Source organism: Klebsiella sp. BIGb0149 (assembly GCF_004362605.1).
Lineage (GTDB): Bacteria > Pseudomonadota > Gammaproteobacteria > Enterobacterales > Enterobacteriaceae > Klebsiella > Klebsiella terrigena.
In genome coordinates this window covers 681,262-738,932 of the sequence record NZ_SNYG01000002.1, presented here as the reverse complement: position 1 = coordinate 738,932, position 57,671 = coordinate 681,262, and the positions used below count along the sequence as shown (strand labels likewise).

General features: G+C 52.5%; 42 protein-coding genes (2 of these 42 only partly in view). 26 read left to right on the top strand and 16 right to left on the bottom strand.

Translation table 11 applies throughout. From position 1 onward, the window contains the following. The 5 genes in view from EDF75_RS10235 to EDF75_RS10215 are tightly spaced (at most 10 nt apart) and all read left to right on the top strand, a layout consistent with a single transcriptional unit that may run on beyond the window. On the top strand, window positions 1-627 hold the 3' end of the coding sequence (locus EDF75_RS10235) for an ABC transporter substrate-binding protein (RefSeq protein ID WP_133599022.1). It extends 996 nt beyond the left edge of the window; only the last 627 of its 1,623 coding nucleotides appear in the window; its start codon lies beyond the left edge, outside the window; it ends in the stop codon at window positions 625-627. Continuing rightward, window positions 624-1,661 carry an ABC transporter permease gene (locus tag EDF75_RS10230; RefSeq protein WP_133599020.1) on the top strand — a complete coding sequence of 346 codons (1,038 nt, stop codon included), beginning with the start codon at window positions 624-626 and terminating at the stop codon, window positions 1,659-1,661. Before EDF75_RS10235 ends, EDF75_RS10230 begins: the two co-directional genes overlap by 4 nt. After that, entirely contained in the window at window positions 1,658-2,563 is a 906-nt protein-coding gene (locus EDF75_RS10225) for an ABC transporter permease (RefSeq protein WP_133599018.1), read from the top strand. Before EDF75_RS10230 ends, EDF75_RS10225 begins: the two co-directional genes overlap by 4 nt. Next, window positions 2,535-3,398 (top strand): ABC transporter ATP-binding protein, encoded by an 864-nt coding sequence (locus tag EDF75_RS10220; RefSeq protein WP_045856425.1) that lies wholly within the window; start codon window positions 2,535-2,537, stop codon window positions 3,396-3,398. Before EDF75_RS10225 ends, EDF75_RS10220 begins: the two co-directional genes overlap by 29 nt. Window positions 3,399-3,408: 10 nt before the next feature. Beyond that, window positions 3,409-4,182 (top strand): ABC transporter ATP-binding protein, encoded by a 774-nt coding sequence (locus EDF75_RS10215; RefSeq protein ID WP_133599016.1) that lies wholly within the window; start codon window positions 3,409-3,411, stop codon window positions 4,180-4,182. Between the two features lie 38 nt (window positions 4,183-4,220). Here the strand turns inward: EDF75_RS10215 and yegS are convergent, their stop codons facing one another. Then, window positions 4,221-5,114: a lipid kinase YegS gene (yegS, locus tag EDF75_RS10210; protein WP_133599014.1), complete on the bottom strand. Its 894-nt coding sequence runs from the start codon at window positions 5,112-5,114 to the stop codon at window positions 4,221-4,223. Window positions 5,115-5,346: 232 nt separating this feature from the next. On the opposite strand from yegS, the gene EDF75_RS10205 reads away from it, so the two are divergent. Then, complete coding sequence (locus EDF75_RS10205) at window positions 5,347-5,742, top strand: protease inhibitor I42 family protein (protein WP_133599013.1); 396 nt, start codon at window positions 5,347-5,349, stop codon at window positions 5,740-5,742. A 234-nt stretch (window positions 5,743-5,976) separates the two neighbouring features. After that, complete coding sequence (locus EDF75_RS10200) at window positions 5,977-6,717, top strand: carbonic anhydrase (protein ID WP_133599011.1); 741 nt, start codon at window positions 5,977-5,979, stop codon at window positions 6,715-6,717. A 119-nt stretch (window positions 6,718-6,836) separates the two neighbouring features. Here the strand turns inward: EDF75_RS10200 and EDF75_RS10195 are convergent, their stop codons facing one another. After that, on the bottom strand, window positions 6,837-8,993 hold the full coding sequence (locus EDF75_RS10195; protein ID WP_133599009.1) for a TonB-dependent receptor domain-containing protein: 2,157 nt from the start codon (window positions 8,991-8,993) through the stop codon (window positions 6,837-6,839). Window positions 8,994-9,900: 907 nt separating this feature from the next. On the opposite strand from EDF75_RS10195, the gene EDF75_RS10190 reads away from it, so the two are divergent. Beyond that, complete coding sequence (locus tag EDF75_RS10190; RefSeq protein WP_133599007.1) at window positions 9,901-11,373, top strand: ATP-dependent nuclease; 1,473 nt, start codon at window positions 9,901-9,903, stop codon at window positions 11,371-11,373. 694 nt (window positions 11,374-12,067) lie between these two features. On the opposite strand, the gene trhP is transcribed toward EDF75_RS10190, so the two are convergent. The 8 genes from trhP to EDF75_RS10145 form a co-directional block, all read right to left on the bottom strand. Next, window positions 12,068-13,429: a prephenate-dependent tRNA uridine(34) hydroxylase TrhP gene (gene trhP, locus EDF75_RS10180; protein WP_133598999.1), complete on the bottom strand. Its 1,362-nt coding sequence runs from the start codon at window positions 13,427-13,429 to the stop codon at window positions 12,068-12,070. A gap of 265 nt (window positions 13,430-13,694) precedes the next feature. Next, the gene (gene baeR / locus EDF75_RS10175) at window positions 13,695-14,417 is read right to left on the bottom strand and encodes an envelope stress response regulator BaeR (RefSeq protein WP_045855766.1); all 723 of its coding nucleotides are present in this window, start codon (window positions 14,415-14,417) and stop codon (window positions 13,695-13,697) included. Further along, window positions 14,414-15,907: an envelope stress sensor histidine kinase BaeS gene (gene baeS, locus EDF75_RS10170; RefSeq protein ID WP_133598998.1), complete on the bottom strand. Its 1,494-nt coding sequence runs from the start codon at window positions 15,905-15,907 to the stop codon at window positions 14,414-14,416. The genes baeR and baeS overlap by 4 nt, the downstream gene beginning before the upstream one ends. After that, window positions 15,904-17,319: an MFS transporter gene (gene mdtD / locus EDF75_RS10165; protein WP_133598996.1), complete on the bottom strand. Its 1,416-nt coding sequence runs from the start codon at window positions 17,317-17,319 to the stop codon at window positions 15,904-15,906. The genes baeS and mdtD overlap by 4 nt, the downstream gene beginning before the upstream one ends. A gap of 1 nt (window position 17,320) precedes the next feature. Continuing rightward, window positions 17,321-20,398 carry a multidrug efflux RND transporter permease subunit MdtC gene (mdtC, locus tag EDF75_RS10160; protein ID WP_133598994.1) on the bottom strand — a complete coding sequence of 1,026 codons (3,078 nt, stop codon included), beginning with the start codon at window positions 20,396-20,398 and terminating at the stop codon, window positions 17,321-17,323. After that, the gene (locus EDF75_RS10155; protein ID WP_133598992.1) at window positions 20,399-23,521 is read right to left on the bottom strand and encodes an MdtB/MuxB family multidrug efflux RND transporter permease subunit; all 3,123 of its coding nucleotides are present in this window, start codon (window positions 23,519-23,521) and stop codon (window positions 20,399-20,401) included. Continuing rightward, window positions 23,521-24,768 carry an MdtA/MuxA family multidrug efflux RND transporter periplasmic adaptor subunit gene (locus tag EDF75_RS10150; protein WP_133598990.1) on the bottom strand — a complete coding sequence of 416 codons (1,248 nt, stop codon included), beginning with the start codon at window positions 24,766-24,768 and terminating at the stop codon, window positions 23,521-23,523. The genes EDF75_RS10155 and EDF75_RS10150 overlap by 1 nt, the downstream gene beginning before the upstream one ends. A gap of 320 nt (window positions 24,769-25,088) precedes the next feature. Next, window positions 25,089-25,388: a hypothetical protein gene (locus tag EDF75_RS10145; RefSeq protein WP_133598988.1), complete on the bottom strand. Its 300-nt coding sequence runs from the start codon at window positions 25,386-25,388 to the stop codon at window positions 25,089-25,091. A gap of 1,113 nt (window positions 25,389-26,501) precedes the next feature. Here EDF75_RS10145 and EDF75_RS10140 point away from each other — a divergent pair. Continuing rightward, entirely contained in the window at window positions 26,502-27,770 is a 1,269-nt protein-coding gene (locus tag EDF75_RS10140) for a dicarboxylate/amino acid:cation symporter (RefSeq protein WP_133598986.1), read from the top strand. 319 nt (window positions 27,771-28,089) lie between these two features. On the opposite strand, the gene EDF75_RS10135 is transcribed toward EDF75_RS10140, so the two are convergent. From EDF75_RS10135 to yegD, 5 genes are all read right to left on the bottom strand, one after another. Further along, a complete protein-coding gene (locus EDF75_RS10135; RefSeq protein WP_133598984.1) occupies window positions 28,090-28,707 on the bottom strand; it encodes a helix-turn-helix domain-containing protein in 618 nt (205 codons plus the stop codon). Window positions 28,708-28,874: 167 nt separating this feature from the next. Next, a complete protein-coding gene (locus EDF75_RS27065; RefSeq protein ID WP_159237834.1) occupies window positions 28,875-29,006 on the bottom strand; it encodes a small membrane protein in 132 nt (43 codons plus the stop codon). A gap of 386 nt (window positions 29,007-29,392) precedes the next feature. After that, complete coding sequence (locus EDF75_RS10130; RefSeq protein WP_133598982.1) at window positions 29,393-30,091, bottom strand: response regulator transcription factor; 699 nt, start codon at window positions 30,089-30,091, stop codon at window positions 29,393-29,395. After that, window positions 30,088-31,983, bottom strand: a complete 1,896-nt coding sequence (locus tag EDF75_RS10125; RefSeq protein WP_243733529.1) for a sensor histidine kinase — start codon at window positions 31,981-31,983, stop codon at window positions 30,088-30,090. Before EDF75_RS10125 ends, EDF75_RS10130 begins: the two co-directional genes overlap by 4 nt. 500 nt (window positions 31,984-32,483) lie before the next feature. Continuing rightward, on the bottom strand, window positions 32,484-33,836 hold the full coding sequence (gene yegD / locus EDF75_RS10120; RefSeq protein ID WP_045855748.1) for a molecular chaperone: 1,353 nt from the start codon (window positions 33,834-33,836) through the stop codon (window positions 32,484-32,486). 135 nt (window positions 33,837-33,971) lie between these two features. On the opposite strand from yegD, the gene alkA reads away from it, so the two are divergent. The 4 genes from alkA to asmA all read left to right on the top strand — a co-directional run bounded on the left by alkA (window position 33,972) and on the right by asmA (window position 38,247). Next, a complete protein-coding gene (alkA, locus tag EDF75_RS10115; protein WP_133598980.1) occupies window positions 33,972-34,820 on the top strand; it encodes a DNA-3-methyladenine glycosylase 2 in 849 nt (282 codons plus the stop codon). Between the two features lie 238 nt (window positions 34,821-35,058). Next, the gene (gene udk, locus EDF75_RS10110) at window positions 35,059-35,700 is read left to right on the top strand and encodes a uridine kinase (protein WP_041146397.1); all 642 of its coding nucleotides are present in this window, start codon (window positions 35,059-35,061) and stop codon (window positions 35,698-35,700) included. A 90-nt stretch (window positions 35,701-35,790) separates the two neighbouring features. After that, window positions 35,791-36,372 (top strand): dCTP deaminase, encoded by a 582-nt coding sequence (dcd, locus tag EDF75_RS10105; protein ID WP_133598978.1) that lies wholly within the window; start codon window positions 35,791-35,793, stop codon window positions 36,370-36,372. Between the two features lie 27 nt (window positions 36,373-36,399). Next, a complete protein-coding gene (asmA, locus tag EDF75_RS10100) occupies window positions 36,400-38,247 on the top strand; it encodes an outer membrane assembly protein AsmA (RefSeq protein WP_133598976.1) in 1,848 nt (615 codons plus the stop codon). 107 nt (window positions 38,248-38,354) lie between these two features. On the opposite strand, the gene EDF75_RS10095 is transcribed toward asmA, so the two are convergent. Continuing rightward, window positions 38,355-39,941: a TerC family protein gene (locus EDF75_RS10095; protein ID WP_133599443.1), complete on the bottom strand. Its 1,587-nt coding sequence runs from the start codon at window positions 39,939-39,941 to the stop codon at window positions 38,355-38,357. An 878-nt stretch (window positions 39,942-40,819) separates the two neighbouring features. On the opposite strand from EDF75_RS10095, the gene galF reads away from it, so the two are divergent. From galF to cpsG, 13 genes are all read left to right on the top strand, one after another. Continuing rightward, window positions 40,820-41,716, top strand: a complete 897-nt coding sequence (galF, locus tag EDF75_RS10090; protein WP_463671425.1) for a UTP--glucose-1-phosphate uridylyltransferase GalF — start codon at window positions 40,820-40,822, stop codon at window positions 41,714-41,716. 462 nt (window positions 41,717-42,178) lie between these two features. Next, window positions 42,179-42,808, top strand: coding sequence for a phosphatase PAP2 family protein (locus tag EDF75_RS10085; RefSeq protein ID WP_133598972.1), 630 nt, complete (start codon window positions 42,179-42,181; stop codon window positions 42,806-42,808). A 1,026-nt stretch (window positions 42,809-43,834) separates the two neighbouring features. Then, on the top strand, window positions 43,835-45,268 hold the full coding sequence (locus tag EDF75_RS10080; RefSeq protein WP_133598970.1) for a capsule assembly Wzi family protein: 1,434 nt from the start codon (window positions 43,835-43,837) through the stop codon (window positions 45,266-45,268). A gap of 122 nt (window positions 45,269-45,390) precedes the next feature. After that, a complete protein-coding gene (locus tag EDF75_RS10075; RefSeq protein WP_133598968.1) occupies window positions 45,391-46,527 on the top strand; it encodes a polysaccharide export protein in 1,137 nt (378 codons plus the stop codon). Between the two features lies 1 nt (window position 46,528). Continuing rightward, entirely contained in the window at window positions 46,529-46,963 is a 435-nt protein-coding gene (locus EDF75_RS10070) for an arsenate reductase/protein-tyrosine-phosphatase family protein (protein WP_133598966.1), read from the top strand. Between the two features lie 17 nt (window positions 46,964-46,980). Further along, a complete protein-coding gene (locus EDF75_RS10065) occupies window positions 46,981-49,173 on the top strand; it encodes a polysaccharide biosynthesis tyrosine autokinase (protein WP_133598964.1) in 2,193 nt (730 codons plus the stop codon). Window positions 49,174-49,303: 130 nt separating this feature from the next. Next, entirely contained in the window at window positions 49,304-50,506 is a 1,203-nt protein-coding gene (locus tag EDF75_RS10060; protein ID WP_133598962.1) for an EpsG family protein, read from the top strand. 32 nt (window positions 50,507-50,538) lie between these two features. Continuing rightward, entirely contained in the window at window positions 50,539-51,741 is a 1,203-nt protein-coding gene (locus EDF75_RS10055) for a glycosyltransferase family 4 protein (RefSeq protein ID WP_133598960.1), read from the top strand. A 1-nt stretch (window position 51,742) separates the two neighbouring features. Continuing rightward, window positions 51,743-52,795 carry a glycosyltransferase family 4 protein gene (locus tag EDF75_RS10050; RefSeq protein ID WP_133598958.1) on the top strand — a complete coding sequence of 351 codons (1,053 nt, stop codon included), beginning with the start codon at window positions 51,743-51,745 and terminating at the stop codon, window positions 52,793-52,795. A 38-nt stretch (window positions 52,796-52,833) separates the two neighbouring features. Continuing rightward, complete coding sequence (locus tag EDF75_RS10045) at window positions 52,834-53,688, top strand: glycosyltransferase family 2 protein (protein ID WP_133598956.1); 855 nt, start codon at window positions 52,834-52,836, stop codon at window positions 53,686-53,688. Between the two features lie 44 nt (window positions 53,689-53,732). Continuing rightward, the gene (locus EDF75_RS10040) at window positions 53,733-55,013 is read left to right on the top strand and encodes a flippase (RefSeq protein WP_243733526.1); all 1,281 of its coding nucleotides are present in this window, start codon (window positions 53,733-53,735) and stop codon (window positions 55,011-55,013) included. 59 nt (window positions 55,014-55,072) lie between these two features. Beyond that, window positions 55,073-56,488 carry a mannose-1-phosphate guanylyltransferase/mannose-6-phosphate isomerase gene (locus tag EDF75_RS10035; protein ID WP_133598954.1) on the top strand — a complete coding sequence of 472 codons (1,416 nt, stop codon included), beginning with the start codon at window positions 55,073-55,075 and terminating at the stop codon, window positions 56,486-56,488. Between the two features lie 17 nt (window positions 56,489-56,505). Further along, on the top strand, window positions 56,506-57,671 hold the 5' portion of the coding sequence (cpsG, locus tag EDF75_RS10030) for a phosphomannomutase CpsG (protein WP_133598952.1). Its footprint extends 211 nt past the window's final position; 1,166 of the gene's 1,377 nt are visible here — the first part of the coding sequence; it begins with the start codon at window positions 56,506-56,508; the stop codon falls past the right edge of the window.

Sequence of the window (57,671 nt, the reverse complement as noted above, 5' to 3'; positions counted from 1 at the left end):
CCGATCAAAGCCGGCATGCCCTCGACGCTGCCGGACCCGGGCTACCGACTGGATATTGCGCGGGCGAAAAAGCTGCTGGCGGAGGCGGGCTATCCCGACGGTTTCACTACCACGCTGCGGGTGCTCTCCGACCAGCCGTTCCTCAATATCGCCATCGCCGTGCAGTCCACGCTGATGCAGGCGGGTATTAACGCCAAAATTATTACCGGTACCGGCAACCAGATCTACGGGGCGATGCGCGAGCGTCAGTTCGACCTGCTGGTGGGCCGCGGCGGCAGCGGGATGGAGCCGCATCCGCACTCCAGCCTGCGGGCGCTGGTCTATAACCCGGATAACAGCGACGCCGCGCGGCTGACCAACTTCCAGGGCTGGCGGACCGGTTTCTACGACCCGCAGCTCAACGCGATGATCGACGGCGCGCTGCTCGAACGCGACCCACAGAAGCAGGTTGCCGACTACCGGGCGATTCAGGCCCGCTACGACCAGCTGATCCCGGCCCTGATCCCGCTTTCACAGATGGTTGATTCGGTGGTGGTCCGCCGGGAGGTGCACGACTATCGGCCGCATCCGTCCGCCACCACCTTTTTACGCGAAGTCTATAAAGTCAGCGAAGGAGAGAAAGGATGAGTACACGCCTTTTCGCGCCCGGCTCCCGCGCCCGGCGTTTGGCTAAACGGCTGCTGCAGGTGGCGATCACGCTGTTCGGCCTGCTGCTTCTCACCTTCACCATCGGACGGGTGATGCCCATCGACCCGGTGCTGGCGATTGTTGGCCCGGATGCCGACCACGGCACCTATCAGCAGGTGTACCACCAGTTGGGGTTTGACCAGTCGCTGGTCACCCAGTTTGCCATCTATTTCGTCAACCTGCTGCACGGGGATCTGGGCAACGCCCTGCTGACCGGGAAACCGGTGATGGACGATATTATTCGCGTCTTCCCGGCGACCATGGAGCTGGCGACGATGGCGATTATCGTTGGCGCCGGGCTCGGTATTCCGCTGGGCGTGCTGGCCGCGGCGCGGCGCAACAGCTTCAGCGACTACGTGGTGCGTATTATTAGCCTCGCCGGCTACTCGACGCCGATCTTCTGGGTCGGGATGATCGGGCTGCTGGTGTTCTACGCCTGGCTCGGCTGGGTGGGCGGCGCCGGGCGGGTGGATCTCGGCCTCGACGGGATAGTGCCGCGGCGCACCGGCCTGATGACCGTTGACGCGCTGCTGGCGGGGAATGGCCGGGTATTCTGGAACGCCATCAATCACCTGATTTTACCCGCTTCGCTGCTCGGCTTTCACTCGCTGGCCTACATCAGCCGCATGACCCGCAGCTTTATGCTGGCCCAGCTGTCGCAGGAGTTCATTATCACCGCCAGGGTGAAGGGGCTCACCGAGCGGCAGGTTATCTGGCATCACGCCTTTCGCAACATACTGGTGCAGCTGCTGACGGTCGTGGCGCTGGCCTACGGCGCGCTGCTGGAAGGGGCGGTGCTGATCGAGACGGTCTTCTCGTGGCCCGGCTTCGGCTCCTATCTCACCGGCAGCCTGCTGCTCGGGGATATGAACGCGGTGATGGGCTGCGTGCTGCTGGTGGGGGTCATCTTCGTGATGCTCAATCTGCTTTCCGACATGCTGTACCAATTCTTTGACCCGAGGACCAAATCATGACGGTTTCGCTGGATACCCCGCTGCGAGGCGGAACGAACGAGGGCCGCCAGCGGATAGTTCGCGGGCTGAGGCGCGGTGCCGGGTTTATCGGCAGGATGGCGCGCAATCCCCTCACCGCGATCGGCGGCGGGATTATCGGCCTGCTGCTGGTGGTGGCGATTTTTGCGCCGCAGATTGCCCCCTATCACCCGCTGGTGCAGGACCTCAACAACGCGCTGGCGGCGCCCAATGCGCAGCACTGGTTCGGCACCGACGAGTTTGGCCGCGATATCTTTAGCCGGCTGGTCTACGGTTCGCGCATCACGCTCTATATCGTGCTGCTGGTGTCGGTGACCGTCGGGCCGCTGGGGCTGCTGCTGGGGGTAAGCGCCGGCTACTTTGGCGGCAGGGTGGATATGGTGCTGATGCGCGTCACCGATATCTTTATCTCTTTCCCGAGCCTGGTGCTGGCGCTGGCCTTTGTGGCAGCGCTGGGCCCTGGCCTTGAGCACGTGGTGATTGCGATTACGCTTACCGCCTGGCCGCCGATTGCGCGTCTGGCCCGCGCGGAGACGCTCTCCCTGCGGCAGGCCGATTTTATCTCGGCGGTGCGTTTACAGGGCGCTTCTGCGACCCGCGTGCTGTGTCGGCACATTGTGCCGCTGTGCCTGCCGTCGGTGATCATCCGCATCACCATGAATATGGCGGGAATTATTCTGACCGCCGCCGGGCTGGGGTTTCTCGGCCTCGGCGCCCAGCCGCCGGACCCGGAGTGGGGGGCGATGATCTCCAGCGGTCGCACCTACATGATGGAGTGCTGGTGGGTAGTAACGATCCCGGGGCTGGCGATCCTGATCAACAGTCTGGCATTCAACTTCTTAGGAGATGGCCTACGTGACATCCTCGATCCTCGTAGCGAATAGCGCACCGCTGCTCGACGTGCGCGATCTGTGCGTCGACTTTGTTAACGGCGGCGCGGTCACCCATGCGGTGCGCGGCGTCTCCTTCCAGCTGGGGCGGGAGAAGCTGGCGATTGTCGGCGAGTCCGGCTCGGGCAAATCCACTGTCGGGCGGGCGCTGCTGCAGCTGCATCCGAAAAAGGCGCGGGTTAGCGCCAGCCGGATGCAGTTCGCCGACCTTGATTTACAGCAGCTCAGCGAGGCGCAGATGCGCGCCGTGCGCGGCAAGCGCATCTCCATGATTATGCAGGACCCGAAATACTCGCTCAATCCGGTGGTGTGCGTCGGCGATCAGGTGGCTGAAGCCTGGCTCACCCACCATCCCGGGCGTAAAAACGAGGCCAGAAGCAAAGCCCTGGAGATGCTGGAGGTGGTGCGCATCCGCGACCCGCAGCGCGTCTATCGGCTCTATCCGCATGAAATTTCCGGCGGCCAGGGGCAGCGCATCATGATCGCCATGATGCTGATCGTCGACCCGGAGCTGGTGATTGCCGATGAGCCCACCTCGGCGCTGGACGTCTCGGTACGTCTGCAGGTCCTCGGCCTGCTCGACGATCTGGTGCAGTCGCGCGGGCTGGGGCTGATATTTATCAGCCACGATATCAATCTGGTGCGCAGCTTCTGCGATCGGGTGCTGGTGATGTACGCCGGGCGGGTAGTAGAGTCCATTGCCGCCAAAGACCTTGATAACGCCCGCCACCCCTACACGCAGGGGCTGATTAACTCCCTGCCGGATATGCAGCGTCGCCGCCCGGTGCTGCCGGTTCTACAGCGCCAGGCCAGCTGGCTGACGGAATAAGGAGAGCCTGATGATTGACGTACAAAACCTCAACCTCGCCTTTGGCGAGGGCAGCAAGCGTAGCCAGGTCCTGCATGACGTGAATTTTCACGTCCGTCCCGGCGAGATCTACGGCCTGGTGGGGGAGTCCGGTTCCGGCAAAACCACGGTGCTGAAGTGCCTGGCCGGGCTGTTCACCCACTGGCAGGGGGCGCTGGCGATCGACGGCCGCGCGCTGGAGCATAAAATCAGCCGCCGGCGCTGTAGCCAGGTGCAAATGGTCTTTCAGGATCCCTACGGCTCGCTGCACCCGCGGCATACCGTGGGCGATATTCTTGAGGAGCCGCTGCAGATCCACGGTATCGGCGATCGCGATCGGCGGGTCAATACGCTGCTGGACAGGGTGGGGCTAAATCGCGCCTTTCGCGACCGCTATCCGCACCAGCTTTCCGGCGGCCAGCGCCAGCGGGTGGCGATCGCCCGGGCGCTGATCCTCGAACCCCAGGTGCTGCTGCTGGATGAGCCCACCTCGGCGCTGGACGTTTCGGTGCAGGCCGAGATCCTCAACCTGCTGGCGGAGCTGCAGCGGGAGGCGAAGCTCACCTATTTAATGGTCACCCACGACCTTGGGGTGATTGCCCATCTCTGTCATAAGGTGGCGGTGATGCAGCACGGGCAGATCCTCGAAACCCTGACGGTGGATGCGCTGGTCAACGGCGAAGCGCAGGCGGCCTATACGCAAATGCTGGTCAATGCCAGCCGGCAGTATACCCGGGAGATGGCGCGGGAGGTGGCCGCGTACTGAATGACGCCCGGCGGCCTATCGCCGCCGAGCGCCGGGGATTATTTCAGCAGCGCGCAGTCCGGCGGCAGCCGGCAGCGCAGGGCGCCGGGCAGAATTTCCATGCGGAAGGTTTTGCCGCTCAGCGGCTCGCCGTCGAGGTTAAAGGTCATCTCGTGGGCGGCGGTAATTTCAAACCACGACGACACGCCGTCTACCAGGTTAGGGGAGTTGTCGGGATTGGCCAGCGTGCTGAACAGCGCCGGCAGCAGCTCCTGGCCGGTAAAGATGCGCAGATGCAGCAGCCCGTCGTTGATTAACGCCTGCGGGCACAGCTGCTGGCCGCCGCCGGCCTGACGTCCGTTGCCGATGCCGATCACCAGCGCGTCCCCTTGCCAGGAGAAGTTCTCCCCGCGGATTTCACAGCGGTCGGGCTTGAGGGTATCCATGCGCATCAGGCCGTGGATCAGGTAGGAGACGCCGCCCAGCGCGGCCTTAAGTTTTTCCGGCGTTTCGGTGGTGATCCGGGTGCCGAAGCCGCCGGTGGCCATATTGATAAAGCCGGTTTTATCGTTGACCCGCGCGACGTCAATCGCCATATCGCGCCCGACGATCGCCAGCTTGAGGGCGCTGGCAAGATCCTGCGGGATGCCGACGCTGGTGGCGAAGTCGTTGGCGGTGCCGAGGGGGATGATCCCCAGCGCCGCTTTGCTGCCACGCTGCACCAGCGCGGTGGCGACTTCATTGATGGTGCCGTCGCCGCCGCCGGCAATCACCGTGCCGACGTTAAGCCGTTCGGCCTCATCGACGAAGCGCTCGGCGTCGCCTTTTTCCCAGGTGACGCGGACGTGGATATCGACGCCTTCGTCGCGTAACAGCGTTATCGCTTCGCGCAGCTGCGGCTCGTTGGCGCCTTTGCCATTCAGGATCAGTAAGCTGGACGGAAACACGGGCATAGTTATGGCTTCCTTTTTGTACAAGATGCAGGAAGTGTACCGTATGAAGCGCAGGATGGATATTTTGTCAATTATCGGCCCTGACGGCACGGATATCGGGTTATCGATAACCGCGTCCCCCTTTTTCTGCAATGGTAGCTCAACCAGCGCGGTATTCGTCCTGTGATAGATTGCACGGGAGTGGCAGAATTGCGCGGGTAAATTTGACCATTGATAGAGTAAGGAAAAGAGGATGTCCCGTAACACATTCACCTACGTAACGAACACCTGCATGGCGTTATTTTGCCTGGTTTTCTCCTTCCAGGCGCTCTCCGCGCCGGTGACGGAGAAGAGTATATCCGGCGGGGAGCAGTTTACCGTTACGCTGCAGGACATCCCGGGCACCGGCTACAAGTGGATGCTACGTTCCTTACCCGCACAGGTCATGCTGGTCGCCGAGAATTATCGCCAGCCCGCCAGCTGCGGTAAGCGAGCCACGGGCTGCCCGGTGGAAAGAACCTTTACCTTTAAAGGCGTCCAGCAGGGGAGCGGAAATATTAACTTCGTCTATGGTCGCCCCTGGCTGAATATCACGGAGAAAGCGACTACCGTACGGGTCAGCGTCAGGTCAAATGCTCCTGGCCGATAATCTGGCATGAGGCGATGGCTTCTCACCTTATTTGCGCACGGTTTTTAAACTGTGCGATTTATGTTAATTATCTTTTTAAAAGGCTTATTTATATTAACAACTCGTCCCTGCGAACGTCGTTTTTTAAACAAAGGGCAAAAAAATATCTCTATATATCCTGTGGTTTTAGTTTGGTTGTTCTTTACCAGGAGATTATCTGCGTAATTTGCATAACCCGGTCCATAGAGAGTTATTATGAAACAGAACCAACAAGCTGAACCTTCACGTCGTACCATTCTGAAGCAGACGTTAGCGCTTTCCGCGCTGTCCATCACCGGGCTGGCGGCCTTATCGGTACCGACGATCTCTTTTGCCGCATCGCTGAGCAAAGAGGAACGCGACGGTATGACGCCGGATGCGGTGATTGAACATTTTAAACAGGGTAATCTGCGTTTCCGGGAAAACCGCCCGCTTAAGCACGATTATCTGCAGCAAAAGCGCAGCAGCCTGGCGGGGCAGTTCCCGGCGGCGGTGATCCTCAGCTGTATCGACTCGCGCGCGCCGGCGGAAATTATTCTCGATGCGGGGATCGGTGAAACCTTTAACTCTCGGGTCGCGGGTAATATCAGCAACCGCGACATGTTAGGCAGCATGGAGTTTGCCTGCGCCGTCGCCGGTGCGAAGCTGGTGCTGGTAATGGGGCATACCCGCTGCGGCGCCGTCCGCGGGGCCATCGATAATGCTGAATTAGGTAATCTGACCGGCTTGCTGGATGAAATTAAACCGGCCGTCGCCAAAACCGAGTACAGCGGCGAACGTACTGGCAGTAATTATGACTTCGTTGATGCCGTGGCGCGGAAAAACGTCGAGCTGACAATCGAAAATATTCGAAAAAACAGTCCGGTGCTGAGAAAGCTGGAAGAACAAGGGAAAATCAAAATGGTTGGCAGCATGTATCATCTTGCTGGCGGTAAGGTCGACTTCTTCGAGGTATGAGCCGGGTAACAAAGCCAGCGTGCATGCAACCTGAAGATAAATATTCATAGCGCATAATCGGCAGGGAAGAGGGCGTAAAAATCGCCCTCTTCCCGGATAGCGCCTCTGCCGGGGGACGATCAGAAGCGAAGGTCAACGCCGAGCATCACCGTTCTGCCGGGATCTGGCATGCTGATAACCGCTCCGGGCTGGATATCATACCGATCTGTGACATTATTAACGGCGGCAAAAAAGGTCGCATTTTTATTTAAAACATACTCTCCATACAAATCAATTTGGTACCCGGAAGGAATTTCGATAACCGGGTTGGCTGCTGTCCCCTCAAGCCAACCTGCAGGGTTGGTTTTCGCCGAGTGATATCGGTATCTGATGCCGGCATCGACGGTTTCATTGAGGAATTTTTTCCCCAGATTTACAGAGATATTTTGTTTGGCGGGAATTCTGGTGGGCGTTAATCCCCAGGCGAAGCCCATGTTATTACAGTTGCTGGTGTTATATTTTTGCGCATAGTAGTTTGAGCACACCGCTGTTTTGCTATACAGCGTGGCGGAAATGGCAGAGTAGAACAGTTCGCTGTTGTATTTAAGCGAAAAGTCAAAGCCGGATAAATCGAGTTTATCATAATTCATAAACGTGAAGTTATCCTGCCATGCCGGCATCCCCGCGGTTTTATCCTTTATTCCGGGAGAGATAAAGTTATTGGTCCTGTTGTTAAACCAGGAGAGGGAGAGGTCAAGCGTATCCTCTGTGGAGAGCAAAGCGGGGCGATGTATCTTAACCCCCACTTCTTTTTGCAGGGAGACTTCCGGCGCAATAGGATCCGCCGGGTTATAGCTGAATATCTCATTTGATACCGTGGTTTCATACAGGCTCGGCATTCTGTAGTTTCTGGCTGCTTTCACAAACAGGGTTGTGCCTGGGGTCAGCGCATAGCTTATTTCGGAACTCAGGTCCGCTTTCGCCTGATATTTTACGCTTTGATTGGTCTGAAAATCGTTGGCCTCAGAATTATGATAGTTAATCCCCAGATTGACCTGAAGCGGGCCACTCTCAATCATTCCGTTGACGAAAAGGGCATTTTCCCTTCTCTCACCGTGGCGCGAGGTGGGGTAGGCGGTAAAGCGGGTCAGACCGTCAGATTTCGGCGCCAGCTTCTCTTTTTGCGTTGACGAGCCGTAGCGGAGCGTGAGCATATTTAACTGGCTTTCATTGACAATGGCGATCCCGTTTTTATTGTTGCTATAGGCATGGAGATACTGTTGCGCATTGGTCCCCAGTGCCCACAGGCCGTTATACTGCTTTAAGTTTGTATCGGTTAGCCAGTAGTTAAGATTTAAGTTAATCAGCCTGTTGTCAACGGGGGTATAGGTATATCCGGCGCTGTAGGCATTCACAATTGCGCTGCCGGGTTTCCATTGCGGCATGGACTCCACGCCCGCGGGCAGGGGCTCGAAATCAATGTCGTTGGCGTTTTTATACCAGTAGGCAGCCAGCGTTTCGCCGGCCTGCTGACGATGGTTGCGGTAGGCAAGGTTGAAGTGATGATTGTCATTCGCGTTGAGCGCCAGCTTATAAATAAATGACTCGCTTTCAAAGTAGGTGTTTACGACCTCTTCATTTTTAAATACCACCGGATCCTTGAATTTTTTAAAGCCATTTTTCCCGGAAAAATAGTTCCCGGTGGATCTTTTACTATAGGCAACTACGGTGTCAACGCTATCGTCTCTGAAGCCAAAGGCCAGCGTGGCGGAGCCGTTTCGGAAATCATACCCGCGGGGCTTGTCCGTCAGCTGATAATAGCTCTGCTCCGCGTAATCATCGGGGATATCAGGCTTTTTATTGTTATTGAACGTTCTTAGCTTAAGAAGTAAGCCGTAGTTATTGCCGGGGTTGATAATATCCTCGGTGGTGAGGGTTTTTATATTTATTACCCCACCGATGGCGCCGGATGAAAAGGCATTGTTATTCTGTGAGGCCCCTTTGCTGATGGTGATATTACTGATTAAATCAGGATCGATGTACGTTCTGTCGCTGGTTCCCTGATAGCCTCTTGAGGTGTGGGTCGACTGCAGCGAGCCGTCAATAAACACGGGGACGCGGCCTTCACCCTGCAGTCCCCTGATTCCGGGATCGATCGAACCCGCCTCGTTTCGCATATTATTTGACTGGATATAGGTTTCAGAGGAAAAAATATCTGCATTGGCAATACCTCTGAATCTGTTTAAATCAGATCCGGAGAGGGTATTTTCAGCGGTCCCCGTAGATGAAACAACCATAATTTCTTCATTGTCATTTTTCCCTCCGCCAGCGTCGAGCCGGTAAAAACCGACGTCGACAAGGTGAGAATTAAGGCGCGTTTTCCCATAAAATTTCCTTATTTTTTAAAAAGATATCGAAAATCAAACAATGTTAGTGATGAAAAACCAGTAGATGGTTAATTACCGGTTTAAAACGCTAAAAAAATAAAGAGTGGCAGTTTATGCTTCCGTTGAATCAAATGCAAATAGTTCTCATTATCATTTAATTGAGGTAATTATAATTATCTGTCTAATGAATGATGGATAAAAACATGTCATTAGTGGGCTGGCGGGAGGGCGCCGTTGTGGCCGGAGCGGCTGGGCGCTTATCGCGAGCGGCACAAACGACCTCGTTATATCAGCATTACTTGGGAGTTTAACGAGTGTGTCGGAGCTGCTCGTTCTACTGCCGATAAGGGGGAATTTGGTTTATTACTCACCGTGCCTCGGAGTCCTGCCAATAACGGTGGAAAGCCCACCCGCGGTATTGAATCGGATTGAACATGGGGATGATCGGCTGGAATGAGTCTGACGTCGTGAAGGTGTTTAACTGCACGTTAAAAGCTGGTGCATCTCATAAAAATCACCGGTAAAGAAACAATGTGCCGCTCAAAACAAGCGAGCGGGCGCCATCATCCAGGATGACCAGAGCCGACAAGGAGCACGTAGCGAAGATTCGTTTCGATTTGGCTCTGGAAGGGATTTTCCCCAAACGGTGGGAGGTTGAGGTACTTACGCGAGGGGCGAAAGTCTGTTTTGGCGGCAAAGTATACAACTATCACACCCATGATCATTGGGATGTGATTTTACGCTGAATGAGTAGTAATATAAGAGTATTCTGATTGCTGTTTGTTGGTTAATGACATTTATCAAGAAGGGTTTTTAGATGGCACAGAGTTTGAGTGAGATCAGAGCGTCAACAGTGAATGAGTTATTAGAAAAGGTTAGACAGAACAATTATGGGAAGTATCTGTTAAAAGCAAAAATTGGAAGAATTCGCGGGTTTTCGGGGGAAGATATTTCTTTTGAATTTCCGGTAACTGCTCTGGTTGGTCCTAATGGGAGTGGTAAGTCCTCTGTTCTCGGTGTTGCAGGGTGTGCTTATAAAGAAATAAAACCTAGTGTTTTCTTTCCCAAAAGCGCAATTGGTGATGAGAGCATGGCTGGTTGGAAGGTTGAATACGAGATAATTGACAAAGGTATTAATACGCGGCAGACGGTCCGTAGAACTAGCAGCTTTAGAAGCGCTAAATGGGCGAGGGATGAAGTAGTATCGCGAGATGTTTATTTCTTTGGTATTGAACGGACCGTTCCTGCCGGCGAGAAGACAAAATATAAAAAACTAACTCGCTCCTCTTACCAGCATACCGGTAGTTTATCAACATTGAGTGCAAGCGTTGCTAAGCAGATTGAACACATCCTAGGCAAGGATGTGTCTGGGTTTAATGTCACAGATATTGGCCATGATGAGAAGTTTTTTGTCGGTAATAGCAATGGTAATCGTTATTCTGAATTCCACTTTGGTGCAGGCGAATCATCAATTATAAGAATGGTCTCTGAGATAGAAAATGCATCTGATAACAGTTTGGTTCTGATTGAGGAAATTGAAAATGGGTTGCATCCGGTAGCAACCAGACGAATGGTTGAGTATTTAATCGATGTTGCTAAACGTAAATCTATACAGGCTGTTTTTACCACTCATAGTGATTATGCTCTAATGCCTTTACCACAAGAGGCAATATGGGCATGTATCGACGGGCGTTTAAGGAAGGGAAGGTTAACAGTTGAATCTTTAAGGGCTATATCTGGTAGAGTTGATAAAAAATTGGCAATTTTTGTTGAGGATGAATTTGCTAAATGCTGGATTGATACAATTCTTAGAGAAAGATTAAAGAGCGACTATGACCAATTAGAAGTGCATGCCGTCGCAGGTGATGGAAATGCTGTATCTATCCATAAGTCCCATACTGCAAACCCTTCAATTAAATTTAAATCTCTTTGCATTATTGACGGCGACTCATCTCAGGTTGAAAGTGATGCAAATGGTATCTTTAGACTGCCGGGGACTCAACCTGAGCGTAGTGTATTCGATGATATACTAAGTAATATTGATAGTATATTGGCAATACTGACAGTTTCTTGCCAATTGCCCCCAGAATCTCAGGCACAAGTTAGAGCAGTGGTAGAATCTATTTCAAGAACGAATCGAGATCCTCATCTTATTTTTAATCAAATCGGCATGGAGTTAGGTTTCGTTTCAGAGGTGATCATTCGAGGCGCATTTTTAAGCCTTTGGGCGCGGCAAAATGAAGACTACTGCAACAATTTAGTGAGCAAGGTTAAGGCTCTTCTTGATTGACTAGTACATTTAGAAGGTCTGGGGGCTTTCCCCCAGATTTCTTTCATGAGAGTCAGGCGTTACTAGGTTGTATCATTTCGTATTTGTTTTTATCAGTTCTGATAGGGAGTCAGGTTACTGATGCGTCTGCATTAAAAACAACCCGTTAAGCACGGAGAAAGCACCTGCGTCCCAGAATACATTTGTGCATTTATTTACACCGCTTGGGCATGTAGCTGTAGCGTGCGGGTTTGGGCGGTGCGGGAGTACCTGAGGTCGTGGGCTTCTGAGGTGGTTAAGCGTGATCATCAGTATACGAACATCAACTGCAGTTGCACGTTTGTTACCACTGAGACGGTAAAGCGTTTTATCATTTCCCTGATGAAGTAGGGCTAGCTCTGCTGCACCCGATACCATCAGGCCAGCAATCTATCCCGTGGATGCGAGCAAAGTGAAAGCCCCGAAATGCGGGGCTTATAGATGCGATGTAGCCAATGTGCGGTCATTGAAAGAAATAATTCCATTTATTTCATTAGGTTAAAACAAAAAAATAAGCCCGCGTAAGGGAGATTACGCAGGCTAAGGAGGTGGTTCCTGGTACAGCTAGCATTTATGGGTTATGTTTTTCAGCGAAATGGATGATAACGACTTTAAGCGAAACGGTATGTGATCCGTTTCTAATATCCGTGCATCCTGAAAAAATAACCCTGATAAACTAGCTGCCGTGCGGGTTTCTGGTGCTCTGGCCGGCGAAGTTGCGCATCAGCAGGGCGTACTGCAGCACCATATCTTCCGGTACCGGCAGCCAGACCGTGTAGCCATCGCCGGGGGCGACCGGCATCACTTCGCCTTTGGCATTTTCCATATGCTCGAGGGTGAAGTTGACGTTGCCCTGCGGCGTCATCAGCTCAAGGCTGTCGCCGAGGGTGAATTTGTTCTTCACCGCCACCGCCGCCAGCTGGCCGTTACGTTCACCGGTAAACTCCCCGACAAACTGCTGGCGCTCTGACAGAGAGTAGCCGTACTCGTAGTTCTGATAATCATCGTGGGTATGGCGGCGCAGGAAGCCTTCGGTATAGCCGCGGTGGGCCAGCCCTTCGAGGGTTTCCAGCAGGCTTTCGTCAAACGGTTTGCCGGCGGCAGCGTCGTCGATCGCTTTGCGGTAGACCTGCGCGGTGCGGGCGCAGTAGTAGAAGGACTTGGTGCGGCCTTCGATTTTCAGCGAATGCACGCCCATATTGCTCAGGCGCTCAACGTGAGCGATGGCGCGCAGATCCTTCGAGTTCATGATGTAGGTGCCGTGCTCGTCTTCGAAGGCGGTCATATATTCGCCCGGACGCTTGGCTTCTTCAATCATAAATACCCGATCGGTCGGCTCACCAATCCCAAGAGTGGGCTCAACGTTCTGTACCGGGATCGGCTCATGCTTGTGGACGATATTGCCGACGTCGTCCTGCTTGCCTTCCTGGACGTTATATTCCCAGCGGCAGGCGTTGGTGCAGGTCCCCTGGTTCGGATCGCGTTTGTTGATATAGCCGGAGAGCAGGCAGCGGCCGGAGTAGGCCATGCACAGCGCGCCGTGAACGAAAATCTCGAGCTCCATCTCCGGCACCTGGCTGCGAATTTCGGCAATCTCTTCCAGCGACAGCTCGCGCGAGAGAATGACCCGGCTGAGCCCCATCTGCTGCCAGAATTTTACCGTTGCCCAGTTGACGGCGTTGGCCTGGACCGAGAGGTGGATCTGCATCTCGGGGAAGTTTTCCCGTACCAGCATGATTAAGCCCGGATCGGACATGATCAGCGCATCCGGCCCCATTTCCACTACCGGCTGCAGATCGCGAATGAAGGTCTTCAGCTTGGCGTTATGCGGCGCGATGTTCACCACCACGTAGAACTTTTTCCCCAGCGCATGGGCTTCGTTGATGCCGAGCTGCAGGTTTTCGTGGTTGAATTCGTTGTTGCGCACGCGCAGAGAGTAGCGCGGCTGGCCAGCATAAACGGCATCTGCGCCGTAGGCGAAAGCATAACGCATATTTTTCAGCGTTCCCGCCGGGGAAAGGAGTTCCGGTTTAAACATGATTTTCTCGTTCTGATGACAGGTCAGATTCGCCGCAGCTGGTGGGCGAGTTGGGGAGTGTCCCCACATTAAGGGCGGGCATTGTAGCGCCGTGGGGCAGGCAGGTAAACCCTTTCCCGCCGCCTGCGCCGGGTCAATGGCAGCAAATGCTCCTGCTGTGCGGACTCGTCGGCGCTATATGGGCGATAGCGCCGGAGGCGTTTTTCACAAAAAAATCACCCGCCAGCAGGCGGGTAATAGCGCGGGCAGAACGGCATCCGGCGGCCTATGCCAGCCGGCAGGCGTCCGCCTCCCAGCGGTAGCCGACGCCGTAGACGGCGCGGATAAACGACTGCTCGGCGTCCAGCGACTCCAGCTTGCGGCGCAGGTTTTTAATATGGCTGTCGATGGTGCGGTCGGTGACCACGCGATAATCATCGTAGAGATGGTTCAGCAACTGCTCGCGCGAGAACACTTTTCCCGGCTCCTGGGAGAGCGTTTTCAGCAGGCGAAACTCGGCGGGGGTGAGATCCAGCAGCTTGTCGCGCCACGAGGCCTGAAAACGTCCTTCATCGACGATCAGCGGGCTGTCGGCATCCAGCGCCTGCAGCTCCGGGCGTGGCCGGCAGCGGCGGAGGATGGTTTTCACCCGCGCCACGACTTCGCGCGGGCTGTAGGGCTTGCAGATATAGTCGTCGGCGCCGATCTCCAGCCCCAGCAGGCGGTCGATCTCCTCAATTTTGGCCGTCACCATCACCACCGGAACGTCGGAGAAACGGCGAATTTCGCGGCACAGCGTCAGGCCGTCGGTGCCCGGCAGCATCAGATCCAGCAGGATCAGGTGCGGCGGCGTCTGGCGAACGTAGGGCAGCACCCGATCGCCGTGGTTAATCAGCGTCGGCGCGTAGCCTGCGGCAAGCAGATAGTCGATCAGCAGCTGGCCGAGCTTGGGTTCATCTTCCACGATAAGAATACGCGGAGTGTTTTCATCAACAGGTAATTCAGTCATACGTCTCTCGGTAAATCGCGTTCCAGAGGTAACTCTACTTTAATGCTAACCCCGCCAAAAGGCGAATGGCCGGCCCGTAAGGTGCCGCCGTGGGCGGCGACGATATTCACGCAGATAGCCAGCCCGAGGCCGGAGCCGCCGCTGGCGCGATTGCGCGAGCCTTCCGCGCGGTAGAAGCGTTCGCAGAGGCGCTCCAGCTGGGCGTCGCTGACGCCAGGGGCGCTATCGGCGAAGTCGACGATCAGCATCCGGCCGCTTTGCGCGGCGCTAATCAGCAGCTTGCCGCCGCTGTCGGTGTAGCGAAGGCTGTTTTCCAGCAGGTTGTTGAAAAGCTGCATCAGGCGATCGCCGTCGCCGAAAATCATCGCGCTTTCCGGCAGCGATACGCCGATCTCCAGCCCGCGGCTGGCGAAGCGTTCGCGGAAGGCTCCCGCGGCGACTTCCAGCAGGGTGATGATATCCACGGAGGTTTTCTGATAGGCCAGCGCGCCCTCGTCCGACATCGACAGCTGGTGCAGATCGTCAACCAGCTTGGTCAGGGTGGCGACCTCCGCCTGCAGGGAAGGGATGGAGTCCGGGGTGAATTTGCGTACTCCGTCCTGAATGGCCTCCAGCTCGCCGCGCAGAACCGCCAGCGGCGTGCGCAGCTCGTGGGAAATGTCCGCCATCAGGTCGCGGCGCATCTGCTGGTTGCGCTCAAGGGTGCTGGCGAGCTGGTTAAAATCCTGCGCCAGGCGGCCAAGCTCGTCGCCGCCGCTGGCGGTGACCCGGGTGGAGAAATCCCCCGCGGCGAGGCGATGGGTGCCCTCAACCAACCGCTTGACCGGCGCCAGCAGGCCGCGCGCCAGCGGGAAGGTGGCCAGCGCCGCGAGGATGGTCGCCAGGGCCACAATCAGCCAGCTGGTGCGCTTCTGCTGACGATCGAAGTTGATATCGGTATTGCGGGTTAAGCGCTCCACCGGCGAGGCGATGACCGCCCCCACCGCGGCGCCGTCAACGAGGATCTCGCGGCGGGTACCGTCTTCAGGCACCGGCTCGCGCGGGCCGACCAGCACGCGGCCATTCTGATCCACCACCCAGAACATCGTCCGCCAGCCGTGCGGAGGCATATCCGGCCCGGGACCGCGCGGCCCGTTGTCCGGCGGCGGGCCGCGATCCGGGCCTGGTCCGCGCTCTCCGTCAGGCCCGGGTCCCTGGCCGTGGCCGGCGGGGGAGCGGTCGTCGTTGTCGCGCTCAAAGGTGCGCAGCAGCTGGAAAATAAAGCGGTCGTTGTTGCGCAGGAACTTCCAGCTGCCGTGCTGGGCGTACTGCTCGCTGAGGGCGTCGCCGAGCATCGTCAGCCGCTGCTCGTTGCCGCGCTTAATGTAGTCGATAAATCCGCGCTCAAAGCTGATACGCACCGCCCAGTGCATGCTGATCAGCAGCACGATACAGGTGGCGAAGATGGCGAGAAACAGTTTGCCGGTAATGCCGGGACGCCAAAACTTCACGGTTCACTCCTTTTGCGGCGGGCGATGACGGTATTGCCTTCGATGTCATCCGGCACGCGGGAAAAAATAAGCGCCGGCAGCGCAATAATGACCGCCATGCTCAGATAGGTGTAGAGAAAGACCTGATGCGCGGTCGCCGCATCGGCGCTGAGGTGCTGCTGGCCGAACATCCCTAGCAGCATGCCGGCGATGGTTACGCCAATGCTCGTCGACAGCTGCATCACCATCGACAGCATGCTGTTGCCGCTGCTGGCCAGCGGGTCCGGCAAGTCCTTCAGGGTCAGGGTATTCATTGACGAGAAGCGGCTGGAGTTGATCATGCCTTGTAAAAACAGCACCACCGGCAGCAGCCAGTACCAGCCCGCCAGCGCGACGGCCATAAACAGCAGGCTGACCAGCGCCAGGCCGACGGTGGCGACGATCAGCACCCGGCGGTAGCCAAAGCGGTTCACCACCTGCACCACGATGCGCTTCATGCCCATGCTGCCGAGCACCATCGGGATCATCATCAGGCCGGCGTGGAACGGCGTGAAGCCGAGGCCAATCTGCAGGAATACCGGGGTCATAAACGGCAGCATGCCGCTGCCGATGCGCCCGGCAAAGCTGCCGCCGAGCCCGAGGGAGAAGGTGCGGTTGCGAAACAGGTCGAGGCTGAACAGCGCCCCGTCGTTGCCCCGCGCGTGCCACAGATAGAGCCCGATGGAGGCGATGCCGATGGCCACCAGCGCCGCCAGCAGCAGCGGAGAGATGCCGAGGCCCTTTTTGCCGTCAAGGGCGAGGGTCAGCGTCGCCATGGCGGCGGCCAGCAGGATAAAACCGAGCATGTCAAAGCGCCGCGTCTGCAGGGTGTAGTTCGGCATCAGCGAGAGCGTGGCGATAGCGCCGATAATGCCGACCGGAATATTGATTAAAAAAATCCAGTGCCAGGAGGCATATTCCACCAGCACGCCGCCGAGCGCCGGACCCAGCAGCGGCCCGACCTGGCCGGGGAGGGTGACGAAGGTCATCGCCGCCATATACTGCGAGCGGGGGACGATTTTCATCACCGTCAGACGGCCTACCGGCACCATCATGGCGCCGCCGATGCCCTGCAGTACCCGGGCCAGCACCAGCTGGTCGAGGGTATTGGCCTGGGCGCAAAACAGCGATCCGAGAGTGAAGAGGATAATGGCGCTGAAAAAGATATTGCGCACTCCCACCCGGTCCGCCAGCCAGCCGCTGGCGGGCAGCATAATCGCCACCGTCAGCACGTAGGAGACGATAACCATATGCATATGCAGCGGGCTCTCCCCGAGGCTTTTGGCCATCGAGGGGAGGGCGGTATTCACGATGGTGGTATCCAGCGACTGCATAAAGAAGCCGAATGCCACTATCCATAGCTGCCAGCGCACGCTGGACGGGAGGTCGGTCATATTATTCGCTTACCGGTTGCCGGGCTTTTCGGGAAAAACGCAGCCGTAGACGATCGAAGAACAGATACACCACCGGCGTGGTGTACAGGGTCAGCAGCTGGCTCACCACCAGACCGCCGACGATGGTAATCCCCAGCGGCTGGCGCAGCTCCGAGCCGTCGCCGCCGGATAGCACCAGCGGCAGCGCGCCGAACAGCGCCGCGAGGGTGGTCATCATAATCGGGCGAAAACGCAGCAGGCAGGCCTGGAAAATAGCCTCTTCCGGCGGCAGGTTGCCGTTACGCTGCGCCTCCAGCGCAAAGTCGACCATCATGATGGCGTTTTTCTTCACTATTCCAATTAATAGCATAATTCCGATCAGCGCGATGAGGCTGAACGGCGCGCCGAACAGCTCCAGCGCCAGCAGCGCGCCGACCCCCGCCGAGGGGAGGGTGGAGAGGATCGTTAACGGATGCACGTAGCTTTCGTAGAGGATCCCCAGCACGATATAGACCGTCGCAATCGCCGCCAGAATCAAAATGATCTGCGAATTCATGGTCTGCTGGAAAACCTGCGCGGTGCCGGCGAACGAGCCGCGGACGCTGGACGGCACCCCGAGCTGGGTCATGGCGCGGTTGATGGCGTCGCTGGCTTCCGACAGGGATTTACCGGTCGGCAGGTTAAAGGAGATGGTGGAGGCCGCCGAAAGCCCCTGATGGTTCACCGACAGCGGGGCGTTAGCCGGCTGCCATTTGGCGAAGTAGGAGAGCGGGATCGGTTTGCCTTCGCTATTGATAACGAACATCTTATCCAGCGCGCTCACGTCCTGGGTGTAGACCGGGTCAACTTCCATCACCACCTTGTACTGGTTAAGGGGCTGATAGATGGTGGAGATCTGCCGCTGGCCGAAGGCGTTGTTGAGCAGGCTGTTGGCGTCCTGCACGCTGATGCCGAGGCGCGACATGGTATCGCGATCGTAGAGCAGGTCCATCTCCGCGCCGTTGTCCTGCTGGTCAGAGTTGACGTCAGCCAGCTCGGGCAGCGCCGCCAGCGCTTTGCGAATTTTAGGCTCCCACTCGCGCAGCGCCGCCAGGTCGTCCGACAGCAGGGTGTACTGGTAGCTGGCGTTGGCCTGACGTCCGCCGACGCGGATATCCTGCACCGCCATCAGGAACAGGTTCGCTCCCGGCTCCTTCGCCAGCTTTTTCCGCAGGCGGTCAATGATCTGCTGCGCCGTTTCCTGGCGCTGGTCGCGGGATTTAAGGGTGATAAACATCATTCCGCTGTTGACCCGCGAGCCGCCGGTAAACCCGGTAACGTTATCCACAGCCGGGTCTTCACGAATGATTTTCATAAAGTCCTGCAGCTTGCCGCGCATCGCCTGGAAGGAGATGCTCTGGTCCGCCTGAATGCCGCCCATCAGCACGCCGGTATCCTGCTCCGGGAAGAAGGTTTTCGGAATTGAGATATAGAGCCAGATGCTAAGGGCAATCGTGCCCAGCAGGACGAGGCCGGTCATTCGGCTGTGTCTCAGCACCCACTTCAGCGACTTGCCGTAGCCGCCCTGAATGGCGACTAGCAGGCGGCCAAAGCCGCGGTTGCGCGTGGGCTCGTGCGGCTTGCCGCTTTTCAGCAGCCAGCCGCACATCATCGGCGTCAGGGTTAACGACACCGCCAGCGAAATACCAATCGCCACCGACAGGGTGACCGCGAACTCGCGCAGCAGACGCCCCGGCAGGCCGCCCATCAGCAGCAGAGGTAAAAAGACCGCCACCAGCGACAGGCTCATCGACAGCACCGTAAAGCCCACCTCCCGGCTTCCCTGCAGCGCCGCCTGCAGCGGCTTCATCCCCGCCTCAAGGTGGCGGGAAATATTCTCCAGCACCACGATGGCGTCATCCACCACGAAGCCGGTGGCGATGGTCAGGGCCATCAGCGACAGGTTGTTGAGGCTAAAATCGCAGAGGTACATGGCGGCAAAGGTGCCGATCAGCGATACCGGCACCGCCACCGCCGGGATCAGCGTGGCTCTGCCGGAGCGCAGGAACAGGAACACCACGAGGATCACCAGCGCCACCGAAATCACCAGCGTTTGTTCGACCTCCTCCAGCGAGGCGCGGATCGTCGGGGAGCGGTCCTGGGCGATTTGCAGATCGATCGCCGCCGGAATGGTTTTCTGCAGCTCCGGCAGGCGCGCGCGAATGCTGTCCACCGTCTGGATGATATTGGCTTCCGGCAGCTTGCGGATCATCAGCAGAATTGCCGGTTTGGCGTTGGTCATCCCGGCGTTGCGCACGTCCTGTACCGAATCGCTGATGTTGGCAACGTCGCCAAGACGCACCGCCGCGCCGTTGCTGTAGTGCACGATGACGGGCTGATACTCCGCAGCGGTTTTCAGCTCATCGTTGGTGTGTATCTGCCAGCGATGGCTGCCGTCCTCCAGCGCCCCCTGCGGCCTGCGCACGTTGGCGTTATCAATCGCCGTGCGCACGGCGTCCAGCGACACGCCCTGGTTAAACAGCGCCTGCGGATTGAGGTCCACGCGCACCGCGGGCAGGGAGCTGCCGCCGACGTCAACGTCGCCGACGCCGTCAATCTGGGCGATCGTTTGCGCCAGCTGGGTGGAGGCAAAATCGTACAGCTCGCCCTGGGAGTAGGTATCCGAGGTGAGCGTCAGGATCATGATCGGCGAATCGGACGGGTTGGCCTTGCGATAGGTTGGACGGCTCGGCATGCCGCTGGGCAGCAGGCTTTGCGCGGCGTTGATCGCCGCCTGCACGTCGCGGGCGGCGCCGTTGATATCGCGGTCGAAGTTGAACTCCATAATAATGCGCGTGCTGCCCAGCGAGCTGGAGGAGGTCATCTCGTTGACCCCGGCAATGCGCCCGAGAGAGCGCTCCAGCGGCGTCGCCACCGAGGAGGCCATGGTTTCCGGCGAGGCGCCGGGCAGCGAGGCGCTGATCATTATCACCGGGAAATCCACCTGCGGCAGCGGGGCGACCGCCAGCAGGCGGAAGCCGAGAATGCCGCACAGGGTGATGGCCAGCGAAATCAAAATCGTCGCCACCGGGCGGTAAATGAAGAGGGCGAAAAACTTCATTTACGCCTCCTCCTCACGCCGTGGGAAGCGGCTTTTGAGGTACAGCGACAGGCGGTCGAACAGCAGATAGATGACCGGGGTGGTAAACAGCGTCAGCACCTGGCTGAGCATCAGGCCCCCAACCATGCCGATCCCCAGCGGGCGGCGCAGCTCCGCGCCGACGCCGGTGCTCAGCATCAGCGGCAGCGCGCCGAGCAGCGCCGCCAGGGTGGTCATCAGAATGGGGCGAAAACGCAGCAGACAGGCCTGATAAATCGCCTCGCGCGGCGGCATGCCCTGTTCGCGCTCGGCGGCGAGGGCAAAGTCGATCATCATGATGGCGTTTTTCTTGACGATGCCAATCAGCAGGATGATGCCGATAATGGCGATCACGTCCAGCTCGCTGCCGGCCAGCCACAGGGCCAGCAGGGCGCCGACGCCGGCGGTCGGCAGGGTGGAGAGAATGGTGATCGGATGGATAAAGCTCTCATACAGCACGCCGAGGACGATATACATCGCTACCACCGCGGCGACCACCAGCCAGACGGTATTCCCCAGCGCCGACTGGAAGGCAAGGGTGCTGCCCTGGAACTCGGTGCGGATATCGGTGGGTAAATCCAGCGCCTGTTCGGCGGCCTGAATCGCCTCCACCGCATCGCCGAGGGAATAGCCGTTCGGGACGTTAAAGGAGATGGTGGTCACCGGGAACTGGTCGAGGTGGTTGATCGACAGCGGCGTAAAGCGCTGCTCAACGGTGGCGATCGATTTCAGCGGCACGATGCCGCCGTCGCTGCCGGTGAGGCGAATGCCGTCGAGCGCGGCGAGCCCCGGCGTGGCCTGGGTGTCGTGCTCCAGCACCACCCGGTACTGGTTGGCCTGGGTATAGATGGTTGAGATCAGGCGCTGGCCAAAGGCGTTGTACAGCGCATTGTCGACATCGGCCATGCTGATCCCAAGGCGGCTGGCGCTGTCGCGGTCGACGTTGATGTACGCCGCCAGGCCTTTATCCTGCCAGTCGCTGCTGACGTCGGAGAGCTGCGGCAGCGCCTGCAGGCGGGTCAGCAGCTGCGGAACCCAGTTGCTGAGCGCATCCAGCGAGTTGGCCTGCAGCGTGAACTGGTACTGCGTGCGGCTGACGGTGGTATCGATGGTCAAATCCTGGGTGGGCTGCAGATAGAGCGCGATGCCCGGAATGCCGTCCACCGAGCGCTGCAGGCGAGAGATAACCGTCTGGACGCGGTCGTCGCGCTCGCTCAGCGGCTTGAGGTTGATCTGCAGCCGGGCGCTGTTCAGCGCCGGGTTGGTGCCGTCGACGCCGACGAACGACGTCAGGCTCTCCACCGCCGGGTCCTTGAGGATCAGGGCCGAGACCTGTTGCTGGCGCTGCGCCATGCTGGCAAAAGAGGCCGACTGCGGGGCCTGCAGCGTGCCCTGAATAATGCCGTTGTCCTGGATCGGGAAGAAGCCTTTCGGGATAAACACCCACAGCATAATCGACAGCGCCAGGGTGCCCAGCGCCACGCTGAGGGTCAGCCACGGGTGGTTCAGCACCCGGCTCAGCAGGCGGCCGTAGGCGGCAATCACCCGCTCGAAGAAGCGTTCGCTGGCGCGGGAGAAGCGGTTTTGCTTACGCAGCGATTCGTGGCTCAGCATCCGCGCGCACATCATCGGCGTCAGGGTCAGCGACACCACGGCGGAGATCAGGATCGCCACCGCCAGGGTGACGGCAAATTCGCGGAACAGCCGGCCGACGATATCGCCCATAAACAGCAGCGGGATCAGCACCGCAATCAGCGAGAAGGTCAGCGAGATGATGGTAAAGCCGATCTCGCCGGCGCCCTTGAGCGCGGCGGTCAGCGGCTTTTCGCCTTTTTCGATATAGCGCGAGATGTTTTCGATAACCACGATGGCGTCATCGACCACGAAGCCGGTGGCGATGGTTAAGGCCATCAGCGTCAGGTTGTTAATCGAGAAGTCGAGAAACACCATCACCGCAAAGGTGCCCACCAGCGAGAGCGGCACGGCGACGCCGGGGATAATGGTCGCCGGGACGTTGCGCAGGAACAGGTAGATGATCATCACCACCAGGGCGATCGCCAGCATCAGCTCAAACTGCGTATCGCTCACCGAGGCGCGAATGTTGTTGGTGCGATCGGAAAGGACCTGCACCTTGACCGACTTCGGCAGGCTTTCGGTCAGCTGGGGCAGCATCTGGCGCACGCTGTCGGCGGTGGCGATAATATTCGCTCCCGGCTGGCGCTGAACGTTCATGACGATCGCCCGCTGGCTGTTCGCCCACGCGCCCAGCCAGCTGTTTTCCGCGCCCTGCTCGATGGTAGCGACGTCGCCGAGGCGAATCGGCGCGCCGTTCTGGTAAGCGACGATCAGCCGGCGATACTCTTCCGCCGACTGCATCTGGTCGTTCGCGGAGAGCGTCACCGCCCGCGAAGGGCCGTCGAGGCTGCCTTTCGCTGAGTTGACGTTGGCGCTGGTAATCGCGGTGCGGATGGTTTCACTGGTCAGCCCGAGGGCGGCAATCGCCTGCGCGTTGAGCTTCACGCGCACCGCCGGACGCTGGCCGCCGGCGAGGGTCACCAGGCCGACGCCGGAGACCTGGGAGATTTTCTGCGCCACGCGGGTTTCCACCATATCCTCCACCTGGGTCATCGGAATGGCGGAAGAGGTGACCGCGAGGGTCATAATCGGCGGATCGGCCGGGTTCACCTTGCTGTAGACCGGCGGATTAGGTAGGTCTGAGGGGAGCAGGTTGGTGGCCGCGTTAATCGCCGCCTGCACCTCCTGCTCGGCGACGTCCAGCGGCAGCGTCAGCTGGAACTGCAGGGTCACCACCGAGGCGCCGCCCGAACTTTGCGACGACATCTGCTTGAGGCCGGACATCTGGCCAAACTGGCGCTCCAGCGGCGCGGTGATTGCGGAGGTCACCACGTCAGGGCTGGCGCCAGGGTAGAGGGTGATTACCTGAATGGTCGGATAATCCACTTCCGGCAGCGCCGAGACCGGCAGGAAGCGGTAGCCGATAATCCCGGCCAGCAGGATAGCCACCATCAGCAGCGTGGTGGCCACCGGGCGCATGATAAAGAGACGGGAAGGGCCGCCCGTACTGCTCGGCGGTAGGACTTGCATCAGGAGCGCGCTCCTTTTTTGCCGTATTCGCGGCTGGTGGCTTTTTCCGGCGCGGCGGCGGATGCGCTGTGCGGCTCGACGACCTCAACCTTCGCGCCTTCGGTCAGGCGGTCGATACCGTCGGTGACCACACGATCGCCGGCGGAAAGCCCGGCGCTAATGACCACCTTCAGGCTATCCTGAATACCCGGCGTCACCGTATGTTTGCTGACCTTATTGTCGGCGTTCAGCACCCATACGAAGTGGCCCTCGTTGCCCATCTGCAGGGCGGCGGCAGGGATCACCACCGCATTCTGTTCGGTATCCACCAGCATGCGGGCGTTGACGAACTGGTTGGGGAACAGCGCGTCGTCCTGGTTGCTGAAGCGGGCTTTCAGCTTGATGGTGCCGGTGGTGGCGTCAATCTGGTTATCCAGGCTGAGCAGCGCGCCGCTGGCGATTTTCTGCTTGTTGGTGCGGTCCCAGGCCTCAACCGGCAGGGCTTTACCTGCCTTCTGCGCCTGAACCACCGCCGCGATGTCATTTTCCGGCAGCGTGAAGACTAAATCGATCGGCTGGGTTTGCGTTAATACCACGATACCGGTGGTATCTCCGCTGGAGATCTGGTTGCCGATATCCACCTGCTTCAGGCCGACGCGCCCGTCGATGGGCGCGACGATGCGGCTCCAGTTGAGCTGCAGCTGGGCGCTGGCCACCGCCGCTTCGTCGGCTTTAATCGTGCCGTTGGTTTCGCTGACCAGCGACTGCTGGGTATCCAGCTCCTGGCGCGAAACGAGGTTGGTTTTGACCAGCTGCTGATAGCGGGCAAGGTCGCGCCTGGCGTTGGCAAGGGTCGCCCGATCTTTGGCTAGCTGTCCCTGGGCCTGCGCCAGCGCGACTTTAAACTGGCTGGGGTCGATTTCCGCCAGCAGATCGCCGGCTTTTACCTGCTGGCCTTCCTGGAAGTGGATCGCCAGCAGCTGGCCGTCGACGCGGCTGCGCACGGTGACCGTATTGGCCGCGGTGACCGTGCCGAGGCCGCTGAGATAGCGCGGCACCGATTCGCTGGTGGCCGTAGCCGCCTGGACCGGCGCCAGGGGGGCGCCGAAGCGGCCGTGACGGCCGCCCGCAGCAGGCGCACCGTGCCCGGCCGCCGCCGTAGGCGTTTCACCCGCCGTATCACGACCCTGCCAAAACCAGTATGCGGCGCCGGCAACGATGACCACCGCCAGGGCGGTTGCCCAACGAAGTGTGTGACTGCCTTTCATTATTTAGCTATCTCATCCTGAAACGTTTCGCGAAATGATACTAGTTTAGTGAGGGAACGCCTCGCAAAAATGGAGGAATTATGAAAAGACTGTTGAGATATGTCTGGATTGACTCCAAAAGTGGACTCGCTGGCTAGCGTAAGTGCAGGATCGGTGATGCGTACTTCATCACCAGGGATGTTACCTTCGTAGGGAACATCATTGCCACTTTCTCCGCCAGGGAAAATATTGATACTCTTATTTCATGTGTAAGTAAATATGTGTGGGACGGTAACCGCTTTGTATAAAAAAGGGGTATGGTATAATACCCCTGACGCTACTTAATTTGCATTCGTATATATAGAGCTATGCATTCCCGGACGCGAGATGTATGACGGGATCCCTTGGGTAATTGGGTTTATATTAATGTTTGGGATGGTAATTGTTGGCGAGTTGGCTATTGCATCGTAACCTTTACCTGCAATATAGCTACCTGCAGTTGAGCCATACAGTCCCCCATTTGGTACTCGGCTAAAATTCCCGAGTAATCCACCCGCGATATTGCCTACAGCAACTACTGCTTCACGATCCACTCCTCCACCGGAAATTATTTTTACTTCTTCTTTCGTTAACGCTCTCATTGGTCACTCCTTGTTAGTTAAGTTCGGGAATATTTTTAATAACAACACCCATATAGCTGCGCCAAATAAAGAATAAAACACTGTTTTACCTGTCACTCCGCTACCGGAAATGAGTTGGGTGATATAAAAAACAAAAAACGACTTCATAAACAATACAAATAATTCTTTCATCTGATTACTGCTCCACTTATTCATTTGCTCCCTCTGTTATCCGGCGTTCGGGAACATCGTTTTCTCTACTCATTCATGTAGAAAATGTTTGCAGATAGCGCAGGCCACAAAATAAAATGTTGTCCATTCGTTTATCGCTGCGTGAGCATGTTTTTTTATTTATGCTATTTTTAATAATTACCACTTTATTTTTCTGCTGTCAAAACCCAGATTGTGAAAGGAGCATTGTGTATGATTTTATGTATATTAGTGATGTATGCGTGGTGAGAATATAAAAAACATAATGCTTGACCTGCCTCATATTATTCGCACAGCTAATGCTGTGCTGATGATATGTTTAGAGTGTGAATATTATAAATTCGCACGCTACATACTATGATTGTTGACATAATAACAATATGATTCGGTTATTGCGCTTTAAGATGGAGGGTCTTTATGTGAAGGATAATGGCTCTGGTTTTTATTGGGCCGTATTTATCTTAAGTCGGAATATTATGGAATAGATAAAATTATTTCATATCCTCTAATCTTATAGCGTTACTGAAGATTTCTGGCGAGCTTTAGACGCCTGGCGCAGCGCGATACGGCTAAGCAGTCCGCGGGGCGACACGATCGGTTTACGGGCCGGTACCTGCTATCGGCAGCGTAACGAAAACGGTTCGGCAGCGGTCTGGCAATGGAAGGAATGGGCTGTTCATAAAGGTCTCTGCGCTTGCCAGCACCTCCGGAACTCCCTCGGCAAGGCCCATACGGACTGCGCCACAACCGGGTGTGGCTTGATGTACATCAACTGTCATATCAACTATTTCGTTAAGAAACTAAAAAATAGTTGTAACCATAGCGGCTTTTATTCAATTTATACGGTGAATGTTTTAAAGCGCTCCAATAAAAAAAGACATGCGCTTTGAAAACAATTCCTTAAATAAATCAGGGGTAATTTTAGTGGCCAGTGCAAACAAACTCACGCTCTTCATCGTTATCTTCATGCTGATGGGGATAATTTCCGGCGCGGCAATTCACGCCTGGGCCTTCCCGACCGCCATCGCGGCATGGTCGGATAACATCACGCTCTTCACCGATATGTTTTTACGCCTGATCAAGATGGTGATTGCGCCGTTGGTCTTCAGTACCCTGACCGTCGGCATCATGCGGCTGGGCGAAACCGCCACTATCGGCCGCGTAGGCGGTAAGGCGATGGTGTGGTTTGTCACCTCCTCGATCCTCTCCATTCTGGTGGGATTAGTGGTCGTCACCCTCTGGCATCCGGGCAACGGCCTGAATCTGGCGATCCCCAAAGAGTCCGTGGACACCGGGCTGGCGGTCAGCGGGATGAGCCTGAAAGGGTTCCTGTCGCATACCATTCCGACCAGCATCACCGAAGCGATGGCCAGTAACGAAATTCTGCAGATCGTGGTCTTCTCGATGTTCTTTGGCATCGCCGGGGCATCGCTGGGGGAGAAATTTAACGCCCCGCTGGTGGCCGCGCTGAACGTGGTCTCCCACATTATGCTCAAGGTCACCGGGTACGTGATGTACGTGGCTCCGCTGGCGATTTTTGCCGCTATCTCCTCGGTTATCGCCTCCCAGGGGCTGGGCATTCTGCTGAACTACGCCTCGTTTATCGGCGGCTACTACGTTGCGGTACTGCTCACCAGCGCAGTGCTGGTGGCGGTGGGCTATATGGTGCTGAAAAAAGAGGTCTTCCGCCTGCTCAATATGCTGAAAGATCCGGTGCTGGTCGCCTTTACCACCAGCAGCTCGGAAGCGGCCTATCCGAAGACGCTGGAGCGGCTGGTCAGCTTCGGCTGCTCGCGCAATATCGTCTCCTTCGTTTTGCCCATCGGCTACTCCTTTAACCTGGTTGGTTCGATGGTCTACTGCTCCTTTGCCTCCCTGTTTATCGCTCAGGCGTATAATATCCACCTCAGCTTCAGCGAAATTACGGTGATGATGCTGACGCTGATGCTGGCCTCGAAGGGGATTGCCGGGGTGCCGCGTTCGGCGCTGGTGGTGCTGGCCGCGACGATCCCCAGCTTCAATATTCCGGTCGCCGGGATTTTGCTGCTGATGGGGATCGATCATTTCCTCGATATGGGGCGCTCCGCTATTAACGTGCTGGGCAACGGTATTGCGACGGCGATGCTGTCAAAAAATGAGGGTCAGCTGCAGGAAGAGGTGCCGGAGGCGGAGCCTCAGGGCGTTCAGGCCTGACGATGGCATATGCGCTCTTGCCGGAGCGCGTATTTCTTCCGGCGCGAGGGAGCGGCGAGATAAAAAGATGCCCCTAACAGGCACGCAAGGGGCGATGTGACGAAGTAATAATTCCCCGCTAAATACGTTGTTATTATTGTATAACCACGCGGTGAAGCGTCTTTATACCGGAGATGCGCTGATGTTATCCGCTGTCTGGCGGGCATGAGAAGCTATTTTTCCGCACGGTGCTTTTTTTTAGGAATTGCCTCCCTGCGCAACCCCATAAATTCCTAAATTTAAACCCTGGGCCGCAAATATTCCCCGGCGATGACGCAGGCTATCCTCTTTCTCTAAGTAAATTCATAAACTGAAAAAAGTCATGGTTGTTATTAAGACGGTATTTTTCCATGATTTTACTTTTATGGTAGGTGGTCGTTTTGATACTCACCTTATTGATGGCGGATATTTTACCGATATCAAACCCATGAATAAGACCGTGGGCCACCGCGACCTGCGAACGCGATAGCGTTTGGTGCGGGCAGTGGTTGCAGATTAACCCGGGGTCCTTAAATAATTTAATCGGCGGATTTTCAGCGCTCTTTAGCGCCTTTTCGATAATCGCCCGCATCTGCGCCACGCTGGCCGATTTGATGGCGAAAAAGATAACGTCCCTCAGGCAGTTGACGATGCAGTCCGGCTCCGGGAGGGCATCGTAGCTATGCAGGATAATGACCGAGCTGCCGGGCTTGCGATTTTTTATCAGCGTATTGCACAGGTGAATTTCCCCCGGCAGAAGGTCGGCGAAAATGATGTCCTCGTGCGCCAGGGTATCTCTGCGCACGGAGAAGTTCACCCGGACGCCGGGGCGATCCCGGGTGAGCTCATTCACTATGTAAACCAGCGCATCGCGGATAAAGGCGCTGCGGGTGTTAAGCGCAATATTAATTGTTTTCATGGCGTGACTTCCTTTATAAGTCAACGTGACGCCATTGCGCGACCGGACCTCCGGCGTAGGCGATGGTTGCTGTGTGTTATGCAGAAAAAGGCTGCGCATCGGCTTATTACCGCTGCCGGTTATTATTGGGCGCATTATTTTTCTTCTTGCCAGAAATCCGCCAGGCGTTATTTCTTACGCCCGTAGGTAAACGGAATCTTCTGTTTTTTTCGGTCCTTCAGATAGGACACCAGGCTGTAGACCGAAATACATAGACAAAATACGCACAGCAGCAGGGCGAACCCCGTTTGCATGTTCATGATGAATTTCCTTTCTCTCAGAGCCTGCCGGAGCTGGCGCTAATAATATTGTGTATAGTGCTAAAAAATAGCTAAGCGTGAATTTTGCTCTACCCTGCCTGCTGGGTCGCGGTTAATGCACCGGCTAAGTCAGGCAGGGCGGCGTTATCATTATATTTACCCGGCGGTCGGTATCACGAACTGTGCCTGTCAGACCGTTCGCTAAAGAGGGGACACCGGCAGCCCGCGCTTGATGGCGCAAAATCAGTGTAAGAAAATTCCTAATCGGGGCGTCAGTCTCATTTCTCTCATTTCTCTCAAAAAGTGAGAAAAAATAACAACTACAGCAAAATGAATAACGTACCGGTAATGACGACGGCGCGGAAAGGGGGGTGGCCCACCGATCCTCAGGAAAGAAACGCCAGGCCTTTGCCGAAAATGGCGCGGATGGGCAGGCTGATACCGTGCAGGCGCGCCTTATGCCGCAGCCGGCTGATGACCACGTCGATGCGGTGCAGCTCGGGTTCGCCTTCGCCGGTAAAGAGCCAGGCGTGCAGATCGACCTTGCTGCACACTTCATTGCGGTTGCGCATCAGGATCTCCATCAGCCGGTACTCCTGCTGCGTCAGCGGAAGGATCAGCCCCGACGGCGCCACCAGCCGCTCGGCCTGCAGCGTCCACGGGGAGGAGACCGCCGGATCGGCGACTCGCGCCGGCGGCGCCGGCGTCACCGCCTGTTGCTCCTTCAGCCGCGCGCCCAGCGCATGGATGGTGGCCGCGAGGTCGGAAAAGTTAACCGGCTTAATCAGGTAGAAGTCCGCGCCGAGGCTTAACGCCTGCAGCTTGTCCTGCTGGTGGCCTCGGGCGGTAATGACGATCAGGCCAAACTGGCCGATCTGATGCAGATACTCCAGCACGCTGAAGCCATCCTCGCCCGGTAGCCCGATATCGATTAGTACAATATCAACCGGATCGGCGTGCAGCTGTCGCCAGAACGCTTCGGCGCTGCGTACGCCCCAGGCCGCAAACCCGCGGTGGCGGAGAAAAGCCTGCAGTTCATCGAGTAAATCAGCGCTATCTTCAATGATAGCCACGCGTAATGTCATAACCTGGCCTTCTGCTGTTCTGTCAGGGGAAGCGTTAACGCAAATTCGCAGCCGGTCGGCGTGTTCGCCGCCAGCCATAAATCGCCGCCGTGGGCCTGGACAATTTGCCTGGCGACGTACAGCCCGAGGCCGGTACCGGCCGGAGACGCGCCGTGGGTTTCGCCGCGTCGGTAGCGCTCAAAAATCAGCTCGATCGCTTCGGCGGCTATGCCCGGGCCCATGTCGCGGATCCTTATCTCTATGTGCCGCTCTTTTTGCGCGATATCGATGCCGATTTCGCCGCAGGGCGCATACTTCACCGAATTGTCGAACAGGTTGGCCAGGGCAACGCACAGCAGCCCGCTATCGATAAACAGCGTCGGTGAGGGGGCGTCGGGCGCCACGAGATGGCCCTCGAGCCTGATCTTGAGGTTGTGCTTCAGCGAGAGGTCCACCACCGTCGCCGCCATCTGAATCACCGGCAGCAGCGCCGCGTCCCGTTTATCGACGGAAAACGCCTCGGAGGAGAGCCGGGCATCGGCCAGGCAGTTATCGGTGAGCTGAACGAGGCGGGTGGTTGCCCGCTGCATGCGATCCAGCCGGGGCCCCTGCTCCAGGGTTGCAGCGCACAGGCGCAGGTTTTCCAGCGCGGCCTGGATAATCGCCAGCGGCGTTCTGAACTCATGCGCCACCATCCCCATAAACTGGCGCTGGTTAAAGCTGGCCTCGCGCTCGATGCGCAGCTCCCGCGCCAGCTGCTGTTTCTGCAGCAGCCGGCGGTTTTCCGCGCGCACCCGCAGCACGGCGATGATCAGCACGGTGATGATATGGACGATCAGCGCGTACTGCCAGGCGGAGTAGATCGCCTGATGATAGGGAATGATGCCGTGTATCGAGAGCAATACCAGCGCCGCCGAGGCGACGTAGACCGGCGGCAGCAGGCCAAGGAGCAGCGTATTTAAGTCGATCGCTTTGCGCCGCCACAGCATCCAGGAGGTTGTCAGCAGCACCGGGGAGGCAATAAAGAATATCCCCGCCTCAATCTGCATCGCCAGGCCGTAAAAGCCCAGCGGAATGCTCAGCTGCAGCACGACGTTCAACCCCACCGCCAGCAGCAGCAGGCGATACAGCCTGGGCATATTCTTCTTCAGGTCGAACACTTCGGCGTGCAGCCACAGGGCGGTGGCGTAGCTGAGCAGCGACAGGCAGCTTATCATGTAGTCCTGAACGGGCAGCACCGCCTGGCCGAATAGCCACTCCGGGTAGCCGTGCAGCGCCGCAACCAGCGGGTAGTTGAGGGAGAAGAGGCAGATCCCCCACAGCAGGCGACGGCGCAGCGCGATGGCCAGCCACAGGGCAATGCCGCTGGCAATAATGGCGAGGCCGAAATAGAAGCTCCAGAAGGCGGTATCGATGGTGGCCGACTGGACAAACTCCGCGGGGGAGGAGAGGGTCGCCAGCAGGATCAGGGTGCTGCTGCTCTGGAGATGGAAAACCACCTCGTAGCCCGCAGGGCCCGGGGGCGGCGGAAAAATCAGTACGCTTTCGCGATAGTCGATATCGCTCTCCCTGGCCGGAGCATGGTCGCCGAAGGTCTTGCGGATCCAGGGCGCAGCGCTGCCAGCCGGGCGGTAGAAGACCGTCAGGTTGTCGACGAAAGAGGGGCCAACCTGCAGCCAGCGCGGCTCGCCGGCGAAGTAAGATCCCGGCAGGGTCGCCTTAAGCCACCAGGCCTTGCGCGAGTAGCCAAAGGAGGGGATTTTGTGCAGCGGCTGCAGATCGCTCTCCGGCAGCGAAGCGAAGGTATCCACCGTCATCCGGCCGTCGGCGTCGGCAAACCAGAAGACCGGAATATCAATTCCCAGCTGGCGGGACCCAGCATGGGCCGGCGCCAGGCTCTGGAGATAGCTCAATACGCCGCAGCAGACTAATAAAAGGCACCTGAACCAGGCTACCGGCTTAGCCGTAGCAAAAATAGCGCACACGCGATCCAATCACGCCCCCTTGCGGCATTATTAACGGTATTTTAAATAGCGCGACAGTGAATAACCGGCAGCGTAAATCCGCCGGTATCCCGGGGAAAAGTGCAGAGGTTCAGACGCGAAAGCATTTTGCTGACCCGACAGAGAATATTCCAGCTTTATTTCAGCTCGTCATTTCTCTTTATCATGACGGGCCGGAACCCTCGCGCCAGCGGCGCGGGTGGCCAGGATTGCGCCATAGGGTATATCACGAATGAAAGAGGATGGGAGAGAGTATTTTGTGATACCCGGCGCCCGGGCGGGCTGAGAATATCTTTTTATTTGCCGACGAGTTGGCGGATACGGGCGGCAGGAGAGCTTATCGCCTGATGGCAATGCCGCAGCATTGACGGACGACGGGGCGGCCGAAAGTCCGGCCGCCCGCAGCGGGATTAGCTAAAGACCACCTGCGCCCAGCGGGCCAGACCGGCGGTGACCGAGCCAAAGTCATCGCCACCGGCAACAGGAATACCCGGCAGATGGGCCGCCAGCGCTTTCTTAATCAGCGGGGAGCGGGCGCTGCCGCCGGTCAGATAGATGACGTCCGGCGTTTCGCTGCTGCTGTCCAGCGCGAGCTGAACCTGCTCCATGATCCGCGCCAGCGGTTGGTTCAGCGCGGCTTCCAGTCCCTGCTGGCTGATGGCCGTCGCCAGGTCGGCGCTGATAAACGGCAGTCCGGCGGTGACGCTATCCTGCGCGGAGAGGGCAATTTTGCTCTCCTCGGCACCGCGTACCAGGCGATAGCCGAGGCGCTGGCGCCACACCTTGGTCAGCAGCGCGACCTTCTCGCCGTCGCGGGCATCGCGGACTAAATCGTTGAGCAGCCTGCCGTTGGCGCTGCTGTAGAAATCCGTCTGCGCCGGGACGTCGTTAATCGCCACCGCGTTCCACCACGGCAGAACCGGCAGGGCAATCCCTTTTTCGGTTTCGCCGCCCATGCCGAGCAGCGGCATCAGGCATTTAAAGGCGAGGGCGATATCAAGATCGTTCCCGCCGACGCGACAGCCGCTGTGCCCCAGCAGGCTCTGCTGGCGATCGGCCTTTTGACGCCACTCCGGGCCCATCAGCAGCAGCGAACAGTCGGTGGTACCGCCGCCGATATCGACAACCAGCACGCGCTTTTCCGCGCCGAGCGTGGCTTCGAAATCCAGCCCCGCGGCAACCGGCTCAAACTGAAACACCACGTCGCGGAACCCGGCGCGCTGCGCCGCGCGTTCAAGGATCCCCTGCGCCTGGGCGTTAGCCTCATCGCCGCCGAGGCCCTGGAAGTTAATTGGCCGACCAATGACCGCCTGGTCGATGGTCTCCGAAAGCTGGGTTTGCGCCTGCTGCTTAATATGGACCATCATGGCGCAGACCAGATCTTCAAACAGCGCCACCTGCTGCGGCTTCAGGCCGCTGGCGCCGAGGAAGGATTTCGGCGACTTGACGAAGTACACTTCCTCCGGGTCATCGACGTACTGGTGCAGGGAGGCGAGACCAAACTGCACGCTGCTATCGAGAACCTCGATATCTTCCTCGCGGTTAAAGTTCATCGCGCGGCGCAGCAGCGCCTGATTTTCATCACCGTTGGTCGGGACGCTATGATGCCGGTAGAGCCACTCGCTGACCGCTTCACGGGTCGGCGCAGAGAGCATTGAAGGCAGCAGCTTGCTGCCGTTTTCCAGCGTTAACAGCTGCGGCGTATTGTCGCGCATTACGGCAACCGAACAGTTGGCGGTTCCGTAGTCAAAACCAATAAACATGACCTGAAAATCCCCATGCCTGTGAAGAAGGGGGGCGACTTTAGCGGATTGCCGCCACGGCGACAACTGGAATTTAAAAGCAAGGTACGGCATCCGCACAGCGGCTATCATTGAGGCAATTCATCAGGAGAAACTATGACGCTATTACCCTGGCACCCGCCCTACGACGGGGAGTGGATACTCGGTTTTCTCGGCGCCCGCGCGGTTCAGGGAATCGAAACCTTTAGCGAAGGGCGCTACACCCGCAGCTTCTCCCTAGCGGGGCACGGCGGGCTGATAACGATCGCCCCGGACGATGCCGCGCAGGGGCTGCGGGTGACGCTCTCCGAGGGACTGCTGCCGGTTGCGGATGAGTGCCTGCGCTGCGTGGCGCGCATGTTTGACCTCGCCTGTGACCCGCAGGAGATTATGCTCGCGCTGGGCCCGCTGGCGCGGCCGCGGCCGGGACTGCGCCTGCCCGGCTGCCTCGACCCCTTCGAGCAGGCGGTGCGGGCGGTGCTCGGGCAGCTGGTTAGCGTGGCGATGGCGGCCAGGCTGACGGCGAAGGTGGTAGCCGCTTTCGGCGAGCCGCTGGCGCAGGCGCCGGGATATTTTCTTTTTCCGTCGCCGCAGAAACTGGCGCTGGCCGACCCGCTGGCGCTGAAGGCGCTGGGCATGCCGCTGCGGCGCGCCGAAGCGCTGGTTCATCTGGCGCAGGCGGCCATCAGCGGCGAGCTCCCGCTGACGGTGCCGAACGATATTGCGGCGGGAATGAAGCAGCTGCAAACCCTGCCGGGCATTGGCCGCTGGACCGCGAGCTATTTCGCCCTGCGCGGCTGGCAGGCGAAGGATATTTTCCTCGCCGATGATTATCTGATTAAGCAGCGCTTCCCCACCCTGACCCCGGCGCGTATTGCTCGCTATGCCAGCCGCTGGCAGCCGTGGCGATCCTATGCGCTGTTGCACATCTGGTACACCGAGGGGTGGAGCCCGGTCGCGGAATAGCCTAACGGGGCGCTTAGCGCTGGTATCGCCGCGCTGAAGCCCCTATAATTGCCGCGTTTGACGCTAAAACGTCACCCTTCCTGTACATAAAATCATTCGAGATGCGTCAAGGCGGTGGGGAAGTGAACCCCCGGAAGCGGGCTAAGGCCAGCGACCGAAGTGCACGACGCAGCTAACGCCGAGGCAGTTTGCAGGATGATGTGTATATATATCCAGGTTAATCAGGTCGCAAAAAGTTATGACTGATACGTCTCATCAGTGCGTCATTATAGGTATTGCCGGCGCATCGGCTTCGGGAAAAAGTCTTATTGCCAGCACGCTCTATCGCGAATTGCGCGAGCAGGTTGGCGACGAGCATATCGGCGTTATTCCGGAAGACAGCTACTACAAAGATCAAGGTCATTTGTCGATGGAAGAGCGGGTTAAAACCAACTATGACCATCCCAGCTCGATGGACCATAGCCTGCTGTTTCAGCACCTGCAGATGCTGAAAAGCGGCCAGCCGATTGAATTACCGGTTTACAGCTACGTTGAGCACACGCGGATGCCGGAAACTATCCATATTGAGCCGAAGAAAGTGATTATCCTTGAGGGGATATTACTCCTGACCGACGTGCGTTTACGCAATGAATTAAACTTTTCCATTTTCGTCGATACGCCGCTGGATATCTGCCTGATGCGCCGTATTAAGCGCGACGTTAACGAACGCGGGCGCTCGATGGATTCGGTGATGGCGCAGTATCAGAAAACCGTCCGTCCGATGTTCCTGCAGTTTATTGACCCTTCCAAGCAGTATGCCGACATCATCGTGCCTCGCGGCGGCAAGAACCGCATTGCGATTGATATTCTGAAGGCCAAGATCAGCCAGTTCTTTGAATAACACTAACGAATTGTGTAACGTGCAAAGAGAACCCATATTGCCCTTATCCCCGGAAGGTGTGAGGGCGCGATGCCTTAAAGGAGAAAGCTCATGCGTCTGTGCGACCGAGATATAGAAGCCTGGTTGGATGAGGGCCGGCTATCCATCAGCCCGCGTCCACCCGTTGAGCGCATTAATGGTGCGACCGTCGATGTCCGCCTGGGCAATAAGTTCCGCACCTTTCGCGGCCACACGGCGCCGTTTATCGACCTGAGCGGACCAAAGGCGGAAGTGACCGCGGCGCTGGATCGCGTGATGAGCGAAGAGATCGTGCTGCCGGAAGGCGAAGCGTTCTATCTCCATCCGGGCGAGCTGGCGCTGGCGGTTACCTTTGAGTCGGTGACCCTGCCTGCGGATCTGGTGGGCTGGCTGGACGGACGTTCGTCGCTGGCGCGCCTGGGGCTGATGGTTCACGTGACCGCCCACCGCATCGATCCGGGCTGGTCGGGCTGCATCGTGCTTGAGTTCTTTAACTCCGGCAAGCTGCCGCTGGCGCTGCGTCCCGGGATGCCGATCGGCGCGCTGAGTTTTGAACCGCTGTCCGGCCCGGCGGCCCGTCCCTATAACCGCCGTGAAGACGCCAAATATCGCGACCAGCAGGGCGCGGTGGCGAGTCGAATCGACAAGGATTGATAACGTAAGCGGCTTGCTGAGGGTGCCATGAGACGAATTCTGACGACGCTGATGATCTTACTGGCGGTAGTTGTCGCCGGGCTTACCGCATTGGTATTGCTGGTCAATCCCAATGATTTTCGCGCCTATATGGTGCACAAGGTAGCGGACCGTAGCGGTTATCAGCTCAAACTCGATGGCCCGCTGCGCTGGCACGTCTGGCCGCAGCTGAGCATATTGTCCGGGCGCATGACGCTAACGGCGCCCGGCGCGGCCGAACCGGTGGTTCGCGCCGACAATATGCGCCTCGACGTGGCGCTGCTGCCGCTGATTTCCCACCAGCTGCAGGTTAAGCAGGTGATGCTTAAAGGCGCGGTTATCCAGCTGACGCCAAAAACGGAAGCGGTGCGCGATCTGAATGCGCCGGTGGTTCCGCATGACAATACGCTGCCGCAGGTGTCGGAAGACAGCGGCTGGTCCTATGACGTGCGGCAGCTGAAGGTTGTCGATAGCGTGCTGTTCTTCCAGCACGAAAGCGGCGAGCAGGTGACGGTGCGCGATATTCGTCTGCAGATGGATCAGGATCAAAATCATCACGCGACGCTCGATTTCTCCGGGCGGGTCAATCGCGATCAGCGCGACCTGGCGCTCTCCTTCTCCGCCGAGGTGCAGGGCGGCGATTATCCGCACTCCCTGCAGGCCGAAATTTCCCAGCTTAACTGGCAGCTGCGCGGCGCCGAGCTGCCGGCTAACGGCATCAGTGGCCAGGGCAGCCTGCAGGCCAGCTGGCTTGAGGATCAGAAAAAGATCGGCTTTGATAAGCTGAATCTGACGGCTAACGGCAGCGCGATTTCCGGCAGTGCCAGCGTGGTGCTGGGCGAGCAGGCCGACTGGAAGCTTAATCTCCACGCCAGTACGCTGAACCTCGACAGCCTGCTGACGCACACCGAGGCCGCCGGCGATAGCGCGGCAAGCCAGCAGGGGCAAAGCCAGCCGCGTCAGATGCGTCCGGTGATTGCCGATAGCGACATTCAGCAGGATTACGATAGCCTGCGCGGCTTCAGCGCGCATATGGCGTTGACCGCCGATCGCCTGCAGTGGCGGGGAATGAACTTTACCCAGGTTAAGAGCGATATCACTAACCAGCAGGGGCTGCTGACGATTAATCAGCTGCAGGGCGAGCTCGACGGCGGACTTATCTCTCTGCCCGGCACGCTGGATGCGCGCAAGGATACCGCTGAGGCTTCGTTCCAGCCAAAACTCGATAACGTCGAGATTGCCACCATCCTTAATGCCTTTAACTACTCGTTGAACCTCACCGGTAAGCTCTCGCTGGCCGGCGATTTTTCCGGCCAGCGTATTGATGCCGACGACTTCCGCCGCAGCTGGCAGGGGCAGGCGCATCTGCAAATGAGCGATACCCGCACCGAAGGGCTCAATTTCCAGCAGCTGGTGCAGCAGGCGGTTGCGCGCAGCACCAACGTGCAGACGCAGGAGAACTACGATAACGCCACCCGCCTCGATTCCATGAGCAGCGACCTGCTGCTGGATAGCGGCGAGGTGACGCTCAAGAGTATGCAGGGGCAGTCCGAGCTGATGGCGCTAACCGGGCAGGGGAGCCTGAATCTGCTAAAAGAAGATTGCGATATGCGCTTTAACGTCCGCGTGCTTGGCGGCTGGAAAGGCGAGGGCAAGCTGATCGAACGACTCAAGCAAACGGCGATTCCGCTGCGAATCTACGGCAAGTGGCAGTCGCTAAGCTACAGCCTGCAGGTTGACCAGATTCTGCGTAAGCAGCTGCAGGATGAAGCGAAGCAGCGCCTGAACGATTGGGTTGAACGCAACAAGAACAGCCAGGACGGCAAAGACGTGAAGAAGCTGCTCGATAAGCTTTGACCGCGGCAGGTCCCGTATCCCGGATAGCGCGATGCTTATCCGGGATAGGAGCCCTGTGCTAATCCGAAGCCCCGGCGAGCGCTGCGCTACCGGGGAACGTCATCATCCTATACTTCGTAACTCAGCTCATCGTCCTGCGCCGGCGGTGGGATAATCTGCACCTTCTGCACCCGGTGGCTTTCAACCTGCAGGGTACGCAGAATGTAATCGCCAATCTTAACCTCTTCCCCGGCTTCAGGCACATGCTGGAGATATTCCATCAGCAGGCCGGCGATGGTGTGATACTCGCGCTTATCATCGAGCGGCAGGGGAACGTACTGGACTAAATCTTCGAGCGGCATATGGCCGTTGACCGTCCAGCTGCCGTCAGGGTCCCGGGTAATATCGTGGCGGGCGTCAATCTCTTCCGCCTCATTCGGCAGATTACCGGCAATAGTTTCCATCACGTCGCTGAGCGTCACCAGCCCTTCAACGGAGCCGAACTCATCGACCACGAAGGCAAAGTGGGTCCGGGCATGACGAAACTGCTCGAGGGCGGGAAGCAGCGGCAGCGTTTCGGGGAACACCAGCGGCTGGCGCAGCAGAACGCGCAGGTTGAGCGGCTCGTTGCGCAGCGACTGCTGCAGCAGGTCGATAACGTGCACCACGCCGAGCAGGTCTTCGTCATCTTCCCCGCCGGTGACCACCAGCCGGGTATGCTGATTTTTCTCCAGCAGCGCGCGGATCTCGGCTTCCGGTGCGCTCATATCGATATGCTCGATATCATGGCGTGAGGTCATAATACTGCTGACGGTGCGCTGGTTGAGGTTAAGCACCCGCTCAATCATCCGCCGCTCCTGGGGGTTGAACAGCGGGCCGTCCTGCTGATTGACAATGAGCGCCGCGCTGTCCGTATTCAGCTCGGCGTTTTCTTTATGCCCGCTCAGCAGGCTCATCACCGCTTCCGTGGTGCGCTGGCGCAGCGTCAGATTGGCCGAGAGGAAACGACGGCGATTGAACAGCGCCAGCTGGTTGAGCGACTCAATGATCACCGAGAAGCCGATCGCCGCGTAGAGATAACCTTTCGGGATTGGGAAGCCAAACCCTTCGGCGATGAGGCTAAAGCCGATCATTAACAGGAAGCTGAGGCACAGGATAACGATAGTCGGGTGGCTGTTAACAAAGCGGGTTAACGCTTTGCTGGCAAGCAGCATCAGGCTTATGGCGATAACCACCGCCGCCATCATCACCGCCAGATGGTCGACCATACCGACCGCGGTAATCACCGAGTCGAGCGAGAAGATGGCGTCCAGCACCACAATCTGCGTCACTACGCCCCAGAACCGTGCGCCTTTGCGTTGAACGGGATTATCGCTGTCCTTGCCTTCGAGGCGTTCGTTAAGCTCAACCGTGGCCTTAAACAGTAAAAATAGCCCGCCAAACAGCATGATCAGGTCGCGCGCGCTGAAGCTCAGGTCATGATAGGTCAGCAGCGGCTTCGTCAGGGTAACTAGCCAGGATATCGATGCCAGCAGCAGCAGGCGCATCAGCATGGCCAACAGCAGGCCAATGACGCGGGCGCGGTCGCGCTGAGCGGGAGGAAGCTTTTCGGCAAGAATCGCGATAAACACCAGGTTATCAATCCCGAGCACCAGTTCAATAACGACAAGCGTTACCAGACCGGCCCAGATTGAGGGGTCGGCAATCCATTCCATCATTCGTTAAAACCTTTACAACATAAGCGTGCCATACGTCGATCATGGATAAGCGACTGCTAAATTGCAACTCGAATTATGTCGTATACGGCCGCTCAGACCCCGCCTCCGCTGAGGTCGGAGACAAATAAAAGTAATCGTGATGAATATTCCAGCGGATAAAATATAAACGTTATGGCTTATATTTATGCGAATTAACCGACGTATAAGTGATTGAAATCAGGATTGCCGCCGGGAGGCGGCTTATTGTGACTCTGAGCGCCAGCGGCGTTATATCGCGGCTCACTGCCGGCTATCGTTACGCGATTACCGCTCACGCGGTACGATGAGCAGGCGGCTATTTGGCTGTATCATGGTGGTGAATAGTTTTTCCTACTACCTGATTGCGTGGCTTGTGATATATCCGTTCATATATAAGTATATTTATAGATTTATATGGCAGTGGCAGGTGTGTATCCCGGTCAGGTATAGGGCGAATATTTCAAAATATCTCACCTTAACGCTCATTTTAACGGAACGCTGAGCGCTATTCAGTGGGCGGTTTTTGCGCTGTTGAATTGTAAAATATTAAGATATATCAGATTGTTATGGTGATTTTGCGTTTGTTGGCACATAGATTAATCTTATGGGTGGGGATGGCAGGATAAGTAGGGTCCGTCACGCTGAGCGCGCCTTGCGATCCAACGAAATAAATGGCATAAGAATTTTCTTAAATCGGCCTGTCGGCCATCATACTTTAAGTGTATTCTCTGGTTAAACGCGTAAATTCAGAATTTGACGGGAAGTCGGGCCGGTCGCAAACCTGTATTATCAGCAATAAATGCCGTTGATACATGCGGTCTGACAGGCATAGAAAGATCTATAACTTACGGATGGATATGAGAATGGCGAGTTTGAAAGCGGTTATTCCGGTAGCAGGGTTAGGTATGCATATGTTACCGGCAACTAAGGCGATCCCCAAAGAGATGCTGCCGATCGTCGATAAACCTATGGTTCAGTACATCGTTGACGAAATTGTTGCCGCCGGCATCAAGGAAATTGTGCTGGTTACCCATTCATCCAAGAATGCAGTTGAAAACCATTTTGATACCTCCTACGAGCTGGAAGCGCTGCTTGAACAGCGCGTGAAGCGCCAGCTGCTGGCCGAAGTGCAGGCTATTTGTCCGCCGGGCGTCACCATTATGAACGTACGTCAGGGACAGCAGCTTGGTTTAGGCCACTCTATCCTTTGCGCCCGCCCGATTGTTGGCGATAACCCGTTTGTTGTCGTGCTGCCGGATATCGTATTAGACGATGCCAGCGCCGATCCGCTGCGCTACAACCTTGCGGCGATGGTGGCCCGCTTCAATGAAACGGGGCGCAGCCAGGTTCTGGCGAAGAGAATGCCCGGCGATCTGTCAGAGTATTCGGTTATTCAGACCCGTGAACCGCTGGAAACGGAAGGGCAGATTGGCCGCATCGTGGAGTTTATCGAGAAGCCGGATGAGCCGCAGACCCTCGACTCCGACCTGATGGCCGTAGGCCGTTACGTTCTCTCCGCCGACGTGTGGGGTGAGCTGGAGCGCGCTGCGCCGGGCGCATGGGGCCGCATTCAGTTAACGGATGCTATCGCAGAGCTGGCGAAAAAGCAGTCCGTCGACGCTATGCTGATGACCGGTGAGAGCTACGACTGCGGTAAGAAAATGGGCTATATGCAGGCATTCGTTAATTACGGACTGCGTAACCATAAAGAAGGCAACAAATTCCGCGAAAGCATTAAGAAGCTGCTTGCCTAACGACGTCACGGCGACGCAGAAAAAATAGCGAGCTACGGAAGCAAAATTAAGAAGGTAAATCCCTCGATGCTTCTGTAGTCGGTTAGATAGCCTTTAGCCTGAAAGAAATTTTTATCTAAAAAACATATATAATCAGAGTGTTAGCGGTTTTAGATAAGCATTTCAATGAATTTATCCGCAATACGTCGTGTGAATCAGATTCTGCGCGGATAACGGCAAGATCGCGTAATGGTCAGACGAGCAGAATTTAATCTTAATGAAGAGTTACTTAGTGAGATTATTCTTAAAACAAATGCGTAGTCTCGGCGAACATAAAAAAATAAAACTTGACTGAGATCATACTTACGCATTAAACAACGGTAATGCATGCATAAAAATGTGAAGTTTATGGATATGCATGCCCACATAAACATCGTGGAAAAACGCTATGAACAGGAGATATCGTCAAAGGATGAAAAGTAAATGAGCTGGCAATTTGTCTCCTTTTTTGGCGATAGCACCGTACTGCTGCCTAGCGCGGCGGTACTGTTGATTGTGTTGTTCCTGCGGGCACCATCCCGGCAGGTGGCCTGCCACTGGGCACTCTTGTTCGGCATCACTGGCGCTATCGTTAGCGCATCTAAGCTCGCCTTTATGGGCTGGGGCATCGGTATTCGTGAAATCGATTTCACCGGGTTTAGCGGGCATACCGCTCTGTCAGCCGCATTTTGGCCGATATTTTTATGGCTCCTTTTCTCTCGTGCTACGACAGGAGTGCGTCGCGCTGCCGTCGTCGTTGGCTATGCCATGGCGGCGCTGGTGGGTTACTCCAGATTAATGATTCACGCCCACTCCACCTCGGAAGTGGTCGCAGGCCTGCTGCTGGGCGCGAGCGGCAGCGCATTGTTCCTCCTGCTGCAATTGCGAACATCGCGAGCGGGGAATGTACAGCTTTCGTGGAGCGGGGTGTTCAGCGTAATTATGATCCCCGTACTGCTGCTTAACACTGGCGTAAAGGCGCCAACCCAGTCCCTGCTGGGTGAGATTGCGGTGAAAATTGGCCCGCTGGAAAAGCCCTTTACCCGCGCGGATCTGCATAAGCAATTTTATTGATTGCGCCAAAGAGATGCGTTGGGCTTACGGGCATCGCTCAATATCACGGAGATAGCGCTAGCGTCATGATAGCTGCAGATTGAGTAAGTGGGCGGAGCTGATTCATATTCGTGAAATAAATAACTGCTACTACATCCTGTGCAATATCCATGATTTTTATAATGCTTGTGAGATGATTCCTAAATAGAGCGATAAGATTACCGTCTGATTTTAAATTAAGTTTGTCAAGTATAATCACTAAACTAAATCTATTAGATTTTGTAGTTGACCGGAGCGGATAGTGAATGAATTCATTCGTATTGCTGGCTGGTTAAATTCATTGAAAACAATAAGTTATGTGATTTCATCAACTGCGATGAATGTTAAGTCTACAAGTTTTACGACGCTGCTTAATAAGCTTAATGTTAAGCGTGTGTATGGTTTTAGCGTCCAGGTAGGTGGGTTTTAATGAGTGAATAATTTTCATTTACTCTCCCATTTGACGGCAGAATCTCGTAAACTTGATGCCGCTAAAATTATAGTGTGTGATTAATTATTCGACGGACATGAAGTCGGTCATTTGGCTTAAAAAGGAAGTACAGTGCATTGGTAGCTGTTAAGCCAAGGGCGGTAGCGTTTCCGAAAGTGCTCGAATCCTTTCCGCAAGGCCTTCTTCAGGCGTTCGAAATTCCTAAAACCTGCCACGGCAGGTGAATATCCTGGCGACCCGTATATACTGAGTCGCTTTCAGAGAATAGCCGGTGCGATCTGCAGCAACATGTCAGCCAAGGCTAAACACAGCAAAGAATAGTTCTTGATAACGCTACGCGCGTTTTTTGCTTGCATTATATGCGATATGAACGATTATCATCCGCTGAGGCGGCAACGTTTCACCGATGATTTACTCTATCGCGCCCCGGCGATCGTTGCTGCAGTATAGATGCGGCACAAACATACTGAAGGCTGGCGTCAGAGTACGCTCTCAATACCTACATTCCCCGCAACCGTGTCTGTTTGCTGGTGGGGCTAAAAAATGGATCTTGTATAATGATGAAGATTGCGCGTATCGCACTTGCTCTCGGGCTGCTTACCTCGGTGAGCTCGCCGGTTTTTGCCGCTGGTCTGGTAACGAATGATAACGAGCTGCGTAACGACCTGTCATGGCTGTCCGACCGGGGCGTTATCCAGCTTAGCCTTTCAACCTGGCCTCTGAGCCAGGAAGAGATTACCCGCGCATTGAAGAAGGCCAAGCCTTCCTATTCGTCAGAGCAGGTTGTCCTGGCGCGCATTAACCAACGCCTCTCTTCCCTGAAAGCTGATTTTCGCGTCAGCGGCTATACCTCGACCGACCAGCCCGGAACGCCACAGGGCTTTGGCCAAAGCCAACCCGCGGATAACTCGCTCTCGCTGGCCTTCAATAATAGCGGCGAATGGTGGGACGTTCATCTCCAGGGAAATGTTGAAGGCGGAGAGCGTATCAGCAACGGTTCTCGCTTTAATGCGAATGGTGCCTATGGCGCCGTGAAGTTCTGGAACCAGTGGCTGTCATTTGGCCAGGTCCAGCAGTGGTGGGGTCCTGGCTATGAAGGCAGCCTGATCCGCGGCGACGCCGCCAGGCCGATGACTGGATTTTTAATGCAGCGTGCCGAGCAGGCCGCACCGGAAACCTGGTGGCTGCGCTGGATTGGCCCGTGGCAGTATCAGATCTCCGCCAGCCAGATGGATCAATATACCGCAGTGCCGCACACCAAGATCATCGGTGGCCGATTGACCTTTACTCCGTTCCAGTCTCTTGAGCTAGGGGCGTCACGCATTATGCAGTGGGGGGGGGAGGGGCGGCCGCAGTCGTTTAGCAGCTTCTGGGATGGCTTCACCGGGCAGGATAATACCGGTACCGATAATGAACCGGGTAACCAGCTGGCGGGGTTTGATTTCAAATTCAAGCTTGAGCCTACCTTGGGCTGGCCGGTAAGTTTCTACGGGCAGATGATTGGTGAGGATGAGGCTGGCTATTTACCTTCAGCTAATATGTTCCTTGGCGGGGTTGAAGGCCATCACGGGTGGGGTAAAGATGCGGTTAACTGGTATGTAGAAGCACACGATACCCGCAGCAATATGAGTCGTACAAATTATAGCTATAACCATCGCATTTATACCGATGGTTACTACCAGCAGGGATATCCTCTCGGTGATGCGATGGGCGGAGATGGTCAACTTTTCGCTGGTAAAGTTGAGCTAGTGACTGAAGATAATCAGCGATGGAGTACTCGTCTAGTTTACGCCAAAGTGAATCCCGAGGATCAATCGATTAATAAGGCGTTTCCACACTCGGATACATTGAAAGGCGTACAGTTAGGATGGAGTGGGGACGTATATAAAACAGTACGACTAAATACTTCGCTATGGTATACCAACGCGAACCATAGCGATAGCGATGATGTCGGAGCCAGTGCAGGGATTGAAATACCGTTTAGTTTATAGGCTGACTGCTGCAAGTATCGAAGAGAAAGTGATGTTCTCTTCCTGAGTCAGGTAGTAACAAACTGGCATATGAATAGCAGCTCAGAAATTGGCAAATTTTGGTTTACTGATGATGTGACATTATGAAGAAAAAAATTGTTAGAATTTCTGCATTAGCATTGGCAATAGGTTTTTTGTCGGCTTGTACAATTATTCCAGGACAAGGGTTGAATAGCCTACGTAAGAATGTAGTCGAACTACCGGATAGCGATTATGATCTGGATAAATTAGTCAATGTTTATCCAATGACTCCTGGGCTGATTGAACGACTGCGCCCGGACCCAATTCAGGCTCGCCCTAATCCTCAACTGGATAATTTGCTAAGAAGCTATGAGTATCGTATCGGTGTCGGTGATGTTCTGATGGTCACAGTCTGGGACCATCCAGAGTTGACAACTCCTGCAGGGCAATACCGCAGTGCCAGTGACACTGGGAACTGGGTAAATTCTGATGGAACAATTTTTTATCCATACATTGGAAGGGTTCAGGTAGCAGGCAAAACATTAAGTCAAGTTCGGCAGGATATTTCTAGCCGTCTTACGACATATATTGAAAGCCCACAAGTTGATATTAGTGTCGCAGCATTTCGGTCGCAAAAAGCGTATGTGACAGGTGAGGTAACGAAATCAGGGCAGCAACCAATAACTAATATTCCATTAACAGTCATGGATGCAATTAATGCTGCTGGAGGTTTAGCTGCTGATGCAGACTGGCGCAACGTAGTATTAACTCATAATGGGCATGATACAAAAATTTCACTGTATGCGTTAATGCAGAAAGGAGATCTGACACAAAACCATCTCTTATATCCCGGGGATATATTATTTGTTCCACGAAATGATGATTTAAAAGTATTTGTGATGGGGGAAGTAGGCAAGCAAAGCACCATGAAAATGGACCGTAGCGGTATGACTCTCGCTGAGGCACTAGGGAGCGCGGAAGGGATTTCTCAAACGGTGAGTGATGCTACGGGGGTGTTTGTTATCCGTCAAATGAAAGCTGATAAGCAAGGAAAAATTGCCAACATCTATCAATTGAATGCTCAAGATGCTTCAGCAATGGTATTAGGAACCGAATTTCAGCTACAACCATATGATGTTGTTTATGTAACAACAGCTCCAATCGTACGCTGGAATCGTGTTATATCACAACTGGTCCCAACGATTACCGGTATTCATGATATGACGGAAACGGGCAGATTTATAAGGACTTGGAATTAATATGTTCAATTCTATTCTTATTGTGTGTACTGGAAATATTTGTCGTTCGCCTATTGCTGAGAGACTTTTAAGATGCAAACTGCCTGATAAGGTAATTGATTCAGCAGGGACGGGGGCTTTGGTTGGGCATGCTGCGGATAAAACTGCCATCATAGTTTCGAAAAATCATGGTTTAAATCTTGATGGGCATATGGGGCAACAGTTCTCATCTACTATGTCAAGAAATTATGATTTAATTCTTGTTATGGAACAGGAACATATAGAACAAATAGGCAAAATTTCGCCGGAAGTTAGGGGGCGGACTATGCTTCTTGGTCACTGGATGTCAATAAAGGAAATCCCAGACCCTTATCGGAAAAGTTACGAAGCCTTTGAATCGGTATATCAGTTAATCGAGAAAGCATGTGATAGCTGGGCAGAAAAACTTAATACCTAATAACGCAGGATAATAAAATGTTACCAAAATTGTCTAATGAACCGAAATCAACAGATTCCGATTCGCTTGACTTAGGAAAAATAATTGGCGAAATAATTGATAATCGTAAATTAGTTATTTCATCCATGTTACTGTTTACAACCCTCGCTATTTTTTATGTGCTATTTGCAACCCCTGTATATAGAACAGATGCATTAGTGCAAATTGAACAAAAGCAAGGCAATGCTATTTTAAGTAGCCTAAGTCAGGTTTTGCCTGATGGGCAATTACAATCAGCACCTGAGATATCACTAATTCAGTCAAGGATGATACTTGGAAAAACGGTAGACGATCTTAATTTACAGGCGATTGTATCGCAGAATTATTTTCCTTTTGTTGGCAAAGGCTGGGCAAGACTTACAGGTGCAACTCCGGAGAGTATTGGCATCGCAAAAATATGGATGCCAGTTAAAACATTCGATCAAAAAGATAGTGATGATCTTTATAAATTAAAGGTCACAGTTTTAGATTCTAAAAGATTTAGTGTTAAAGGCGAGGGCATTAATGAGCAGGTAGGAATATTAGGTGAGCCTGTCGAGCAGGCGAATTTGAATTTAGTTATAGATAGAATTGATGCAAAGCCTGGCACAATTTTTTCTGTAAAGTATGTAACGAAATTGGAAGCGATCTCAAATTTACAAGAGATTTTGTCAGTCTCGGACCAAGGAAAAGATACCGGGATGTTGAGCCTGAGTATTACAGGAACTGATCCAGTAAAGATTACAGAAATATTAAACGATATCTCTCGAAACTATGTATCTCAAAATATTGAGAGGCAAGCGGCTCAAGATGCAAAAAGTCTTGATTTTTTGAATGAACAATTACCCATAGTAAGAAGTGACCTTGACCAAGCTGAAGATAAATTAAATGCCTACAGAAGGCAAAAAGACTCTGTAGATTTGTCATTAGAAGCTAAATCTGTATTAGATCAAATAGTCAATGTTGACAATCAGCTGAATGAACTAACATTTAGAGAGGCTGAGATATCACAGTTATATACAAAAGAGCACCCAACCTATAAAGCTTTAAATGAAAAGAAAACAACTTTAGAGCAAGAAAAATCTAAGCTTAACAAAAGAGTTGCGACAATGCCAGCCACTCAGCAGGAAGTATTACGGCTTAGTCGCGATGTAGATTCTGGTCGTGCCGTATATATGCAACTGTTGAATCGTCAACAAGAGTTAAATATTGCCAAATCCAGTGCGATTGGGAATGTTCGCATTATTGATGATGCTCAAACTGAAGATGATCCAGTAAAGCCTAAGAAGGCATTGATTGTAGTATTAGGTTTCATATTCGGTGCAGGCCTAGCGGTATCATTGATAACTTTGAAAGCTTTATTGCGTAGAGGAATAGAGTCACCGGAGCAACTTGAAGAGTTGGGAATAAATGTTTATGCAAGTATCCCTACCTCAGATTGGCTGCAGAAAAAAACGTTAAAATCTGCGAATAAAACTAAAAGCGAATATGCAGGCTATCTGGCAATTGAAAACCCAGCCGATATAGCCATTGAAGCAATAAGAAGTTTACGCACCAGCTTACATTTTGCGATGATGGAAGCAAAGAATAATGTAATTATGATTTCTGGTGCTAGTCCTAATGCGGGTAAAACGTTTATTAGTAGTAACCTCGTTGCGATAATTGCTCAAACTGGGAAAAAAGTGCTTCTAATTGACGGGGATATGCGTAAAGGGTATATGCATCATCTTTTTGGATTAGCTAAAGATAGTGGCCTTTCAGATGTATTATCTGGCAAACTTCAGGTTGAAGAAGTTGTTCACTCTTTACCTATAGCTAACTTTGATTTTATACCGAGAGGTAAAATTCCTCCAAATCCTGCCGAACTACTGATGCATGAGCGATTTGATCGATTAATTGAATGGGCAAATTCAAAATATGATATTATTTTAATCGATACACCACCAATACTGGCTGTAACTGATGCTGCAATTATTGGAAGGAATGCCGGTACTACTATGCTAGTGGCTCGATTTGAAGTTAATACTCCAAAGGAAATTGAAGTTAGTATTAGGCGCTTTGAGCAAAATGGAATAACGGTGAAAGGCTGCATACTTAATGCCGTAGTGAAGAAAACTAGTGGTTATTATAGCTATGGTTATGATCATTATGGTTATTCTTACGGCGATGAGGACAGAAAGAACAAAAAATAAAATAACTCCTGTAATATTTAAAGTTTGAGGCTTAGGCCTCGAACTTTAATAACGGTTAATATAAACGCAGTTTTATGTTATATCAAATTGCAGAGTAAATGTTGGGCCGTAGAAATCAAAAGGCAAAACAATGCTTGAAGACAGAATAAAGCTCTTTAAACTTCTATTTCATCTCATTTCGTTGGCTGTATTTGTTTTATTTGCAGGAATATCACCTATATTGGGGTTCTATGTTGTGCTGATTTGTCTAGCACTCAATTTTGGAACCGATGAGAAATATAGATATGCTGCTGCAATAATTGCAATATTTTGTTGCTCTTTTATTATAGCTTCTCGCAATTTCGAAACTGGGCTACAGCAGGATGATTTTGCAAACATTTACTATCTAGTATTCAAAAGAATGCAAAATGGTGATAGTGTTTTTTATGACCAGTTTTCAGGAGGGATAGAGTTTTTTTTGCCTCTATACTTCAAAATAATTGGATATGTTTTTGATGTAGAAAACCCGGTATATGTGATGGCGTATGTCGCGGGGTTATGTTTGCTACTTTTCTACATATGGCTAGAGAAATACGGGTTGGAAGGCGTTGAAAAGAGTAAACGTTCCTTATGTGTTGCATCGTCACTAGGGTTGCTAGTTTTTCTAGTAACTACTCAAAATATGAGACAAGCAATATCATGTGGTTTACTTTTGTTTGCTATAACCTTTTTTATTAGAAAACAAAAAATTCCGTTCTTGTCATTTTTAATATTGGCCATAATAGCGCACACTACTTCAATTATAGTATTTGTTCTTTTTATTATATTCCTCCAGGGAACAAAATTTCAAAAGAAAATCGTTTTATTTATGGGGTTCATTGCATTATTAATATTTAATGCACTTATTGGTTTCATAATTTCGCATGGCCTTCTGGGAGCCGCAACATATAAGCTTCTATACTATACGACAATTGCATCAGATGGGTTTAATTTAGGATATTTAAAATTTTTCATCATTATGTGTGCAGCTAGCTATTTCTTCTTTTCGGAAAAACACCAAGCGTATAAGCAGCTTATCTGGTATGGTACGCTATTGTACGCTATATTGCTTCCAATACCAATTCTATCACAACGCTTGCTTTTGTTATTAGTTGCATTTCTGAATGGCTATTTGATGTTTTTTTCATTCTATAAAATTTTAAATGTATATAGAATATTACTAATTTTTTATTTCATGTATAGATTAATGAGTCAGGGTCCACTGTTTGCTGGATATGGTGATGATGGTGCATTTATGGACTTATGGTACAGTTATTCATGGATAGGGAATTCACTTTTTTATTATATAAAGTAATAAATTTTTAATAACGGTTTGGTGGTTTTAAAATGAAGATTTTAATATTTAATACACTATATTCACCATACAAAATAGGCGGTGCCGAAAGGTCTGTTCAATTACTTTCGGAAGCACTATGTGCAAACGGGCATGATGTTTGCGTTGCTAGTTTGCATGAAGGCAGTGTAATTAAAGATGATAGCGTTAATGGAGTTAGAGTTGTTAGGTTTCCTATAAAAAACTTGTACTGGCCTTTTAATAATTGTCATTCGGTGTTTAAAAAAATACTTTGGCATTTAATAGACATTTATAATGTATCGTCGAGGAATCAAATTAATAAATACTTCGCCAATGAAAGATTTGATTTGGTACATACAAATAATTTAAGTGGTTTTTCAGTTTCAGTTTGGTCGTGGGCACGTGCAAAAAAGATACCTATAGTTCATACTTGTCGTGATTACTATTTATTAGATCCAAATGCCACTCTTTTCCGAAAGGGGGAAAATGTAACCGCAAGGTCATTATTTAGAATGGGATTTTCTGTTATAAAGAAAATGTTAGCTAAGAAGGTTTCTTCCTTTGTAGCTATAAGTCACTATGTGCAACGGGTTCACGTTAAAAATGGTTATTTTGAAACTTCTAAGAAATATGTAATATACAACAGTATTGTGGCGCAAAATGAACAATTAAAAAAACAAAAGACAACGGATGAAATTGCATTTGGATATTTGGGCCGGGTAGAGCCTGGGAAGGGAATTGAGTTTATATTAAAGCATCTAAATAAAAATAAAAATTTTAAGTATATATTGATTATTGCTGGGAAAGGGGATGAGAAATATATTGAATATTTGAAAAGTGAATATAAAAATGTTAATATGAAATTTTTAGGCGTTGTTGATATTAATTCATTTTTCCCAAACATAGAATACCTTATTGTTCCATCTTTATGGAATGAACCAATGGGACGCGTTGTTCTTGAGGCAAATTCCTTTGGCGTCCCTGTTATAGGGAGTAATCGTGGAGGTATACCTGAAATAATTAATGAAAATGAAACTGGGTATATATTTGATGTTAATGCATATGATGCATTCGATAACATATTAAAAATCGTGTGGAAAACAACTTCGTTTGAGTATGAGGAAATGTCTAGAAAAGCTATCATACATAGTTCAAAATTTACCGAAGACAGTGTGGTAAGATTATATCAGAGCGTGTATGAAGATACTTTAAATATGAATAAAGAGATAATTTAGCATGATCTATGTAAATGGACGATTTCTGACTCAAGACATTACAGGTGTACAACGTTTCTCGGAAGAAATAATTAAAGAGTTGTATAAACTCAGAGATGATGTGATCGTTCTGGTTCCAGATATGAACTCTATTAAAAGAATACCACACGAGTTTGAAATTATTGAGTTAAAAGGAGGGCGAGGACATTATTGGGAACAGGTAACTTTGCCTCGCTTCTTAAAAAAGAATAATAAACCATTTCTTTTGAATCTATGCAGCACAGCACCTGCATTCTATAAAAATCAAATTGTCACACATCATGACATAACTTATGTCCGGTATCCTAATAGTTATTCGTGGAAATTTAGGTTGTTTTATAGAATATTAGCCCCGCTAATGATGAGGAATTGTATTAAATTAGTTACAGTGAGTGATTTTTCAAAAAAAGAAATAATTGAGCACTACAATATTCCGGAGTCAAAAGTACTTGTAATATATAATGGTGTCGGTGAAGAATTTTCGTATGTCGGAGCAATCAACACTAGTAGTGGACATGAGAATTATGCGTTGGCAGTATCATCTCCAAATGAGCATAAAAATTTCTTAGGAATGATAAAGGCATTTTCTGCAACGAAAGGAGATGTAAAATTAAAAATAATTGGTTCGGCTTCAAGAAGTTTTAATAGCATGGATTTTAGTGCGGAAAAAGATCCCAGAATAGAGTTTTTAGGAAGGGTTACTGATTCAGAGTTGATAAACCTATATCAAAATGCGAAATATTTCATTTTCCCATCTTTTTACGAAGGGTTTGGCATTCCACCACTTGAAGCACAGGCATGTGGATGTCCCGTTGTATCATCTGATCGTGCATCCCTGAAAGAAGTACTTAAAGATAGTGCCCTATTTTTTGATCCAACAAAAATATCAGAGATGATAAAGGCACTAGAGGCAATTGATTCAGACAACAATATGAGAAAAGAATTAGTAGAGAAAGGCATTAAAAATATGCGTCGTTTCTCATGGCAAATGTCTGCAGAAAAGCTGAATTCAGAAATTAATGCTTATACCGCCTAACCTTGAGATTAATTAAAACGAAATTGCGTAGAGGATGTATGGGGAAATTAATATTTTCAGTAATTGTTCCAACGTATAACGATGGTGATGAACTATATAATTGCATTGATTCACTTCTCAAACAGTCCCTAGATAAATGCGATTACGAAATTATCATAGCCGATAATAATAAAGAGAGGTATGCTTACAATGTTTCTGACGAGAGGGTCATTTTCGTTCATGAACCTAAAGCAGGATCTTACGCTGCGAGGAATAAGGCTCTTTCTATAGCAAAAGGGCAATACATTGCATTTACCGACTCTGACTGTATTGTTGCTACTGATTGGTTGGAGAAAGGGCTTGAATGTTTGAGAAGTCATCCAGGAAGAGTCGCTGGGAAGATATCTTTATACGATAAAGATATGGTGGGCCCTACATTTAGCGCATGTTACGAAAAAGCTTTTTCGTTTGATCAAGAGTCGCATTCGCGTAAAGGGTTATCTGTTACTGCAAATCTTTTAGTCCCGGCTTCTTTGTTTAAAGAAATTGGTCTCTTCAATGATAGCCTTCTCTCTGGCGGAGATATAGAGTGGAATATAAGAGCGCAGAAAAAGAAAGTTCCAATGTGTTATGGTAAAGATGTAATGATCTATCATCCCATTAGAGCAACTATCTCTCAGATTTTAAAGAAAAGAAAACGTGTGTTAGGGGGTACATATTCCAATGTAAAATTGCGAGAGCTGCTGAAATTATTGCTTCCGCCAACAAAAGCACTGAAATATTTAAATAAAAAAGACAATTTGACATTGCGTGAGAAAATCAAAGCCTATTGTATATGTTATTTTTTAAAATTATATTCATTAATCTGTATTTTATTTCTTAAGTTCGGAATTATGAGTGCATCGAGAAGTTAATTTATATTACGGAATTAGCTTGTTTTTTGGTAAGGATCTAAACATTGAATAAGAGAGTACTGTCGAATTCCGTATGGATGATGGCCGAAAAGCTTATATCTATAATCGGATTGATTTTCGTCACTTCTTATGTTGCGAAATATGTTGGTCCAAATATATTTGGACAAATTGCACTTGCAACATCTATATTCCAAATTACGCAAATAATTTCTCAGTTGGGAAGCGATGTAATTATCTTTAAACGATTAAGTAAAAATGAAAAGTCTGGACTTAATTTACTTAATTCGACAACTTCACTGCGGGCGGGAATTTATTTAATAATATCCATCCCTGTTTTTATTTTTACAGTTTGGCAAGGTGGTGGAAGCGGAGTATATTTTATTTTTGCATGTTTTATTTCATGTTTTTTTTCTTCACTTGATGTCTATAGTATTTACTACAATGCAAAATTAATGTCGAAGAACAATACAATAATAAATGCATTTGGTTTGGTTTTGTCTTTAGTGCTGAGGTGGGCAATTGCTGCATTAAAATTGGATCCAATATATTTATGTCTACCTATTGCCTTAACAGGTATCGTTCCGTTTGTTATTCGTTTTTTTATTTTTAATAAAAACATAAAAACTAAGGATATCATCAAAAACAAGAAGTATAAGAAAAAATACACTAAGTATTTGCTTGTAACCGGAGCCTCCTTTGCACTATCGAGTATTTCTGTTGCAATTTATACTCGATTGTCAATGCTTTTGCTCGGGTTTATGGATGGTAGCAGTGTAGTCGGGATTTATTCTGTAGCTGTTACATTGGCAAGTTCATGGTCATTTGTATGTCAGTCATTTGTCACATCTTCACTTCCCGCTATTTTTGCAGAAAAAGATCAAGCAGCAACAATTAGTAAATCAGCGAAACTAAACTTGATAGTCATTATTATTAGCTTGCCGATGATTGTAGGCGGTTTTTTTGTCGGTCCTTGGTTTATTAAGGTTTTTTATGGTGTGCATTATTTAGATGCATTCCTACCTATGATGATACTAAATTTTGCAACAATGTGTACATCGTTAGGAACTGTGTCAGGGCGCTATATAGCAAAGCTATCTGGTTATGCATTCTTATCCAAGAAAATGCTTCTTGTTACAGTAATAAGCTTATGTTTGAATTATGCTCTTATTTTAAGTCACGGGATTGTAGGTGCAGCAATTGCGACTCTTTGTACTGAAGTTCTTTCACTAACATTACTCAATTACTTCTTTAAAAAAGGAGAGGTATTTAAAGTGCATAAGCAAACTTTAATGCTCAATGGCTTTCTATCTAAAAAAACTAAGTAGGATTAACAATGATTGGTTTATGTAATAATGTTTTCATTTCTGGCGTTAGAGGGTGAGTTATGATTATTCCAGTAATAATGGCTGGCGGTACCGGTAGTCGCCTTTGGCCAATGTCTCGTGAATTATATCCAAAACAATTTTTACGTTTAAATAGTGATAATTCAATGTTACAGGAAACTCTTTTAAGACTTAAGGGCCTAGACTGTGACTCTCCCATTTTGATATGCAACGAACAGCACCGGTTTCTTGCTGCAGAACAATTGCGCCAAATTGAACATTTGTCTTCTAATATTATACTTGAGCCTGTTGGACGTAATACGGCTCCTGCAATTGCTTTAGCGGCTCTAACTGCGGTCGCAAACGATAAAGATCCTCTTTTATTAGTGCTCGCAGCTGATCATGTAATTGCGGACACTTCTGCATTTCACAATGCAGTGAGGGACGCAACTGCTTTTGCCGAACAAGGAAAATTAGTTACTTTCGGAATTGTTGCCACAGCACCTGAAACAGGATATGGATATATTCAACGCGGCAAAGTTCACCCTACAAATCCATCAGGTTATAGTGTCAAACGTTTTGTTGAAAAACCAGATTTAGAAACTGCTATGACATACTTGACCAGCGGCGAGTACTATTGGAACAGTGGAATGTTTCTTTTCAAGGCAAGTCGTTACTTAGAGGAATTAGGAAAATTCAGACCAGATATCCTTGAATCATGTAAAAATTCTATGACAACAATAAAACATGACTCGGTTGAAGATTTTATTAGAATAAATCAAGATGCTTTTTTCAGTTGCCCAGATGAGTCAATTGACTATGCAGTAATGGAAAACACTGCTGACGCGGTTGTTATACCGTTAAATGCAGGATGGAATGATGTTGGTTCTTGGTCAGCCTTGTGGGAAGTCAATAATAAAGATAAAAATGGGAACTCACTCATAGGTGATGCCTATACTCATGATTCCCAGGACTGTTACATTCATACTGAAGATAGTTTAGTAGCAGCAGTAGGTGTCAGTAATTTGGTAATTGTTAATACCAAAGACGCAGTTTTGATAATTGACAAATCAAAAGTCCAGGATGTTAAAAAAGTTGTTGAGTATCTAAAGTCAAATAACAGAAGCGAATTTAGAACCCATCGCGAATCATATCGTCCATGGGGCCATCAAGACAAAATTGTTAACCAGCCGCGTTATCATATTAATAGACTTACAGTTAAACCGGGGGGGAAATTTTCTTTACAGAAACATATTCATCGAGCTGAGCATTGGGTTGTTTTGTCAGGAACGGCTGAAGTCACTGTAGAAGATAAAAAATTCCTTTTGATTGAGAATCAATCAACGTTCATCCCAATCGGTGCAGTTCATATGCTAGAAAATCCAGGTAAGATTCCACTTGAGATATTAGAAATCGAGTCAGGTTCGTATTTAGGTGAGGATGATATTATTCGCTTGAAAGACCATTATAATCATTGATGATAGGGAATGTAATTATGCTAGACATATTAACTTGCTTTAAGGCTTATGATATTCGTGGGAAGTTAGGGACTGAACTCAATGAAGATATAGCATATCGCATTGGTCGGGCATTTGGTGAATATCTTAAACCTAAAAATGTTGTTCTTGGGGGAGATGTTCGCCTTACAAGTGAGTCTCTTAAGCAATCTTTAGCAAAAGGTTTGCAGGATGCGGGCAGCAATGTATTGGACATTGGTCTAAGTGGTACTGAAGAAATTTATTTTGCCACTTCTCATCTAGGTGTCGATGGTGGTATTGAAGTTACAGCAAGTCATAACCCATTAGATTACAATGGCATGAAATTAGTCCGTGAGGGATCAAAACCTATAAGCGGAGATACAGGGTTGCATGATATCCAAAAAATGGCTGAGGATAATAACTTTCCTGCTGTTAATGATTGCAAGCGTGGTAGCTACGAAAAAATATCTATACTCAGTGAATATGTTGATAAGATTATATCCTATATTAATCTGAATAACCTTACTCGTCCTCTTAAGTTAGTCATCAACTCTGGAAATGGCGCCGCTGGCCATGTTATAGATGAAATTGAAAAAAGGTTTAAGAAAGCTAACTCACCAATTGAATTAATAAAAATTCATCATCAACCTGACGGGAATTTTCCTAATGGAATCCCTAATCCGCTGCTACCAGAGTGCCGTCATGATACTTCAGAAGCTGTAATTAGTAATGCAGCTGATTTAGGTATTGCTTTTGATGGGGATTTTGATCGATGCTTTTTATTTGATGAAAATGGGGATTTTATTGAGGGGTATTATATTGTTGGGTTGCTTGCTGAAGCTTTTCTAGAAAAAGATCCTGGGGCTCGCATCATTCATGATCCTCGCCTTAGCTGGAATACTATTGAAATAGTTGAACAGGCTGGCGGGGTTCCTGTTATGTCAAAAACAGGCCATGCCTTTATTAAAGAAAGGATGAGAGTCGAGGATGCTATTTATGGTGGGGAAATGAGTGCCCATCATTACTTTAGAGACTTTTATTATTGTGACAGTGGAATGATCCCGTGGTTGCTGGTAGCCGAATTGCTTTGCATAAAATCTAAGTCGTTAAGTCAGCTAGTTGATGAAAGGATAAGTGCGTATCCTGCTTCCGGTGAGATTAATAGCTCCTTAAAAAATCCTAA

Bases quoted from the DNA above. Each gene is read 5' to 3' on its own strand.
- trhP (WP_133598999.1), bottom strand. From the start codon at position 13,429: ATGTTTAAACCGGAACTCCTTTCCCCGGCGGGAACGCTGAAAAATATG.
- EDF75_RS10060 (WP_133598962.1), top strand. From the start codon at position 49,304: ATGCTTGAAGACAGAATAAAGCTCTTTAAACTTCTATTTCATCTCATT.
- udk (WP_041146397.1), top strand. From the start codon at position 35,059: ATGACTGATACGTCTCATCAGTGCGTCATTATAGGTATTGCCGGCGCA.
- EDF75_RS10205 (WP_133599013.1), top strand. From the start codon at position 5,347: ATGTCCCGTAACACATTCACCTACGTAACGAACACCTGCATGGCGTTA.
- galF (WP_463671425.1), top strand. From the start codon at position 40,820: ATGAGAATGGCGAGTTTGAAAGCGGTTATTCCGGTAGCAGGGTTAGGT.
- mdtD (WP_133598996.1), bottom strand. From the start codon at position 17,319: ATGACCGACCTCCCGTCCAGCGTGCGCTGGCAGCTATGGATAGTGGCA.
- EDF75_RS10035 (WP_133598954.1), top strand. From the start codon at position 55,073: ATGATTATTCCAGTAATAATGGCTGGCGGTACCGGTAGTCGCCTTTGG.
- EDF75_RS10085 (WP_133598972.1), top strand. From the start codon at position 42,179: ATGAGCTGGCAATTTGTCTCCTTTTTTGGCGATAGCACCGTACTGCTG.
- dcd (WP_133598978.1), top strand. From the start codon at position 35,791: ATGCGTCTGTGCGACCGAGATATAGAAGCCTGGTTGGATGAGGGCCGG.
- EDF75_RS10065 (WP_133598964.1), top strand. From the start codon at position 46,981: ATGTTACCAAAATTGTCTAATGAACCGAAATCAACAGATTCCGATTCG.
- EDF75_RS10080 (WP_133598970.1), top strand. From the start codon at position 43,835: ATGATGAAGATTGCGCGTATCGCACTTGCTCTCGGGCTGCTTACCTCG.
- EDF75_RS10145 (WP_133598988.1), bottom strand. From the start codon at position 25,388: ATGAGAGCGTTAACGAAAGAAGAAGTAAAAATAATTTCCGGTGGAGGA.
- EDF75_RS10190 (WP_133599007.1), top strand. From the start codon at position 9,901: ATGGCACAGAGTTTGAGTGAGATCAGAGCGTCAACAGTGAATGAGTTA.
- EDF75_RS10200 (WP_133599011.1), top strand. From the start codon at position 5,977: ATGAAACAGAACCAACAAGCTGAACCTTCACGTCGTACCATTCTGAAG.
- EDF75_RS10075 (WP_133598968.1), top strand. From the start codon at position 45,391: ATGAAGAAAAAAATTGTTAGAATTTCTGCATTAGCATTGGCAATAGGT.
- EDF75_RS10095 (WP_133599443.1), bottom strand. From the start codon at position 39,941: ATGGAATGGATTGCCGACCCCTCAATCTGGGCCGGTCTGGTAACGCTT.
- EDF75_RS10050 (WP_133598958.1), top strand. From the start codon at position 51,743: ATGATCTATGTAAATGGACGATTTCTGACTCAAGACATTACAGGTGTA.
- EDF75_RS10215 (WP_133599016.1), top strand. From the start codon at position 3,409: ATGATTGACGTACAAAACCTCAACCTCGCCTTTGGCGAGGGCAGCAAG.
- alkA (WP_133598980.1), top strand. From the start codon at position 33,972: ATGACGCTATTACCCTGGCACCCGCCCTACGACGGGGAGTGGATACTC.
- EDF75_RS10225 (WP_133599018.1), top strand. From the start codon at position 1,658: ATGACGGTTTCGCTGGATACCCCGCTGCGAGGCGGAACGAACGAGGGC.
- EDF75_RS10070 (WP_133598966.1), top strand. From the start codon at position 46,529: ATGTTCAATTCTATTCTTATTGTGTGTACTGGAAATATTTGTCGTTCG.
- EDF75_RS10130 (WP_133598982.1), bottom strand. From the start codon at position 30,091: ATGACATTACGCGTGGCTATCATTGAAGATAGCGCTGATTTACTCGAT.
- asmA (WP_133598976.1), top strand. From the start codon at position 36,400: ATGAGACGAATTCTGACGACGCTGATGATCTTACTGGCGGTAGTTGTC.
- EDF75_RS10230 (WP_133599020.1), top strand. From the start codon at position 624: ATGAGTACACGCCTTTTCGCGCCCGGCTCCCGCGCCCGGCGTTTGGCT.
- yegD (WP_045855748.1), bottom strand. From the start codon at position 33,836: ATGTTTATTGGTTTTGACTACGGAACCGCCAACTGTTCGGTTGCCGTA.
- EDF75_RS10195 (WP_133599009.1), bottom strand. From the start codon at position 8,993: ATGGTTGTTTCATCTACGGGGACCGCTGAAAATACCCTCTCCGGATCT.
- EDF75_RS27065 (WP_159237834.1), bottom strand. From the start codon at position 29,006: ATGAACATGCAAACGGGGTTCGCCCTGCTGCTGTGCGTATTTTGTCTA.
- yegS (WP_133599014.1), bottom strand. From the start codon at position 5,114: ATGCCCGTGTTTCCGTCCAGCTTACTGATCCTGAATGGCAAAGGCGCC.
- baeR (WP_045855766.1), bottom strand. From the start codon at position 14,417: ATGACTGAATTACCTGTTGATGAAAACACTCCGCGTATTCTTATCGTG.
- EDF75_RS10155 (WP_133598992.1), bottom strand. From the start codon at position 23,521: ATGCAAGTCCTACCGCCGAGCAGTACGGGCGGCCCTTCCCGTCTCTTT.
- EDF75_RS10135 (WP_133598984.1), bottom strand. From the start codon at position 28,707: ATGAAAACAATTAATATTGCGCTTAACACCCGCAGCGCCTTTATCCGC.
- EDF75_RS10045 (WP_133598956.1), top strand. From the start codon at position 52,834: ATGGGGAAATTAATATTTTCAGTAATTGTTCCAACGTATAACGATGGT.
- EDF75_RS10150 (WP_133598990.1), bottom strand. From the start codon at position 24,768: ATGAAAGGCAGTCACACACTTCGTTGGGCAACCGCCCTGGCGGTGGTC.
- mdtC (WP_133598994.1), bottom strand. From the start codon at position 20,398: ATGAAGTTTTTCGCCCTCTTCATTTACCGCCCGGTGGCGACGATTTTG.
- EDF75_RS10055 (WP_133598960.1), top strand. From the start codon at position 50,539: ATGAAGATTTTAATATTTAATACACTATATTCACCATACAAAATAGGC.